Genomic DNA, 57671 nt, shown 5'->3' with positions numbered 1-57671 from the left:
TTAATGATGACTGAATATTTAGTTTTAACGAAAAAGGTTGAAAGGTTTTCACTAAGCGGTTGATGGTCTTTTCCAATAGATCCGGCTTTAATTAAACTATTATATTGGAGGGAATTTATGAAAAACGCATTTAATAAACGGATGTATATTGTTCTCATCTCTAGTCTTTTACTTGCAGGTTGCGGAAGTAATAAGGCTGAAGAAGTCTCTTCTACAACAGAAAGCACAGGAGAAATACAAGAAAGAAAGTTTAAACTTGGAGTCGGTTTGAATGAAAATCATTCAGAAGGACTCGGCGCTAAGAAATTTAAAGAGATTGTTGAAGAAAAGAGTGAAGGGAAATTTGACGTAAGTTTGTATTTTAACAACCAGTTGGGAGATGATTTGCAAACAGTGAATAACCTTAAAGCGGGCACGCAGGAACTTGGGGTTATTTCAACTTCTCCGTTAACGTCTATGGTTAAAGAATTTGGGGTGTTTGATCTTCCTTTCGCTTTCAACACTGAAGAAGAGGCGTATGCTGTGCTAGATGGCTCAGTTGGGACGCAGTTGTTAGAAAAATTACCGGATCAGAAGCTTATTGGGCTTGGATACTGGGAGAATGGTTTTCGGAATATGACGAACAGCAAGCATCCTATTGAAACGTTAGAAGACTTTAAAGGCTTGAAAATTCGGACGATGCCGAACGAGGTTCATTTGGATGTTTTTAATAAACTAGGGTCAAATCCATTACCGATGGCGTTTTCAGAGGTTTTTACAGCAATGGAAACAAAAACAATCGATGGACAGGAAAATCCTCTTCCAACAATTGAATTGAATAAATTTAATGAAGTTCAAACGTATTTAAGCATGACAAATCATGTGTATACTCCATTCATCTTTATGGCAAGCGAAAAATTCTGGAACGAACTTTCCGAAGATGAGAGAACAATTATTCAGGAAGCTGTCATTGAATCAGGTAAATATCAACGTGAACAAAATCTTGAACAAAATAAAGCATCATTGGAAAAGTTAAAAGAACTTGGTATGAAGGTAAATGAGTTTTCAGATGAAGAAAAAGAAAAAGTAAAAGAAGCCATTGCCCCTGTTATTGAAAAGCATTCGGCCCAAATCGGTCAGGAGCTTGTCGATGAAATGTATGCAGAGATAGAAAAAATGCGGCAATAATAAAAATCACCTATTTCGATTCACATTTTCATGGGTATGAAAGAATTTCAAAATGGGGTTACGTTTCTTGACTCATCTGTTTACGGCATGGGTCGTGCAGCTGGGAATTGCAACACAGAGCTCCTCATTAGCCACATTCCAAAACCAAGCTATGAGCTTAAGCCGGTTCTTGGCGTAATTGAAAAGTACATGCTGGATATGCGACAAAAGTAGGAATGGGGCTATATTATCCCTTATATGATCTCTGGTGTGCTCAATGAGCATCCGCGTGTCGCTATGGCTTACCGGGATAGTACAGACCGGGATAGATTTGTAGATTTTTACGAAAAGGTAGCAAGACCCGAAGCTGCTTTTGCCATAGCGACAAAGTAGATCAGATTATTAATCTGTATTCATAATTGATATATATAGCTGCCTGCGGGCGGCTCTTTTTATTATAGAAATAAGTTAGCGTAATGGTAAACAAGTGTCTTTAATCTAGCGCGGGTGGGGTGAACCTATCCATCAAAATCTTTGATTTAGGTGGATAGGTTCACTGCTAATTGATTTGATATTAGCCCTTTTCTTGTGCTATCTTGACAAAAGCCCTAACAAGAGGAGACTGATCGTTTCGTCGATAAGACACCCCCATGGAAGCAAGAGGTAACTGATTGTTTATATCTTTGTAGACCACTTCTTGAGTATGCAGATTTGTAGCTGATTGAGGTACGACTGCTATTCCCATTCCAGCAGCAACCAATCCAATAACGGTTTGGAACTCGAGAGCTTCTTGTTGAATAATAGGGTTACACAAACCCAAAATTTCATTATACAGACCTGCCCACGTTTTTGGCGATAACATCACAAATGGATAAGGCTTAAGATCTGCAAGAGAAACATTTTGTTTTTTCAGTAATGGATGCTGTTTTGGAACAGCTAGTACACAAGGAGCAATGGACACAATTTCAGTACATAAAGAATGATCCAGCACAGGTGGTCTTAAAACGCCTATATCAATTTCATTTTGACGTAATGCTTCCACTTGCAGCGGGGTCGATAGTTCATGAAGGTGTACTTGAACATCCGGAAATAGACAACGAAATTCTCTCAGAACAGAAGGAAGAATATCATAGGTTGCTGAACCAACAAAACCTACTCGAAGGTTTCCAAGCTTTCCTTCGTGGCTGCGTTGCGCATTCTCGACAGCACATTGAAGGTGATCGAATAGTTTCGAAATATCCTTATAAAATGCTTTTCCTGCTTCCGTTAATTCCACATGCCGATTATTGCGGTAAAAAAGAGTGATTCCTAACTCTTTCTCTAAATTCTGAATTTGTAAGCTTAATGGGGGCTGCGTAATTCGAAGACGTTTCGCCGCACGGCTAAAATTTAGCTCTTCGGCTACAACCATAAAATATTTTAGTTGTCTAAGTTCCATTTTCCGTCACCTAATGTTCAGTTATTTAAAAAATATATAATAGTCATATAAATTATATATTTTACTCACACACCTTTACAAGGTAAACTAACGGTATAAAATATGACAGGAGGCTTACACATGACTACAAATGCACAACCAGGTCAATTATCTGTTGGAAACGTGAAAGAAGATTGGACAGGAGATGCCCGTTTTTACGAATATACGAATGCTGCTGATCCGATTGGAAGCGGTATCATCAGCCCGATTCCTGCTAAAGAATTTGGACCGGAATTATACAATTCTGGAGAAACCCGCATTGAAACGCTGGATCTAAGCAAAGAATTAAGAACAGAATATCCAGCAACTAGCCCTTCACTTCTTGCAAACTTCATTCGCATAAAAGCAGGAGATTCGATTAAAACTGAACCGAACGCGACGAGTGAGTTATATTATATTATTTCAGGCGCTGGCAGTACTGACACAAATGGACAGGAGATCAATTGGAAAAAAGGAGATTTTTTAACGCTTCCATCAGGATCCGTAAGCACCCATACTGCAACAGAAGATACAACAATCTACTATATCTTGGATACTCCGCTTTTAGATTATCTAGGTGTAAAAGCGACAGAAGCTCGTTTTGCTCCGACGCTTTATACAGCTGAGCAAGCTAAAGCACATTTGGATGAAGTAGCAAATGCACCGGATGCCCATTTGAAAAACCGTATCTCTATCTTGCTAAACAACCAAAAATTCGATCAAACATTAACGATTACACATGTATTGTGGGCAATGTTTGGGATTGTTCCAGTAGGATCAAATCAAGCTCCTCACAGCCATAAATCAGTTGCTCTTGACTTTGTTGCTTATGCAGCCCCTGGCACGTACACACTGGTTGGGGATCAGATAGACCCAGAAACTCAGAAAATCATTGATCCTATCCGCATCGATTGGGTGACAGGAAAGGCTTTTGTTACACCTCCTGGACTGTGGCATTCTCACCACAATGAGTCTGGAGAAGCTGCATACATTATACCGATTCAGGATGCGGGGCTTCAAACGTATCTGCGTACTTTGGATATTCAATTTACTCATTACGATCAGTAATAAGTAAAGCTAGTATTTGGTTGCATATTATGGAAGGACGTTAAAGAATGCGGGTGGCTAAGTTTTGTAAGCGCAATATTGAAGCAACCGAAGCTGGAAAAGTGATAAATATTTTGCGACGTGATTATCAAGGTATAGTAGAACCCAAAACAGTTGGTTGTTTTAAACGGTGTTTAGAATGTCGGGTGACTCCATTCTGTCGAATTCAGTTAACGACAATTGAAGCAAAGAATGTGAATGCACTTGTTAAAAAAATAATTCAAACAGTTAATGAAAGATCGTAAAGGGTCATCTAAGAATAGATAAATTACGGACCTTAAAGCACCTCGCTCCGTTTTTTAGTCAGGAAAACAAAGCATACCAGGAATTTGGATGGCATATTAAATTGTGCTCAAATGTGCTAGACGGCGGCAGAAGACTATATTTAAGATTAATCGTATATATTTTATTTTCTTTGTAAGCGCTGACTTTCTATGGAATCGTGTTATATCTAATACAAATTAAACGCAATTTTAGGATTGTGACCATTCGGCAGGCAATACCTAAACCACATTCTAGTAGGAATCTTTGTGTTCTTTTATCCAGATGCGGTTTAGGTATTTTTTATGCCCAAAATGGAGTTAAGAATAAAAAAGTTAGGACGAAAAAAGATGAAATCTAAAATCAAATCGAATTTATTAATAAGAGATATGAAATAAATAGGTAAACTTTCAAAGACAGCCACTAAAATTAATGGGAACATTGGTGGGGCGGATGTGTACTTTGGAGCTGCGGACAACATTACACGAGATGAAGCTGTTATTATTTTTATGAACGTATTTGAAGCTGAGCCACTTGATGGCGTTTCTGAAAATAGCACATCAACCAAATTTACAGATGTAACAGGCCGCTATGTAGAGACTGTAAACTTTCCTATAAAACGCTTTGTTTTTCAAGGGGAATTAGAGAAGAGAGCGGCTTTGTTTAACCGCTCTTTTTTCTGTCTTCGTTTTAAACTATGCGTAAAATACGATCGATACGCACCTTAAGAACAAGTATTTGTGTGGTTTTTGTTACAAAGACAAAAAAGGGCAAGCTCATTAGCTTGCCCTTTTTACCTTATTTCTGGATAAATTGCTGTGTCCAGTAATTTCCGTTTGGCTCGTAGCCTACACCAATTTGAGTGAAGTTATTGTTTAAGATGTTTGCTCTATGACCAGGCGAATTCATCCAAGCCTTCATGACTGTTGCAGGTGTTGTCTGCCCTTTGGCGATATTTTCTCCTGCTGATTTATATGTAATACCGAAATTTTTCATCATGTTAAATGGAGTACCATATGTAGGTGAATTATGGGCGAAATAATTATTTTTCATCATGTCTTGTGATTTGATTCGAGCGACACGAGAAAGCTCCCAGTTTTGTGTTAACGGCTTAAGGCCTGCGTTTTTACGCTCAATATTCACTAAACGGATGACTTCTGCTTCCGCATTTGTTATGTTTGTGGAAACCGTCGGAATGTTTAGCGTTTGGCCCGGATAAATCATGTTTGGGTTCTTTACAGATGGATTTGCTGTAATAATTTCTGAGGTTCCAACCTTATATTTACTGGCAATCTTCCACATTGTATCTCCAGATTGAACTGTATACGTGGTGGCTGCTGAGGCAAGAGATGGCATTAGAGAGACGGTAAGCAGTGTTGCGGCAATAATTTTCTTCATGTTTCCTCCTAAAATTCCTGATTGACTGAATAAGACTTTTCCATTTAAACACAAATCTAGAAGTCAACCAACAATCAATTTATCCCATTACGATAAGAATGATGCAATGCTGTTATTTATCTACTTAGTTGGGTTAACTATTTTTAACAAACCGGTATATAAGGTCGTCATGATCGGCAAACATTGAAGATCTTATTGAAGGATAGCTATTAACTAAAAATGAGTTATGTAGGAAATTGAAGCTGTTGCGGAATCAGCTGCATATTCGAAAAGGACTGACATTCTCAGCAAATGGCGGAAGTGATGGAGAGAAAGTGAAAAACACAAGTAAGCCTTATATTTATTTCTTTAAGAACCATTCTTTCTTAGATTAAGCTTCATGAGAATGGTACGTAAACCATAGATATTTTTATTGAATAAAACAGAGAAACCCAAAACGGCCTTCTGTTTCTTTTTATAAAATATGAATTTCACCGTTTAAAATATAGGAAGTCAAATTTCACTAAACAGTTTGTTCATACATGCAAGCTTTACTGATTGTGGATTAGAAATCAGTTGACCGCATACAGTGAGCCAAATAAAAACACCTTTAAGCTGAGAAGCCGGTATGAAATGGCTAAACAGAACTTAGAGGTGTTTTTCTATTCGCGCCAGTTAAGCGATGCGACCAATGTGAAAGCAAAGGTATTGAAGATATGAGTGGCTGTTAAAAAATATCCGGATCCTTATTTATAAGCATTCATTTTTTGAAAATAATTTTAAAAATCCTTGTTGACAACCCTGTATATACAAGATAAAATGAAAGCGTAAACAGATGCTTGTATATACAGGGAAAGAGTTAGTTTGAAACCGTCAACATCATCTATATACAAAGGTTTGATTATTATACAATTAAGAAAGGATTGGAGTTACTCCAATTCATCAGGGGGATAAGGGAATGAGTAAGTATACAGATCCAGCGAAACAACTGCTGGAACGCATTGGGGGAAAAGAGAACGTCGTTGCTGTTACACATTGCGCAACGAGAATGCGTTTCGTTCTAAAAGATCCAAAACAAGCAAATGTGAAAGAAATAGAGGCGATTAAGCTTGTAAAGGGCACCTTTACACAAGCGGGCCAGTTCCAGGTTATCATTGGAAACGAGGTTTCTTCCTTCTTTAATGAGTTTGTTAAATATGCCGATATAGACAGCGCTTCCAAAGAAGAAGCAAAAGTGGCTGCGAAGCAAAATATGAATTTTCTTCAGCGAATGATCGCTCATCTTGCCGACATCTTTACGCCGCTGATTCCGGCACTTGTAGTCGGCGGTTTAATTTTAGGTTTCAGAAATGTAATCGGTGACATAAAAATGCTCGAAGACGGAACAAAGTCACTGATAGAGGTTTCTCAGTTTTGGGCTGGTGTACATGCGTTTTTATGGTTAATTGGTGAAGCGGTATTCCACTTCCTGCCTGTAGGGATCACATGGGCGATTACAAAGAAAATGGGAACGTCACAAATTCTCGGTATCGTTCTTGGTATTACCCTTGTTTCTCCTCAGCTTCTTAACGCATATGGAGTAGCAGGCGCCAAAGCCGGCGATATACCTGTATGGGATTTTGGCTTCGCGCAGATTGAAATGATCGGTTACCAGGCACAAGTGATTCCTGCGATTCTTGCCGGTCTTGTATTGGCGTTCTTAGAGCGTAAATTACGTGATATCGTTCCAAATGCTATTTCTATGATTGTCGTACCGTTTTTCGCTTTACTTCCAACCGTTTTAATTGCGCACACGGTGCTGGGTCCTATCGGATGGAGCATTGGCTCATTTGTTTCTGACGTTGTGTATTCAGGTTTAACTTCATCATTTGGCTGGTTGTTTGCGGCTATCTTTGGGTTTGCTTATGCACCGCTCGTCATTACCGGATTGCACCACATGACAAATGCAATTGACCTTCAGCTTATGAGTGAACTTGGCGGCACAAACCTATGGCCGATGATCGCTTTGTCTAATATTGCACAAGGTTCTGCTGTTTTGGCTATGATTTATATTAATAGAAAAAATGAAGAAGAAAAGCAGGTATCGATTCCAGCGGCTATTTCCTGCTACCTGGGGGTAACAGAACCGGCTATCTTCGGTATTAACCTTAAATATGGCTTCCCATTCCTAGCAGCCATGATTGGATCTTTGACTGCTGCGATTATCTCTGTAGGAAGCGGTGTAATGGCAAACTCCATCGGGGTAGGCGGCCTGCCTGGTATTCTGTCGATCCAGCCTCAGCACATGATCATGTTTGCAGTGGCGATGGCTGTAGCGATTGTGGTACCGCTTATCTTAACCATTATTTTTGCGAAAACGAAAGTATCACAAGTGACGTTTACTAAAAAAGCAGCTTAAGCAGCAAAGAGGGAGAGGTATTCTCCCTCTTTTTATTTGTCTTACGTGACAGGCTTTGACATTTCATTTATCAAAACGATTGATTCGATGATCAAAATAGTTATACATCATGCAATACGGCCAGCATTTATAGTACGAGTGTGTATTAGGATAAAGATGGGGGCTTCATATGGTACAGAATCCTTGTCCATTATTGTTATTTTTTCTGTTCATTTTCTTTCGTTAAGCTAACTTCAAACATATCAATGATGTGTAAAAATCTTTCCGCTTCACGAAAAACGTGATCGGCCAGGAGAGGATGGATGTTACTTTTAATTCTACATTCTTCAATCAAGTCTCTTGCTGTCTTTTTAAAGTTTCGCAGCGAAACGACCGAAACCCGATTTTGATCTAAAAATTGATCTAAAAGAGGGGCTGTTTCAGATTGTGGGCGCATGGAATCCAAATCAATTGCTTGATAGAGCAGCTGGTCAAAGTCATGGCTGAACTCTCGTGCCTGCTCCACCAGTTTTCTCTCAGATGGGTCCAGTAAATGACCAATAAACTTCGCATGATCGGCCATGATTTTAAGGAAAAATACATTTTCTTTAATAATCGCTTCTGGCAAAGGCTTTAATTTTCCCTCGTTTAATTCTTTTAAACGCTTAGCAAAATAAGCGGCTTCACGGCTTACATGATCCACTAATAGTGCATAATTATTTGACCTAATTTGACAGCGTAAAATTAAGCCTAACACTTTACGTTTATAAGCCCATATAGAGGCAGTGGCCTGATACACTTTGCTGTTAAACTGTTTAATGAGCTGGGGATCAGCATCAACGGTGTATGTGCTTAGTTCTTGTTCAATCCGTTCAAATACACCAATAAACTGTTTTGCTTCCTCAATCAATTGTTTATCTTCATAGGTAAAACCCAAACTTAAAAATAAAGCATGTTCTTTCATGATTCTGGACCAGAATCGTATTTCGTCTAGAGAACGGCTCACAAAAAGTTCCGCCATCATTTGACCCCCTTAAAATGCTAAATGAATTCCACTTCAAAAGTATGCTTCAGTTGTTTTAAACATGTGTAACTCTTGAGCTTCGTGCTTGAGAAGTCATTTCTTCGGGAAGTAATGGCTTTTAATTGTATTCAACTAGAGACTATAAAGTAACACTAAAAGGTGTTATAATAAATTGACACCATTTGGTGTTACTTTTAACCTTGGAGGTTTATCATGCATAAAAATGAAAATGTAACAGAAATCCGTAAAACAATTGTACTGAATGCTCCGATTGAAAAGGCATGGAAAGCCGTTTCTACATCAGAAGGGATTGCGGCCTGGTGGATGCCAAACACCTTTGAACCTGTTTTAGGACATGAATTTATTCTTCATGCAGGTCCATTCGGTGATTCACCTTGTACAGTAACAGAACTCGATCCTCCTCATCGCCTTGGATTTGACTGGGGTAAGGATTGGCATCTTGCTTTTGAATTAAAAAAGCTGGAAGAGAACAAAACGGAATTCACGCTCATTCATTCTGGATGGGATGCAGAAAAAGTCACGGAGTTTGGACAGCCGCACTCAGTCGTTCGTGGAATTATGGACGGCGGCTGGGAGAGCATTATTAAAGAAAAGCTTCCAACATATATCGAGGCTTAAACATGGCCGCCTCTTCGCCTAAGCATGATGTATTTCAAGCCATTGCAGACCCTACTCGTCGCAGTCTGTTACAATTACTTGCTGACAAGGAAATGTCTATTGCCGCCATAACAGAATATTTCCCTATAAGCCGCACTGCTGTGAACAAGCATCTGCAAGTGCTTGCCGATGCGAACCTTGTGACCAGCCAAAAAATTGGACGGGAAACCCGGTACAGGCTTCACTCGGAACCACTGATCGAATTAAAAGAATGGCTTTCCTTTTTTGAACAATATTGGGATGAAAAGCTGTCCGCTTTAAAACAATTCGTAGAGAGTGATAATGATTAGCAGGTGTAAGGCTATGTTACTTGAAAATATGGCTGCCTTGCTTATGAAACTAGCAGGGCAGGTTCATTAAAGAAGAAAAAGCAGTTACCGGAAGACGGAATGAGGTTAGTGTAGAGCTGATGATGATCCTATACAAGAAACTCGATAAAAAGAGTAGACTTTCTGTTAAAATAAACAATATCTTGGAGAGAACCAACAGAGAGGACGTATCATGTATGGCTATTACATATCCCCATATTGAAGATTCAAATTTAACATCCTATATTCCGCCAAAAGGGGAATACAAGGTGTTTGAAAATGAAGAAGACTATGCCACAAAGGTAAGAGGGTGGGGGCTTTCTTCTGCAAAAGAAGCGAAAAAAGAATTTTGGTACAAAGGAAAAACGTATAAGCGGCTCGTGACAATAAAAGGCTATGAGGAATACGGCACTGAAAACGCCGTTAACATTCTGGTCATTGAATTTCAAGACGGCCATTTAAGCTGTATTTATCCAGACTATTTAAAGGATATGCAGTCTTCTAATTTCGGGAAAGAAAGCAGAGTGAACGTGGCAGAAGGGGGAGAACCTCCTGCCGATGCTGCGCCTCCTGCCAAAAAAGAAAAGGCTAAAAGTACAGAAGAGAGCGCCCCTCAGCCAGCATCTAAAGCCAAAAAGGCGAAGCAGCCTGCTCTTGAACTGCCGGCAGAAAAAGTTCATTTTACCGCCACAGTGAAGCAGTTTGCCCTAAGCTGGAATCATTTCAGTGAAGAAAACGATGAAGTAGTTGTACTGGAAAATGTTCGGATTGTACAGGAACAGGAAGAACTCGTGAATGTTGGCTTTGCATGGTGCAGCCACAGCAAGACGCTTAAAAAGCTGGAGCTGCAGCCGGGAGAAAACCTCCAATTTGACGGGAAGATTGTCAAAAAGAGCTTCCCAAAAGGAAAAGACGTTGAAGAAAAGTTTATGGTAGATGTTCCGGTGCCGTATAAAATCAACAATCCTTCTAAACTGGTAAGAGAGCAGCCGTCTCTTGAGCTTTAAGCCCAACCTATGGCGAGCAAGTCACGCTTTTGTAAACGAACGCCCACTGTTCTCGCCGGGCATAATAAACAGAAGCCGAAATACGAAAAGTATTTCGGCTTTTTATGCTGCTCTGGTGGAAGCAGCTGAGTTAAATAAGAAGCGAAGGAGAGCAAGGAACTATTATATATGTACACTCATTTTGTTCACTTCTTCTATTATCTCTTTCATTAATGCTTTAACGGTTTGATTTTTGGCTAATCTCGGGCTCTGGCCAGACCAAAGAGACATAAAGTCTTGATTGTTTTGTACACTGCTCGTTTTTCTAATCATTTGCGTGAGTTGATTTTGAACAGGAAAATCAGGCACAAGCATTTCGTGCTCCTGCATATCTGCAATAAATTTGTTTTTAAGGCCTCTTGCCCATTTGCCAGAAAAAGAACGGGTAAAAACCGTTTGATCTTCATTTGCATGTAAAATGGCTTGTTTGTGTACGGTATGTGCGCCGCTTTCTATACAGGTTAAGAAAGCTGTCCCCATCTGTACGCCTTTTGCTCCTAAGCAGATAGAAGCCATTAATCCTCTTCCATCCATAATGCCTCCAGCAGCAATAACAGGAATGCTTAAATGGTCCACAGCCTGCGGAATAAGTGACATCAAGCCAACTAAACTTTCCTGATGCCCATCGATAAAGTTCCCGCGGTGCCCGCCCGCTTCACTGCCCTGCACGACCACCATATCCATTCCCAATTTTTCATTTTCAATAGCTTCTCTAACCGTGGTAGCTGTTCCGATAAGGATGATGTTATGCTGCTTTAATTCAGCTATTACTTCCTTGGAAGGAATACCAAACGTAAAGGAACAAACAGGGACCTTTTCTTCAATAATCACGCTAATTTGTTCCGTAAAGCTTTGGAAAATGCTGCTGAATTCCGGAATATCAGGGTGATCGGCTGGCCCAACATTCAATTGCGCACGAACCGGGTGTAAAAGCTCGTTAGCTGACTGCACTTGGTCTTCTGTCACGTGAAATTCATTGGGTACAAATAAGTTAACGCCAAAAGGATTGGGGGTTAACTGTTTGATTTCCCTGATCTGTTCTCTCGTTTGAACAGGAGTCATATAACCTGCGCCAATCATTCCTAAACCGCCAGTATTAGAAACCTCAGCCACTAATTTCGAAGTCGTGATTCCGCCAGCCATAGGGGCTTGTATAATTGGATACTGAATGTTGAAACGTTTTGTCATTTCATTCTGTAACATAAGTTCCACCTCATGGTTTTTATTTGTCCATCTATTATATTTCAAGCATACCTTTATTTTGATATATAGCATAATATATAAAAATGATTATAGATATCAATAAAATATATATGTAGAAGAGTACCTTGAAAGAAGAGGATCTATGAATCTATATACATCATAAAATTTCTAAACGGCTGCTTCTTTAAACGGCTTGTCTCCAGTTAAGCTCGATTGAATTTTGAGCATGCTCTTATTTTGATATATAATGTAATGTATATAAAAGTTATTTGTTATCAATAAGATATATAGATAAAAGGACGTATCTGGAGGAGAGGTTTTATGGATTTGCATGCGTTAAAAATTTTCCAGACTGTCGCAAAGTTAGGTAGTATTTCTCAGGCAGCAAGGGAACTCCAATATGCACAGCCTAATATCACCATGAAAATTCAGCAGCTGGAAACGGATCTTCAAACAACTTTATTTTATAGACATAATCGCGGCACGACCTTAACGGCTAAAGGAAGTATGTTATTAGCGTATACAGAAAAAATATTTAATCTCATAGAAGAAACAAAAAGTGTAATCAATGATGATCACATACCAAAGGGTCCTTTAGTTATCGGCTCGATGGAAACAACGGCTGCCGTCCGATTACCAGCCCTCATTTCAAAATACCATAAAGACTACCCAGACGTTGATTTCACTTTAAAAACAGGGCCTACCGACCAACATATTCAAGGAGTTCTTCAGTATGAACTGGATGGAGCGTTTGTAGCTGAACCCGTTGAGCATCGTGATCTTATTCAAAGAGAAGTGATTGAAGAAGAATTGGTGCTTATTACAGATTCACATCATCCTCCTTTATCTTCTATTAAAGCTATTCAAACTAAGACGCTGCTTGTATTTCGTTCTGGATGTTCGTATCGAGCAAAGCTTGAACAGCTGTTGCACTGGGAAGGAATAGTGCCCAATAAGACGATGGAATTTGGCACTCTTGATGCAATCGTCGGCTGTGTGGCTGCTGGTCTGGGCGCAAGTATGCTTCCACATAGTGTCGTTTCCAAGTATGTACAAGATGGCACTCTTAGACAGCATCCAATTCCGGATCCATATGGAAAAGTCAAAACCGTATTCATTCATCGAAGAGATAAGTATGTACCTGCGTCTTTAAAAAAATTTATAAATATGTTAAGTGATGAAAAGGGCTTGCTAAACAGCAAGAGTTAGGTTTGGGGAGTTACATTTATATACTAATCACTTTTTAAAAAATTGAACCTTTAGCATATTTAAATGTATGCTAAAGGTTCGACCTCGCTTGCATCCTATATTATGAAGGAGCAGGCTTTCCTTTTGGGAAGTGTGTAATTTAGGTATATAGGCCAAAGCTACGGGTAATTTGGTTTGTTTTGTACCCGCCATTAATCCTTCATTGTTACCGTTTCCATATATAGCGGTAATGCTCTATTCTCCATTCGAGCTCATCTAGATACGTACAATAATTCTGCCGCGGACTTTCCCTTGTAAAATAGTAGGTAGATAATCAGGCAATTGCTCCATTGAAATTTCTTGTTGGACAAAATCCAATAGTTTATCGGTCTTTAAGTCTGCAGCCATGCGATCCCAAACTTTTCTTCTAATATCCATTGGACAATACACCGAATCAATACCAAGCAAGTTCACCCCGCGAAGAATAAAAGGAAATACACTTGTCGGTACGCTGCCTCCGCCCGTTAATCCGCTTACAGCTGCAGAACCACCGTAATGAATCTGGCTTAAGATGGCGGCCAGTGAAGGTCCTCCGACCGGATCAATTGCACCTGCCCATTTTTGTTTAGCTAACGGCTTAATGTCTCCGTTATATACGTCTTCCCGGGAGATCACTTCTTTAGCACCGAGCTCGTGTAAATAGCCGTGTTCTGAAGATTTTCCAGTGCTTGCTGTCACCTCGTATCCTTTTGCAGCGAGCATGGAAACAGCAAGACTTCCTACTCCACCAGTGGCACCGGTTACAAGTATTTTTCCTTTATCCGACGAAACCCCGTTTTCTTCTAGCCTTTGTATCGACAATGCAGCTGTAAAGCCTGCTGTTCCTAATACGATCGCTTCTTTTAATGTTAAGTTTTGGGGGAGGGGCAAAATCCAATCTCCAGGAATTCGGGCATACTCACTGTAACCGCCAAAGTGAGAAACACCTATTTCATAACTTGTTGCAATAACCTCATCCCCCTCTTGAAAGCGAGGATCTTCGGAAGAAACCACTGTCCCCGCCAAGTCGATGCCCGGTACAAACGGATAATTTTTTACAATTTTTCCGTCAGGCGCAGCCGCTAACCCATCTTTATAATTGATTCCCGAGTAATGGACTTTAATCAAAACACCGCTTTCAGGTAAAGCCTCTAAAGAAATGTCTTTCATTCCGATTGAAAATTGATCGTCTTGTTTGTCTACCACTAAAGCCTTAAATACCTCTTTCATTGAGCACGCCTCCTTTAGTTTGTATCGTTTCCATTATACAAAATTATTCTGGCCAATAGGCTGCCATAGGAAAGTTGTATACTGGCTCATATGATTCATAATAAACCCAGTTATTTGGATAACTGAACTTTTTTAAATAAATATTTCTTCCGCTTCAGGAAATAATACCGTCAAAAAGGGGGAGAATTGTTGAGCGTTACGGAAACAATTATTAGAACATTAGTGGCATTTCTTACTTTATCCATTCTCATGAGGGTGATGGAAAGAAAAGAACTTTCAGAGATCACCTTTTTTAATTTTGCTTCGGCTGTTGCGATGGGCTCTGTAGCGGGGAATCTTGCTTTCAATAAGGATTTAACCATTTTGAACGGTGTTATTTCCTTAATTGGATGGAGTGTATTGACGGTTTTATTGGGATGGATCGTGATGAAATCAAAAAAAGCAAGAAAACTCATGAATGGAGAACCCCTTATTCTGATCAAAAACGGCAAGATTATGGAAAAGCCGCTTCGCAAGGTGAGTTTAGATATAGATGCGCTGCATGCATTACTGAGACAAAAAAATATTTTTTCCATCACTGAAGTGGAGTATGCCATTTTTGAAACGACAGGAGAGCTTTCTGTGATGAAGAAAGACAGTAAACAACCCGTGACCAAAGGTGACATGAATCTGATTAATCCGCAAAAGAAACTGCTGCCCACTATAACGGAAGTGGTATCAGACGGCGTTGTAAATACAACGAATTTAGAAAAGCTGAACCTTAACAAGGAATGGCTTCATAAACAATTAACACAAGCCGGAATTGTCTCTCTTTCAGATGTTTTATATGCTGAAGTGCAGCCAGACCAAACGCTGTATATAGACCGAAAAAACGATACACGGCATGAAAGTTAGAACAAAAAGACTGCCGGGATTTTCTCGACAGTCTTGGACCTATAAAAACATGTGCACTCAACTGTTTTTCTTCCTTCACTTTTCCATAGATATCTTCTTATTTATCGGGTAAATACTTGGTCAGCTCGAGTGAATCCCGCCAGTGCGGGAAATAAGGGTGGTCGACAAAAAGGTGAACAGGCTCACCACGGCCATTATGAGCAGCTGCACCTTGATAGATGGTGACAATTACACCGGATTCACGAAGAACGCCCATCATATTTCGAAACGTTTTGTCTGAAATGTGATTTCTGCTTAAAAAGTCTTTTCTCTTCATATAGAAAAAACCGCGGTCAGCTGAAGTCATACAAACTCTTTCTATCACTTTGCGTGTGCCTTCTTTTAAACGGCCAAACTTATCTTCCCCAAAAGCTTTGACCGATGCATGTAAAAACTCTCTTTTTAATTGATTTAGCTGCTTCGGGTCGTGTGTATACGCAGGATAATGGACCATTTGTTCAAATTCGGACAGACTTAGTTTTTTATATCTACTCAAGATCTTGCCTCCTCATTAAGCACTATCTCTTCGGTTTTCGGAGTTTCGCTGCTTTATCCGGCTTCCCATCGGCTTCCGCCTTTATGATTATTCACCTTTAAGCTCCATTTTCCTCTTTTTTCATTCATCCATAACACGCGGCTTTTGGCGGGGAAGAAAAGGTTTTCTCATTTCTATCAAAAGCCCATTTTGTATCAAAGTCAAATGAAACGTTTGCGGATCTTTTCTTCAATGGGCAGCTGTTTCCTGGTTCGGGTAAGCGCGTCTTTGCGCTTGATCACTTTTCAATGAAACAGATTCCTTGATTTTGTCATGGCACTTTTGATCGTTCCAAATGATCATAAGCTATTACCGTATAACTACAGAAAATCTATTAATTTACTTAAAAGTTAATATCTTCTCAAAACCAGCGTATTACGGGACAAAACAAAATGAATAACAAGTGTTTACCCATATAAAACAGGGGAATAGAAAGAGTGCTTTACTAAATCTCATATGTCATGGAGGAAAAATGATGAGGACAGATCAACTAACAGCTGCTTTTCGCGACATGTGGTATACGATTGTCAACTATCTACCAAATGTGCTGGGTGCACTTCTTTTGCTGGTTGTTGCCTGGCTGGTCGCTACAATCGTCAAAGCCATTTTCACGAAAGGGCTTAAAAAGGTCGGTGTTCCGCGTGCCATGGTAAAAGGCCATATGGCGCAAAATGCAGTGGACGCAGACAGCAAGCTAAATTCAATAGGGAAGATTTTTTATTATCTAGTTTTTATTTTGTTCCTGCCAAGTGTCCTGGACCAGCTTAATATGAACGCAGTAGCAGCACCTATTTCGAACATGATGGACAAAATGCTGGCGTTCCTGCCGAACCTGCTGATGGCGGCTGTTATTTTGCTGCTCGGTTACTTTGTCGCCAAGTTTGTGAAAAACTTAGTGGCTATGATTTTAGGTACATTTAATATTGATAAGTGGTTTAATAAATTAACAAATAAATCCCAAGGTGCAACAGCGGTTTCTACGGAAAACAAAAACACCCTTGCGAACGTATTAGCCAATGTTGTGTTTATTTTAATTTTGATTCCGATTATTACCGTGGCACTGGAAACGCTGGGAATTGACTCGATCACGCGCCCTGTTACAGCTATGCTGAATCAAGTACTTAATATGATTCCTAACATCTTTGTGGCAGTTATCTTGATTACGGTCGGAGTTGTGATTGCAAGATTCATAGGAGACTTGCTTAGCGGTCTGTTAAAGGGCACAGGAATTGACAATGTTTCAAAGTATTTAAATACTAATCCTAAAGCTGGTATGCCTTCCTTTGATCTTGCAGCCATTATTGGAAAAACGGTTCAAGTTCTCATCATTATCTTTTTCACAGTCGAAGCACTCAATGTGCTCCGCCTTGAAGTGCTGCATAATATCGGCGCAGCTGTGATCAGTTATTTGCCGCTTGTTTTAAGTGCGTTAATTATTCTAGGCCTTGGTTTTGTTGGATCCTCTCTTCTTGGGAACTATATCCAAAGAGCAACAGGTAACCGTTTATTTGGCAGTATTGTGAAATATTCGATTATCATTATGGCGATCTTTATGGCACTGGCACAGCTTAACTTCGCGACAAGCATTGTCAATTTTGCCTTCTTGTTTGTTGTAGCCGGTCTTGCCGTTGCATTTGCTCTTTCATTCGGTCTTGGAGGACGCGAATTTGCGAAGCGCCAGCTGGAAAAGTTTGAAGCAAGAGCAGAGGCAGAAAACAAAAACCCGAATAATGAGTAAAACAAGAAAACTTTATACTAGGCAGTTTTTTTAAACAACAAAGACAATTAAACACTTTAAAGGCACGAACCAAACCCATGATTGACGTTTGGTTCGTGCCTTTTTATTTGCAGAAAAGAGCAGGGAACCGAAAGTAATAAAAGAGCAATGGAAGTTGCGGTGCGGATAAAGCTAATATCCGCCAAGCTAAACAAATAAGAGAATTTAATCAACATCGGCGATCCATGAATAAAAACTTCATTTTCCAGCAGGAATATTTGTTCTGATGAGGAACTATATATGTAGGTTAGGAACAAATGTTCTCATAGAAAGGAGTTATGTTGGATGAAGAAATTATACCAGGATCGCGGAATGATGAAATGGCAGGGGCTGATCCTCTCTGAACACGCGGAAATGATCAGCCGGGAAAAAAACAAACCTGTTAAAAGGGAGCTTTTATTTGATGAGCAGCAGCTCGAGGAATTTGACCAGCTCATTCATTCCTCCATTCATTTAGAAAAAGAAATTGTGTTTGAACTGAATACATTTGGCGATGACAGCCTGCTCAAAGTGAGCGGGGGCGTGTCAGAGTGCAGCCAGCTTCCAGGACAGCAGCCTTACTTTAAACTAAAAGGATATAACTCGACATTTCGATTGGATGAAATCGTGTCTATTTCTTTTGCTGCAGGGGTCGATGGCGATGGGGATACCAATTGAAGATGACGACTTGCCGCGCAGAGACATTCTTTGCATTGATGTGAAGTCTTTTTTTGCCAGTGTGGAGGCCGTGCGGCGCAGAATCCATCCGCTTTATGCGTATGTGATTGTGATTGCCAATAAAGACAGGTCCGGTTCTGTCGTACTGGCTGCCTCGCCACGGGTAAAAAAAGAATTTGGCATCCGGACAGGGTCACGAAATTACGAAATTCCGAAAGATCCGCGCCTGGTGATTGTGGAGCCTTCCATGTCTCTTTATTTACAGGTAAATAAAATGATCCTTGATATTTACCGGCGGTTTGTGCCGGATGAAGATTTGCATATTTATTCGATTGATGAAGTCTTTCTGGATGTAACAGCATCCAGACGGCTGTTCGGCGATAAAATTACGATTGCGCGCACGATACAGCGCACGATTTGGCAGGAGCTTCGTCTGGTGGTAACGATCGGCATTGGGGATAATCCACTGCTTGCCAAATTGTCACTTGATAATGAAGGGAAGGATACCGCTGACGGGATTGCCCACTGGGCATATGAGGATGTGCCGGAAAAGGTCTGGGCGATTCATCCGATCACAAATATGTGGGGGATTTCAGCAGGATATGCAAAATCACTTCATAACCTGGGCGTTGAATCTGTAAAGGATCTTGCCCATGCAGATAAGTGGAAGCTGAAAAAGAAATTCGGCATTTTAGGATTGCAGCTTTACTATCATGCATGGGGAATAGACTATAGTATTCTTTCTGAGAAAGCAGGACCGCGGGAGAAATCTTTTTCTAAAGGGCAGATTTTAATGCGTGATTATTACCGGGCAGATGAAATCATCATTGTCATTAAGGAAATGACAGAGGATGTAGCGATGCGCCTGCGCCAGCATGGAGTGTCGGCAGCAGGGATTGCACTTGGCATTTCCTACACACGGGATATTGAAGACCGCGGTTTCAGGCACCAGGTGCTGCTGCCAAGAAGCACGAATCAAACGGCAGAGCTGTCCAGTCATTTTGTGCGGCTGTTTAAAAAGCATTGGCACGGGCAGCCAGTGCGCCAGATTCATATCGTGTGCAGCCGGCTGGAGGCGGCAGGGCACGAGCAGCTCGACTTATTTACACCGGTGAAGCTGGACAAACGGCGGCATATTTTAGATGAAACCATTGACCAGCTGCGGGATCGTTTTGGGAAAAAAGCGGTTTTTTATGCGTACAGCTTAATGAGGGGAGGGACGTATCTACAGAGAGCCAGGCATGTAGGAGGGCATAAGGGAATGTCTTAATCTGTTAGATATCTGCGTTTTAAAAAATGCAATCTAAATAAAGGAGGAGATAACCAATGAAGAGGAAACAAGATACATGGTCAGAAGAAAATAATTTGTTGTCTGCTGAAATCGTTTGAAGAAGCAGGAGATATGGTGAACAGGTCTAGATAGCAGATTAAATAAAAGAATTGTTCCATGCCAGTATATAGCTGGCATGGAACAGACTTGTTATCCCACAAGGGCTTTTGTCAGTAGAAAAAGCACAGAGGGTCCCATTAAACAGCCGAGTCCCGTGTAAAAGGTAGCTGTCACTGCTCCGTATGGGACCAATTTGGGATTAGTAGCCGCCAATCCGCCGGCAACGCCGCTCGTTGTTCCCAGGAGTCCCCCGTATACCATGGCTGAGCGTGGATTGTTTAAACCGATGTATTTAGCGATAAACGGAGTGCCTACCATCGTTAAAATAGATTTTACGAGCCCGGCAGCAATGCTGATGGTAATGACTGTAGAGCTTGCCCCAATGGCTGCGCCAGTGACAGGGCCTACAATGTACGTCGCTGTACCGGCACCAATTGTGGTAAGGCTGACAGCATCTGTATAACCAAAAGCAAAAGCAATCGCAACCCCAACAACAAAAGAAAGAACCACACCAATAAATAATGAAGCAACACCACTAAATCCAGCTTTTTTGATTTCATCGAAATTAGCACCAAATGCAGTCGAAACAATGGCAAAATCGCGAAGCATGCCCCCGCCCATTAAGCCAATGCCAGCGAAGATACTGACATCGGATAAGCCCTTTTCGCCCCCAGTCGTTACACCGCCAACATAAGCAAGAAGTAATCCTAAAATGATGGCAATGGCTGAGCCATGAACACGGCCTTTCGTTAATTTATCAGACAGGAAATAAGCAATATACATGGTAATACCGACAAGGGCAAAAGAAACAATCAAAGGGTTGTCTACAAATACGTCACTTAACATTTGAAACATTTGATTCCCCTCCCGCTAGCATTTGATTTTCCTTGCCTTCCTCAACCGGAACTTGGTGAGCACCTTTACTTAAAAGGGGAACAAGCATCCAGCTGATTACCACAGCTGCAACACCTGCCACAACAGCAAGAGGGCCTCCATCTAAAGCTGCTGCCACGTTTTGGTTTGCCGACATAGCGATGACGATTGGGATGTACATAGCACTCCAGAAACCAAGTCCTTCTTGCGCGGGCTGGCTGAGCTTTCCACGTTTTTTCAAGTAATCGACGATTAAAACAAGCATAAGCATCGCAAGGCCAACACCGCCTACATTTGCGTCAATACCCAATAAAACACCAAGCATTTCACCGAAAAAGAGACCGGTTAACATACAAATTGCCAGTAACGCTACGCCAAAAATAACCATTATTCCACCTCACTGTTTTAATAATAGGGCGGCCATCGGAAAACATCGGCTAAAGTAAGCGGTTACAAAATAGATATGCATACAGTCGACTGTATTCTAGGGAATATCATAAACGCCACAAAATAAAAATGCAAACTTTATTTTTTGTTTTTTCTAAATATTGAATTATTTACAAAACATTTGTATAATGAAAATCGACAGTCGACAATTTGCAAAAATGTGAAGGGGTGACAAGATGGCACCACATAATTTTAAAAATAATGCGTTATCTAACTCCATTGCAGAACATATTACAGAACAAATTATTGCAGGCGATTTGCAGCCGGGAGAAAAATTAATAGAACAAAACTATGCAGAAGAATATGGAACGAGTAGAGCGCCTGTGCGTGAGGCTATTTATTTGCTGGCAATCGAAGGACTCGTTGAAAGAATTCCGCGAAAGGGTGCAGTTGTAAAGGAATATACAGAAAATGAGATCTATGACTTGCTGGAAATTCGAAATACGTTAGAGAATATGGCAATGGACCGGATCAAAAAGTACGGAACAGACCCAGAAGTGCTAAAAGAAATGAATCAACTTCTTAAGGAAATGAAAAAAGCAGAAGATGTTCATTCTTATACACAATTGAACCACTCTTTTCATATGTGTCTGATTAAGATGAGCAAAAGCGAAACAATCCGAAACGTTTATTCACGCCTTGGATGGCCGCTGTTAAGAGTTCAAAGTCTTTCTTTTGCGAGAGAGGGAAATGTTCAAAAATCTATTGCAGAGCATGAACTGATTATACAATTACTAACAGAAAAAAATATGACCGAGTTAGCTGACATCCTAGTGAAGCATAATGAAGATGTGATTTCCAGCCTCCAACAAAAGTTTGAATCGTAAATGCCTAGTAAAGAAGGGGGGTGAAGGATATGAAAATTTCTTTTTTGTTTCCCGGACAAGGTTCCCAAAAGCCAGGGCTGTTAAATGACCTGCCAGCAGGAACTCCAGTTCAGGACGTGATAGCTTCCGCAAATAAAACGCTAAATGAAAGCGTATACAATCATCATTCAAAAGAAGCACTCTATTCAACCAAGTCTGTACAGATATCTCTTTTAACTGCTGGCGTTGGAGCTTTTAAAGCGTTTGAAGCAGCAGGTGTTAAACCGGACTTTGTGGCAGGACATTCCGTCGGTGCATTTAGCGCGGCTGTTGCCGCCGGTGTTATTGACTATCAAGATGCCTTAAAAGTTGTGAGTTATCGGGGTGAGCTAATGGAACGAGCCTACCCAAAGGGATATGGTATGGGTGTTGTACTGGGCATGACTGAGGAGGTGCTGAAGTCTATTGTCAGCCGGTACTATGAAGAAATGAGCCCTGTGTTTATTTCAAATAAAAATGCACCAGATCAAATCACGCTGTCAGGAGCATTGCCCGGGATACAAAGAATTTTAGATGTCGCCAGACAAAATGAGGCGCGCTGTGCTTCCTTCCTGAATGTCAGCACGCCCTCTCACTGTCCGCTTCTCTTATCGGTATCAGAAAAACTGTTCGAAATGCTTAACAACATCCCGTTTTACAAACCTTTGATCCCATATGCGGGCAATAGAGGGGCTCGACTTTTGTTTGATCCAGTCGACATTCGACAAGACCTTGCTGAAAGTGTTTCTTCCGCTGTTCAATGGCATGATGCGTCAACGGTTTTATATGAAAATGGCACAAGACTATTTATTGAAATGCCACCAGGAAATATCCTTTCCCGTTTAGCGGCAAAGGCATTTCCCGAGGCTAGGGTAATGTCAGTAGCAGAAAATGGACTTGATGATTGTGCTTTTATAGCAAAACGCGAACGATCGAAATCATGAAGGGGGACTGCAAGGATGGAAACGATGGAACAGGCCGTAACTCAAAAACGTTCATGGACAACAAGGCTTGATGCGAAAAAAAAGCGTATAGACAGTGTGAAAGGTCTTGTTAACGGAAGAGTTATTCCGACTGATCGAATTGTAGAAGTACTGGAAAAATTGATTAGGCCGGGCGACCGGGTTGTTCTGGAAGGAAACAATCAAAAGCAGGCTTCCTTCCTTTCAAGAGCACTCGCGCAGACGAACCCTAAAAATTTGTTTGATTTGCATATGATTATGTCTAGCATTTCAAGACCGGAACACTTAGACCTGTTTGAACGTGGCATTGCAAACAAAGTTGATTTTGCATATGCAGGACCGCAAAGTCTTCGGATAGCTCAAATGCTTGAAGACGGGAAACTGACAATGGGTGAAATTCATACGTATGTTGAATTGTACGGCCGTCTTTTCGTTGACCTCATCCCTTCTGTTGCTCTCGTGGCTGCAGATAAAGCAGACAGGCAGGGAAATCTGTATACCGGCCCAAACACCGAAGAAACGCCAACGCTTGTTGAAGCGGCCGCATTCCGGGACGGTATTGTGATCGCCCAGGTGAATGAACTGGCTGATGAACTGCCCCGGGTGGATATTCCGGGTTCTTGGATCGATTATATTGTGGTTGCAGATGAACCATATGAACTCGAAGCGTTATTTACACGCGATCCCCGTCATATTACCGATATTCAAATTTTGCAGGCTATGATGGTCATCCAAGGTATATATGCAAAACACGAAGTACAGTCGTTGAATCATGGGATTGGATATAATACAGCGGCCATTGAATTACTGCTTCCTACGTACGGTGAGTCGCTTGGACTGAAGGGGAAAATTTGCAAGCATTGGGCGCTAAATCCTCATCCGACCTTGATTCCCGCTATTGAGAGCGGCTGGGTTGACAGCGTTCACTGCTTTGGCGGGGAAGTCGGAATGGAAAAGTATGTGGCAGCCCGCCGGGATGTTTTTTTCACAGGACACGACGGCAGTCTGCGTTCAAACCGGACCCTCTGTCAAATGGCAGGGCAATATGCAGTCGATTTATTTATCGGGTCAACGCTGCAAATGGACCGAGATGGAAACTCTTCTACTGTGACACGCGGCAGACTCGCAGGCTACGGAGGAGCGCCCAATATGGGACATAATCCAGGAGGAAGACGCCATTCAACACCGGCCTGGTTAAATATGATGTCGTCCAATGATTCATTGGCCCGCGGGAAAAAGCTGGTTGTTCAAGTTGTTGAGACGTTTCAGGCTGGGAACAAGCCTGTTTTTGTTGAATCACTGGATGCGATTGATGTCAAGAAAGATACCGGCCTTGCGACAGTGCCCGTTATGATTTACGGGGATGATGTTACACATATTGTTACAGAAGAAGGTATTGCTTATTTATACAAAACAGACAGTATGGAAAAGCGAAGAGAAGCGGTTGCGGCAGTTGCCGGGGTTACACCGGTTGGTCTTGGGCATGATTCAAAGAAAACAGAAAGCCTGCGGCGCGAAGGATTGATCGCACTTCCGGAAGACTTAAATATCCGGCGGACTGATGCCAAGCGCTCACTGCTGGCGGCCAAAAGTGTAGAAGAAATCGTTCAATGGTCGGATGGGCTGTACGAACCGCCAGCTAAGTTTAGAAGCTGGTAAACAGGAGGGATAAAAATGAGCCGTGCAAAAAAGACATTCAGCCGCTACGCAGCCTCGGCAGCCGTTCTCTCATTAATAGAAGAAGTTGAACTAACACCAAAGCCAGGATTGGTGGACAAAAATAACAATGGCGCTCACCAGGACCTGACCATTGATCTCATGAGAAAGTCCGCTGTATCACTAAAAGAAACGTTTGAAGGTATAGCGTACATTAGCTATGGGAGGAGCTCGTCCATTTTGCTAAGGGAAGAAATTAGCGCAATCGGCCGGCAAGGGGAACAAAGAATGCTGGAAACAACAGGCGGCGTCAATACACATAAAGGAGCCATCTGGGCGATTGGCCTGCTCGTTTCAGCTGCAGCGATGGGAAAAGGCTGCTATTCAATAGAAGAAATGGTTTCGCTGGCCGGGGAAACCGCTCGATACTCGGATCGGCATTGTCCTATTACGGCTACAAATGGAAAGCGTGTTTCTGAAAAATATGGTGTAAGCGGAGCCAGGGGAGAAGCACAGCAGGGTTTTCCACATATTATGAATGTTGCGCTTCCCACCCTGGAAAAGTCGCGGGCAGTTGGGCTGCCAGAAAGCAGCGCTCTGCTGAATGCGCTGCTGGCTTTAATTATCCATTTAAATGATACATGTATTTTGCATCGCGGCGGTCCTGAAGCTCTTGGATTTGCAAAAAAGCAAGCAGCCGCAGCGCTGGAGGCTGGCAATCTTTCTTATATACAGACACTGGACGAAGAATTTACAAAACGCAATATTTCTCCAGGCGGCAGCGCGGACCTGCTTGCTGCTACAATTTTTTTGGATAAAATGCAGCCAAATAGGATGGACAATAACATGTTAAAAGAATTGCAATACACACAGTAAACGGAGGTGCTTTACGTGGAAACACTCAAGTATACATTTCCTGCATCAAAAAAAATCAGCCAGCGTGCACATGTTGGGGTTGTAGGTTCAGGCGATATGGAAGTGATAGTAGAACCGTATGATGGAGCAGAAACGGAAGTCACCGTTCGAACAGGAGTCACCGGATTTAAAAAAACATGGGAAGCTGTCATTGATCGCTTTTTTGCACAACATGATATTGCCGCAAAAGTAAAAATCAATGATTTTGGCGCTACACCGGGTGTTGTCACTATACGCCTTGCTCAGGCATTGGAGGTGAGCTCTCTTGACACAAACATTAAGAGCTAGTTTTGTAGAATGCAGCGGACGGGAAAGAGCCGTAAAACTGCTGGATGATGGAACGTATAAAGAACTGCTCAGCCCATTTGACGGAGTGGAGTCTCCTCACCTGGAACCTCAAGGAATTGTGCCTCAAAGTGATGATGGCGTTATTGTAGCAAAAGGAACTATTAATGAACAGCAAGCTGTGGTTATTTCAATCGAGGGAAGTTTTCAAGGCGGCGGTATAGGCGAGGTATCCGGTGCAAAAATTGCTGGTGCATTGGAAATAGCATTAAAACAGTGTGAAAGTGGAACTAAAGTGATCCCTGTTTTAGTGTTTGATACAGGCGGGGTGAGACTTCAAGAAGCCAATTATGGGCTGCTTTCCATTGCTGAAATTGGCGCAGCCATTGTAGCGCTTCGTCGTTATGTTCCTGTGATTGCAGTGATTCCAGGGAAAATTGGTGCATTTGGCGGAATGTCAATTACAGCAGGTCTTTGCAGCGCTATTATTATGACGAAAGAAGGCCGCCTTGGATTAAATGGACCAGAAGTAATTGAACAGGAAGCGGGTATTCGTGAGTTTGATTCCAAAGACCGGCCATTAATTTGGGCTGTCATTGGCGGGGAGCAGCGAACTGCGGCCGGCTTTGCAGACTTATTAATTGAAGATGATACAGAGTCTATTAAAGAAGCTGTTTTTTGTATGATAAAAAGCGGTGCCATGTTTGCACCGAGAACCGAACAGGTGGAACGATACGAAGCATTTTTAAATCAATTAGATCTGTCACAGCGGTTAACGCCTGAAGATGTAAGGAGGCTGTGGGGTGAACCTAGTCAAAAAACAGTTGAAGAAAATCAATCCCTTTCAGAAAACATAAAATCCAAAGGACGGGGACAAATTTGGTTTGACCTGCTGCGAGATGGAGCTCCCGAGATAAGTAATGTTCCTTCTGTACGGGTGGCAGATGCTTTAATTGGAGAAACCAAAGTGCGATATATTGCGGTTGTGCCGGATGTGCAAAGCCGCTTTTCAAGAGCACGAAACGGAGAAGTAGGTTTGCGGGAAGGCTGGACAATTGCAAAATACGTTCGGGAGGCCATTCAAGAAGATCAAAACGGAGAAAAACGAGCAATCGTGGCGATCGTCGATGTTCCGAGCCAGGCGTATGGTTATCACGAAGAACTGCTTGGCATTCATCAAGCCTGCGCAGCAGCTGTAGATGCTTATGCTTCTGCACGTTTAAACGGTCATCCGGTCGTTTCATTTATACCCGGTAATGCTATTTCCGGTGCTTTTCTATCGCATGGCATGCAGGCCCATCGGTTAATTGCCCTGCGTGATCCTGGTGTAACGGTACACGTTATGTCAAAAAAATCGGCAGCCCGTATCACACATAGAAGTTTAGAGGAGTTAGAAGTGGCAACAAAAAAGGTGACAGCTATGGCATACGACATTGAATCATTCGAAAAGCTTGGTGCTTTGCATTCGCTGGTCGATGGAGCAGAGGCGGACAGCCCAGAGCTAAAGGATCGCGATATGATTTATAAAGAAGTAAAAGAAGCGATTGAAGATATTAAAATGATTGGCTCAACGGGTTTAGAAGTTCGGCTCACATCTCCTCTTGCACAAGGCGGAGGCCGCGCTGCATCCATTTTAGTAAGAAAAAAGTTGAATGAACAATGGAGTTAAAGCCACATGATTTGTTAAAGATTAAAAAAGCCGAAGATTTGATCAGCTACACATCTGTACCAGAGTGGGTGGAAGCAGCCCTTGCTAAAGCACCTTTTGTGGTCGTGCGTCGGGCCCGTGCCGCCCAGGGATTGGTGGCTGTCGGCGTACGCGGTTCCGTAAGAAGTGAACGGTTTGGCGCTTTTTTACCTGTTGATCTTATTGTAAGCCGAGTTTCACCTGAACAGCTGACGGAAGAAAAAGGGTGGAAGACTCGTTCGAAGGAAATTTTTCAGTCTTTAGAACAAATCAGTCAAGTAATGAACTGCACTTCTCTTAAATGGGGTCCTGTTGGAAGCCTTGGATTTGAGCTGGCCAGCGGAAATGAAACAGTTACAGAAAAAAGTGATATTGATATCGTGGTTCGTTTTTCAAAAAATCTCACTTTAAATGCCGCCAAAAAGATAGATGATGAATTGAAGAAAAATCCTTTTCGAATTGATGCTCAAGTAGACATGCCAGAAGGTGCTTTTTCATTAAGTGAATATGCGATATCAGAAGAAAAAGCAATTTTAATCCGAACGGTAGACGGTCCGCTCCTAAAAAAAATTAAAAACCACCCCTTACCGGTTGTACGGTAAGAGGTGGTTTTTTGATTAATGAAGTAGGTTAACTCGACAGAGGTACGTAGTCGGATTCCTTCTTACTATGCTTGATCACTGCCGAAGAAATTACGGAACGACTGGAATGTTGCTTCCCGGTTTAAGGCGGCAATCGATGTTGTTAACGGAATGCCTTTCGGACAGGACTGCACACAGTTTTGCGAATTCCCGCAATTTGTCAGTCCGCCATCGCTCATGATGGTGTCAAGGCGCTCTGCTTTATGCATCGCTCCTGTTGGATGGGCATTAAATAAACGCACCTGGGAGAGAGGGGCTGGCCCGATAAAATCAGATTTGCTGTTTACATTCGGGCAGGCCTCTAAACAAACGCCGCAGGTCATGCATTTGGATAATTCATAAGCCCACTGGCGTTTTCTCTCAGGCATACGCGGTCCCGGACCAAGATCATACGTGCCGTCAATTGGGACCCATGCTTTTACCCGTTTGAGTGAATCAAACATACGGTTCCGGTTGACCTGAAGGTCGCGGACAACCGGGAAGGTGCTCATCGGAGCCAGGCGAATCGGCTGCTCAAGCTTGTCCACAAGCGCTGTGCAGGACTGCCGCGGCTTGCCGTTAATATACATAGAACAAGCCCCGCACACTTCCTCTAAACAGTTCATATCCCATGCAATAGGTGTTGTTTTTTCTCCTTTTTTATTGACAGGGTTCCGCCGAATTTCCATCAACGCGGAAATCACGTTCATATTTGGACGGTACGGAACTTCAAATTCTTCTTCATAGGGAGTGGAATCAGCGGTATCTTGACGTGTAATAATAAAAGAAACCATTTTGTGTTCGCTCATGCCTTCTCCTCCTTTTTCTTCGAGTAATCGCGTTTGCGGGGAGCAATTAATGATACATCCACATCTTCATAATGGAAGGCTGGCGCCGATTTTTCACCGGTAAAGGCCGCCATGGTTGTTTTCAAAAACTCCTCATCGTTTCTTTCTGGGAACTCAGGTTTATAGTGAGCGCCGCGGCTTTCATTCCGGTTGAGTGCACCGATCGTCATTACGCGGGCCAAGTGCAGCATGTTTTTAAGCTGGCGGGTAAAGGCCGCTCCCTGGTTGCTCCATTTGGCTGTATCATTAATATCGATGTGTTGATAACGTTCTAGAAGCTCTACAATTTTATTGTCTGTTTCTTTTAATTTATCGTTATAACGGACGACCGTTACATTGGCTGTCATCCACTCGCCAAGCTCTTTGTGCAGAATATAGGCGTTTTCTGTTCCTTTACCCATAGATAAAATATCGTTCCATTTTGTTTGTTCCTGTTTCACATGCTGATCGAAAACAGTGGAAGAAACCGCATCGGCACTTTTCTCGAGGCCGTTAATATAGCGGACTGCATTCGGGCCGGCCACCATGCCGCCGTAAATAGCGGAAAGAAGGGAGTTGGCTCCCAGGCGGTTGGCCCCGTGCTGTGAATATTCGCATTCGCCGGCCGCAAAAAGACCTGGAATATTGGTTTGCTGGTCGTAATCCACCCATAATCCGCCCATAGAGTAATGAACGGCAGGGAAGATTTTCATTGGCACTTTACGCGGGTCATCACCCATGAATTTTTCATAAATTTCAATGATACCGCCAAGCTTTATATCCAATTCATGCGGGTCTTTATGAGAGAGATCTAAATACACCATGTTTTCGCCGTTAATGCCCAGCTTCTGGCTGACACATACATCGAAAATTTCACGAGTGGCAATATCCCGCGGTACCAGGTTTCCGTAGGCCGGATACTTTTCTTCAAGGAAATACCATGGCTTTCCATCTTTGTATGTCCAAACACGTCCGCCTTCACCGCGCGCCGATTCACTCATTAAGCGGAGTTTGTCATCGCCGGGAATCGCCGTCGGATGAATTTGAATAAACTCACCATTCGCATAATGAACGCCCTGTTGATACACAATAGAGGCCGCTGAGCCTGTGTTGATAATCGAGTTTGTAGATTTACCAAAGATAATCCCGGGACCGCCTGTTGCCATAATCACCGCATCACCCGGGAAAGCTTGAATATCCATACTCATTAAGTTTTGAGCGACAATTCCCCGGCAGATCTGTTCTTCGTCTACAACTGCACCAAGGAATTCCCAGCCTTCAAATTTGGTCACAAGCCCCTGTACTTCAAAACGGCGCACCTGTTCATCGAGTGCATAAAGCAGCTGCTGGCCGGTAGTCGCACCGGCAAAAGCGGTACGGTGATGCTGGGTGCCGCCGAAGCGGCGGAAATCCAGCAGCCCTTCCGGCGTACGGTTAAACATAACACCCATCCGGTCCAGTAGGTGGATAATACCTGGTGCCGCTTCAGTCATCGCTTTGACCGGAGGCTGGTTGGCAAGAAAGTCCCCGCCGTATACTGTATCGTCAAAATGCTCCCAGGGAGAATCTCCTTCTCCTTTTGTATTGACTGCTCCATTAATGCCGCCCTGGGCACAAACAGAATGAGAGCGCTTTACCGGAACGAGTGAAAATAAGTCTACTTGTTTTCCTGCTTCTGCAATTTTAATGGTCGCCATTAATCCGGCTAAACCGCCGCCCACGACGATAATTTTTCCTTTATTCATCTAAACCCCACCTTATTTAACGCATTCAAATTAAACAAAAGCGAAAATGGTACGAATGCTAATCAATGATAATGCGATAAAAATACCCAATGTGACATATGTTGAAATTCTTTGAGAACGAGGGGTAACAGTCAAGCCCCAGCTTACGCCGAATGTCCACAAGCCATTTGCGAAATGAAAGACTGTGGAAAGAACCCCGACAATATAGAATGCAAGCATAGCTGGATGATCTAAAATATTGGCCATCATGTCATAGTTTACTTCTGCCCCAAAGAAAGCTTGAATTCTTGTTTCCCATACATGCCAGGCGATAAAAACGAGCGTAACAACGCCTGATACACGCTGAAGCGTAAACATCCAGTTCCGGAAATAACCGTACCGGTTTACATTGTTCTTCGCTGTAAAAGCAATATACAGTCCATAAATCGCATGAAATAAAATAGGAAGAAAAATAATAAATACCTCAAGTGCATAACGGAATGGCAGGTTCTCCATAAAATGCGACGCCTGATTAAATGCTTCCGGTCCCTTTGTCGCAAAGTGATTGACCACTAAATGCTGAATTAAAAAAACACCGACCGGAATGACGCCCAACAATGAATGCAGCCGCCGGTAGAAAAATTCCTTGCTTGTTGCCATACATGATCCCCCTCAAATAAAATGCCTCATGAATTGAGCAAAATAGAAAACCTTTTCTTTGTTTAAACGGTCTCTATAGGTTTTATGATATGACTGATGAATAATAATGTCTAATTTATTAATTGCATGTTATTCATGCAAAAAAGGTATATACTATTGTTACTCCAATAAAGAGGTGAGACATGGATGGAATGGCAGCAAATTGAATATTTTCGGGTTGTGGCACGCTTGCAGCACATCACCAATGCAGCCGAGGTTTTATCTCTTTCTCAGCCTGCCCTAAGCCGGTCCATGGCGAAGCTTGAGGAAGAACTCGGTGTTCCGTTATTTGAGCGGCAGGGACGCACCATTAAACTAAATCAGTATGGGCAGCTGTTTCTGGAGCGGGCGGACCGGATTATGAAGGAATTTCAAGAGGTAAAGCAGGAGATTCAGGACTTGCTTGACCCTGACTTTGGAGAAATATCGTTAGGCTTTATGCCTACCCTGGGCACGTATCTGATTCCAAGCTTAGTCAGGTCTTTTCAGGCGGAATACCCGAATGTTAAATTCCGCTTTAAACAAAATGGAAACGACTCGCTTCTTAAACAGCTGGAAGCAGGCGAAATTGATTTTTGTCTCGTATCCTCAACACCGGACACTAAACAAATCCATTGGACCGAATTGTGGAAGGAAGAATTGTTTTTGATTGTACCCGCCGATCACCGCCTCGCCCATTACGAAAGCGTAACGTTACGGGAGATTGCTGATGAAACGTTTGTGCTTTTAGAAAAAGGAAACGGCATTCGGGGAATTACAGACAGATTGTTTCAAGAAGCGGGGATAAGTCCGGAAATCACTTTTGAAGGCGAAGAGGTGCACACGATCGTGGCTTTTGTGACAGCTGGACTGGGCGTTACGCTTATCCCGGATTTTAAAGGAATCGACTGGAGCCGGGTTTCAAGAATACGCATACGCTCATCTAAGTCCTATCGGGTGATAGGGCTCGCCCGGGTAGAGGGCAGATATATATCACCAGCAGCCAAGCGGTTTTATCAATTCATTAAAGATTATTTTGTGAACTAATTGTTGAGAGCATCCTATCATTTAGAAGCTTAGGGTTTCGGGTGCAACGTATATAGTGTTTGTTTCTTAACCTAACAGGCCTGCATTAAGATTTACTAAATGGGATACGAGTACTGTGAAACAGAAATAAAGCCAAAATACTTTGTACGTATGAGGAATTTCAAAATCGAATAGAGAAGACATTTGCTAAACGGAGTCTCCTTTAATTGAAGAACATACTAAAGAAATTCGCCCGTATAAATATAGTGAAACCGAATCTAGCATTCAATACAATTGCCGGAAATTAGTAAGTGTTAAGCGATATCCCCCGCCTTAAGGTAGGCTTTTTATCGTTAAGCATATAGCTCTTCATAATTGTAAAGTTTTCTCCATCACTTATTTTTTTATATGTGGCAAAGTGAATGCCAGTAAATTAAATAGGTGAACTGAAAGAAATAAGATACGGCTACTTAGTCATCATCGATTATGGAAATGAAATCACACCCCGCTATGGTCAATTAAGCAAAAAAGCATTCCAACCGGTACTATAAGTGGAGCCAGTGAGCAGATTGAGGCGATGGGCGACACCGACCATTCGCATGGGGTGCACTTTCATTTTGAAGTAAGGATAAACGGAAAAGCTGTAGATTAAATAAAATATATAAAAGGTTTTGAACCAAAAGTAAATTAATAACCGACTCATGACGCTGAATGTTTAACAAAAGCCGCTGTAGCAATGATATCGCACCGAGAACGTCCGACGTGGAACTTTTGAACGTCCGACGCATTTAACACAGTAAATCTTTATTAGGAAATATCTCGACCTACAAGCGTCAGACATAAGCAGCTTTTCACATGTCGGCAAACTAGATGTCTGACGCTTAATTTTTGATCCTTTGTTCTTTCAACTGCAAAGAGCCCTATAACGTCATGAAAGAAGGTGGGTGTGATGAGGGGGGAAAGCAGAAGGCTTAAAGAAATTGCTCAGAAACATGGAGATTTAAAAAAGCGATGTAACGAGAAGAATTCATGAATTAGAAGACTAATTTTCAAAACAGCCGGTCAGGTCCGCTCATCCGGATGCAAAGGTAGCAGCCGTGGCTATCTGGCCTTTCATTTCGCATACGAGGGAACATTACTGCTTTATCAACAAGATAGCGATACAGAGCCGCAGTACGGCTTACTTACTATTCTAAAGACAAGTTTGTGCGTGATCTTGATTATCATAACCGTAAGTTTTTTTCAGGATGCCAGCTGGCGGAATCTGGCTGTAATGGAGGAAGGTTTTCACAATCTGTACGGAAATCATGTGCAGCTGTATGTGTTAAACCGGGAAAACTTTGCAGATTTTCTTATGTATATGAAGACTCATCACCGTTACGAAATCATCAAGCAGGATTATTTATTAAAAAGGGCTGTTTTTGAAGAGAATGGATGCCAGAAACAACAGAGCAATAAAGAGGAGGAAGCTGGGCAAATTCCTTATGAAATGACAAAAGAATACCGGCAGATTTGGAGCTGAACAACAGGTAAGAACTGTTTCGGGAAACTTGAGTTTTTCCAGGTAAGAACCGCTGGGGTAAAAAGGCGGGACCGGATCTTACCTGCCCATTCTTACCTGAAAAAAGCCTGTTGCCCCCAGCCATTCGTGCAACCAAGCAATTTATAACAGAAAAGCCACGTTCTTACCCAAAAAGAATAGAAAAAGGTAGATATGATCTCGTTTTGATTAGCTGCCACCGGATTGATGCAGAAGGAAAGGTTTAGTTGAAGCAATCCGGAAGTATGGAGGAATGTTTCAACTAAACAATCCCGGCCAACCACAGGAAAGAAGTGAAGAAAGTGAGCGAAAAACAGATAGTGAAGAGTATTCAGCCGCGTGATATTGAAACGCTGTACATGCTTTGTAAATACCTCGTGCTGAGCAACCCAGCAGCTGATGCGCCACTTTCAAATTTTTACCCCTCCAATGCTGAGTACCCCCTATTCCGGAACATATCATGCGCACACTTATTTAGCCAAACATTTAATAATAGATATGATGAAGTCCAACAACCGTACGAATAATAATTTAAGAATGTTGGAATACTGCGAACAAATCACTGCTCAGAGTAAAGAAAGATTTTGGCGAGGGGAGGGGGCTTTTTTCATGGAAAGAGCGAAAATAAGCGGTATTCAATTTTTTCTCTTACTCTTTATGTTCGAAATGGGGACTGCGGTAGTGGTAGGCCATATGATAGCAGCAAAAAAGGATGCCTGGCTATCCCTTCTATTAGGCATGGGCGGGGGACTGGTTTTATTTTTGGTTTCCTATGGGCTGTTCCGCTATTACCCTTCCTTACCGCTTACAGCATACGCTAGAAAAATATTTGGCCCATATATAGGGTGGATTGTTGGATTGCTGTATACGATCTTTTTTTTATATGTCTCTGCCAGAAATGTGCGTGAATTCAGTGAAGTATTGATTACGGCAACGATGCCGGAGATTCCTTTACTTGTTGTGGCCATGCTTTTTGTATTCACCATATGTTATGTGCTTTACCTTGGAATTGAAGTATTTGCAAGGACAGCTGAAATACTAGGAGTCTTTTTGATTTTTATCGGAATCATCGGAAATCTTTTTGTTTATGTAACCGGCACCGTAGATCCTAACAACTTGAAGCCTGTTTTAGAATATGGATGGAAGCCTATATTGGAAACGGCTTTTTATTCTCCGGCGTTTTTAATTTTTCCGTTCGGAGAAGCATTCGTTTTCGCCATGCTTTTTCCTTATTTGAATCGTGCAGATGCAGTAAAAAAAATTGGAGTAGCTTCATTAATTATCAGCGGCCTTATTTTGAGTTATAACGCCGCTTTAAACGTTGCGGTACTGGGTGTCAGTGAGGTACTAAGATCTCCTTTTCCTTTACTGGCTACAGTAGGAAAGATTAACTTTTTAGAATTTATCCAGCGTTTGGATGCACTCGTGGTCGTCACGTTATTAATTACCGTTTTCTTTAAAGCAGGCATTTACTTATACTGTTCGGTCATTGGAATGGTGGATTTGTTCCGCTTAAAAAATCATCAGCAAATGATTTTTCCGGCAGGCCTTATTCTCGCATTTCTTTCTGTGATGATGGCAGAGGATATGGCTGAACACACAGAAGAGGGTGCTACCGTATATATCTTGTATGCTGCAATCCCGCTCCTTATTATTTTGCCTGTCGTAATGCTGCTGATTGCTTTTATCCGCCACCGATTGAATAAATAACATGCCGTTTGCCCATTCTTTTGGCAATAGGAGCTGAAAAAAGCATTCTTTTTAATAATGGACTTACAGCAAAAAGAAGCTGATCTTCCCAAGTCAACTCCTTTTTGCTAAGAGTATTATTGTAAATTAGTTGATTTCCACTTTAGTTTCTCTCTCGCTGATATACTTCCTCAAGGATCTCCGCGGCAATATTCTGCATGCTTTTACTTTTTTCACAGCCCACCCTTAATATTCATGGGCAGGGAAACCAAGAGCATCTCTTCTTCGAATTCAATATTCAGTATTCTCCCGAAACCAATTCCAGACTGTTCAAATGGAATCTGTAGTGGATATTATTTTCATTTTATTTTTCACCCTTGAAGAGTCAAATTTTCATGATTTTCATTGTTTACAGCGGCTAGTTTAGCAGTACGGAGCCGCAGCCAAAAACAGTCACACTAATGCAGTGAAAAACTAAACAACAAATTCATTTCTGTAAATATCATGTAGTTTAGTGAGCACCAATTCTTCATGCCCTGAAAACTTTATTTTCGTTTCTTTGCCCTTGTTTATAAAAATCCCAGTTGCTTCGTCTCCAAAGTTAAAGGCAGCATTGTATAAGCGGGAAGCCCCTTTGCTGGTAGGCGCAAAAATCAAATTCCGGATGGGCTTCATAAAGATGGGCAGCCCTTTAGCTTTAGTCAATTTCGTTCTGCTCGGGCCAGGGCACACACTGCGAATCTTTATCCCTTCCGTCCATAGGTCTGAAGCAATTCTTTTTGTCCAAAGAGAGAGAGCCAGCTTGCTGTGTGCGTAAGGACCAATAATTTTTCTAAAACGAGTTCTCCCAGGCTTCATTAATGTATCTAAGTTCAATTTCTTTAAAACCAAAAAAGTATTTGAAGAAGTGTTGATCACCGTTTTCATCTTGCCCTTTAATAACAGCTCTTTAAGTTCCATCAATATAATATAAGGCACCAATGTATTCAACTCGAAATGCATCTCACGTTTTTGTTTGGAATATTGGTATTCATTGAAATAAACCCCTGCATTGTTGAAAAGTAAATCAATATGGGATTCATGGGCTTTGATGTGGCCAAGTGCGTTCCTAAGGCTGGAAAAGTCAGCTAAATCAGCTTTATATATTCTTAAATGCCGCGTTTTAAGTGCTTGTAGGATAAGTGGATCATGGCTTGGAAAGTCAGATCGAATCAAGGCAGCTACTTCCCAGCCTTTTGATAATATTTTTTTTGTCAGTTCCAACCCAACTCCAGAGTTAGCCCCTGTTATCAGTGCCACTTTATTATCTTCAATCATCTAATGTCTCCTTTCAGTGTTATAGTTCATAAATTCCTGATATGACTTGGTATAAAAATACTTAACATAGGGAGTTCAACTTTTTTCTCGCGGATACACTTTTTCGGGAATCCCAAAAATTATATCCTGGATACTTTTCCGGTCTGTTCGCCTTTTTTCGCAGCCAGTCATTCATATCGGCTGAGAGGGAAACCGAAGCAGTTCTTTGAAGTATGGTCGGTTCCCGGTACCATAAAGTACCATTCCCTTAAACCTTTATGTATAAGCCGCGTTTCTAGCACGGGAGAAGAAAAGCACTGGTACACAGCTTCTTCGGCTTTTTATTGTGGTATTGCCAGAGCGCCGGGCTTCCCAAATTTTCTTTTGGTTTATGAAGTATTTATTCACTGAGGTATTAAGATCTCTGACTATACAACTCCAGAAATTTGTGCCGAGTTGAAAAAAACTAACCTTGCTTTGTAAGATGATGGATGGTTACCTTGAAAAAGGTGATTTTTTTGAACTGTATAGTTTGTTGGGTGGGAAGAAACTGACAGGCGAGAAGGTGAGTTTACTCTTCAAATCAACAGTTTTGACGTTGGCCAAATTGAAATACCTGAAAAAACGTTAGTGAAATTTGAAAAATAAGGTTTAATTGTTCAAGTAACGGAGTGCGTAGTCAAAGAAGAATGTTCAGAGCGATTTCTATAGGAAGAGCTGCCGCTTGAATCATTTATAAGACAATGGATTGCTCCAATGGTGATTGTCTCTTTTTGAGTAACCTATTTAATTGGATAGTGTATTTAGGCTAAACGAAAAGAAAAAATGCAAGGGTAGAAAAAAGAATAGCCATCAATGGCTATTCTTTTTATTTGATTCTGCTGAGTTTTATTGTTGATTGTTCCTATACAAATAGTGCCGTTTGTATTTAATGGATATCGTTCTTTTTGAAATTGCCGCCTTTTACTTCTGCCACGTCATACACAGTAACAAAAGCTCCTGGGTCAATTTCATTAATGATTTCCTTTAGTTTGGTTTCCTCTAAGCGGTTAATGACACATGTGATTTCTTTGAATTTTTCATGGGAAAAACCGCCGTACGCTTCTTTATACGTGGCACTGCGGCCTAAGCGGTCACGTATGGTTTCTACCATTATTTCAGATTCAGTGGTGATAATTTGGAAGGTTTTAGAGCCGCTTAAACCTTCTTCCACAATATGTATGACTTTAGAAGCAATAAAGTAAGCAATGGCCGAAAGAATAGCTCCTTGCAGGCCGAATACAGTGGAAACGATAATAAATACAAAGATGTTTAAGAAAAGGATAAGATCACTGGTCCCAAACGGTAATTTTCGAGAAAGCAGTACGGCAAGCATATCAATTCCATCCAATGCGCCGCCATTACGCAAGGCCAACCCCATCCCGAAACCAAGGATAATACCACCAACGACTGTCACTAACAATGTATCGCCTTCAATAATAGCGGGTGTATGGTGCATGAGAATTGTGCCAATCGCGAGTGAAGCGATGCCGATAACCGAAAAAATGGCAAAGCTTTTTCCAATTTGTTTATATCCTAACCAGATAAAAGGAAGGTTCAAAACCGCAATAAGTATGCCTAAGGGCAAGCCAAATAATTGTGAGCCGACGATACTAAGGCCTGTCACACCTCCATCTGACACGTTGTTTGGGATCAATACGGTTTCTAGTCCGTATGCAGCGATAAATCCCCCGAGGATGACTAATAATCCTCGCATTATCATTTTAAGTTTACTGGGCTTATGCTTTTTGATTTTACTCATATAATTCCTCTCTTCAAATATTTTTTCCTATTAAAGCTTACCATAAATAGCGAATATCATTAGTGATTAAGCATTATAAATGCGATGTTTATACAATGAAATACAGAAGAAGGGAAGGTTATGTCCTTCTTTTTATGTTTAATACGAAAGAACACAAAATAAACGGCTCTGTTAAATGAGAATTAAACAGAGCCGTTTATTTAAAAGAAAAGCTATACGGTTAATTGACAGTATTTTCGTTTGGGCGAGAGCAAAACGAACAGCAGCTCTCCTTGAGATTCAATGCTGAGCGTGTCCTATTCTGGAACATGTCACCCGCGCGCCGAGTATTTGATGAAGCCCGCTAATTCAGCCGACGCATCATTTAATCAGGCATCAAACGGCCCATCGGTTTTTAGCATTGAAGGAATAGGGCACCTTTAAATCAAGCTTTAACCATTATAAATCCGTTCCGGACAGGTATAGATGTTTAAAGATTGGCTGCGGATAAAACCTACCGTTGTGATGTGCAGCTCCTCTGCAAGGTTTAGGGCTAATTCTGTTGGAGCGGATTTAGTGAGTACCACTTCACAGCCGATTTTAGCTGCCTTTAATAATATTTCTGATGAAAGGCGGCCGCTGAAAACAAGAATTTTATCAAGCATCGTAATTCGGTTTTTTAAACAATATCCATAAATTTTATCAAGCGCATTATGACGCCCTATGTCCATTCTGCTTAAAACAATTCCATTACGGTCGCAGAGAGCTGCATTATGGACGCCGCCCGTCTGCTGGAACGTTTGCGCAGAACTTTGCATTTCGTTCATTAAGCGGAAACAATCTTCCACTGAGATTTTGACATTCCTATTCTTCATCTTCTTTGCGGTGAATTTATCATTTACAAAAACAAACCCCTGTCTGCTTGCGCCGCAGCAGGAGGTAATATAGCGCTTATTATGAAACTGCTGATAGTAAGAATTGATTCTGGCCGTTTTTACATGGGCGTATCCTTCTTCTTCCTGCAGCCATATCTCTTGAATATCCTCGTACTTGCGGATAACCCCTTCAGAAGCTAGATAGCCAATCACCATATCTTCTATATGCTCTGGCGTACAGACCATTGTAACAAATTCTTCATTATTAATTTTTACAGTTACGGGGTATTCAGTGACAATACGATCCTCTTTATACTCGGCCTCTCCGCTGCTGAATCGGAGAATCTTCCGATTTGTTTCAGTTAGAGCCACGGTCATTCCATCCCTTTATGTATAATGTGCTCGAAACACTCCAGCATTCTGCTGGATTTATAGCTCTTATATAGAGAGGGGAAGGGGGAGCATGCCCTTCCCCCTATATGAATTATTCTTTTATGCCTTTTCCTAAACCTTTTAAAAAGTGAAGGCCGAAGTTCATCGCCCGGTTCACATCCGGGTCTTTCAATGCCTTCATTAAATCAAACAGGCGGACTTTTTGATCGTTGTTTTCTTTTGCTTCTTCCAGCCCGCTGGCGACACCGGCTAATAACTTTTTCGTTTGTTCCGGATCAATGGCGGTTAAAATGCCGGCCGCAGCCATTACATTGTTGATGAGGGAGGTGACTTCTTTCCGGCTTACCTGGCCTAATGCCACCTCTGCAATATTTTCTTTCGCTTTCAGCATAGACTCTGCTGCTTCAAGAATGCCGCTGTCATGCAGTTCGCGGACAACAGCCATTGTTTTCTGAAGTGCTTCTTCGTTTTCTGTTAAACTGTCTGTCAGCTTGTGGAGGGACTGCTGCTTTTTTTCTTCTTCACTCCACTCGCGCTTTTTAAGTGTGCGGATTGGACTTGCCATTCTTTTACCTCCTACTCATTAGTCAACCAGTGAAACATACCCTGGCCGTTTCCACTTGCGTTCAACTTCCACTCCATTTTGAGGATGGCGTTCTTTGGTTCTTGGACTTGTTTTTGGCAGTGGGTTTTCCCCATTAACGCTCAGTACTTCCATCCGCACCTTTGTTTGTTTATAAGCCGGTGTATGGGTAATCACGTCAAAACCATTCCCGGTCAGAAGGTTGACCGCATTTTCATGACTGGTCGAGTGCATCGGCACATAAACTTCTTTCCCGTAAACACGATCTGACACTAATACATTCAGCTTAATCGAACCGTAAGGAGATAAAAGGCGGACGAGTGAGCCGCTTTCTACACCGCGCTCTTTTGCGAGTTCCGGTGAAACTTCGACGAAAACGGTTGGCAGCTTTTTGTTCATGCCGTTTGATTTGTTGGTCATATTTCCTTCATGGAACTGTTCCAGCAGCCGGCCATTATTCATTGTTAAATCAAATTCTGCCGGATATTCTACTGGCGGTACATAATCAAACAGGGCGAAACGCGCTTTTTTGTCCGGGAAATTAAAGCCGTCTAAGAAGAGAACCGGCGTATCTGTTCCGTCCGGAGAACCCCAGCTAAAGCTGTTCCACCCTTCCAATACATCATAATTACACTCGCTGAAAAACGGTGTTAAGCCCGCCATTTCCGCAAAAATTTCACTCGGGTGAGAATAGTTCCATTCATAGCCAAACCGCTTCGCTATCTGCATAAAAATCCACCAGTCCGGCTTACTGTCTCCAAGCGGCTCAAGCGATTGGTACAGACGCTGCACGCGGCGTTCTGTATTTGTAAAGGTTCCGTCTTTTTCTAAGGACGGCGCGCCTGGCAAAATCACATCCGCAAATTGAGCGGTTGTCGTGAAGAAAATCTCCTGCACAACGAGAAAATCTAATTTCGCCAGCATATCCTGCGTATGGTTGGAGTCCGCATCTACCCATGCCATATCTTCGCCTGCAATATACATGCCTTTTAAATCGCCTTTATCAATTGCGGCAAGCATTTCAATGTTATCAAGGCCTGGTTTTGGGGAAATGGCAACACCGTATGCATTTTCAAATTTAGCGCGGATCTCATCGTTTGTTACAGACTGGTATCCAGGGAAGATGTTTGGCATCGTACCCATATCCGCTGCGCCCTGAACATTATTATGGCCGCGAAGCGGATACGCACCTGCGCCCGGACGCGCCATATTGCCGGTAACAAGAAGCAGGTTTGCAATAGCAGCAGATGTGTAAGAGCCAGCTACATTTTGCGTGACACCCATTCCCCAGCAAATAGCCGTTCCGTCTGCATCACGGATCATTTCTGCGATTTGAATCAATGTTTCTTTCGAGATATTTGTTTCTTTTTCGGCAAATTCAAGCGTAAAGCGCTCCAGCCCTTTAACGTACTCACCAAAGAAGTTTACTTTTTCGTTAACAAACGCCTGGTCGTGCCAGCCCTGGTCGATCATATATTTCGCCACAGCGGCAAGCCATACATAATCCGTTCCTTGTTTTGGACGGACAAACAGGTCTGCGCGGTCCGCCATTTCGTGTCTGCGCAGGTCGACCGTAATTAACTTTTGCCCATGCAGTTTATGTGCGCGTTTAATGCGTGTCGCCAGCACCGGGTGGCCTTCAGCAGGCGCACAGCCGACTAAAATAACAAGGCCTGCAGACGCAATATCCTTAATGGTGCCGGAGTCACCGCCAATGCCTCCCGTTTGCTGCAATCCCCAGGAAGCAGGAGACTGGCAATAGCGTGAGCAGTTATCGACGTTATTTGTTTCAAATACTTGGCGGGCCATTTTTTGCATCAAGTAATTTTCTTCATTGGTCATTTTAGAAGAAGAGATAAAGCCGAGGGCATCGCTGCCGTACTGCTCTTTAATGCCTCCAAGCTTGCTTGCAACCAGATCCAATGCTTCTTCCCATGTGGCTTCTACAAACTCGTCGCCTTGGCGGATTAAAGGAGTGGTAATCCGTTCTTCGCTGTTTACAAAATCCCAGCCGAATTTGCCTTTTACACAAGTTGAAATGGCATTAACAGGTGCTTTGGACGTTGGCTGTACTTTAAGAATTTTCCGGCCTTTTGTCCATACTTCAAAGGAGCAGCCGACACCGCAAAATGTGCATACGGTTTTTGTTTTTTTCGTTCTTGTTTCACGCATTGCCGCTTCAATTTCAGAAACAGCAAAAATGCCGCTGTATCCAGGCTCCACATCTTTGACAAGATCAATCATCGGATTTAATAAATTAGGTTCCATTTTTGTCATAAATCCAGCTTCACCGAGCATTGATTTTTCCATTAGCGCATTACAAGGGCAGACCGTAACGCATTGGCCGCAGCCTACACAGGAAGAATCATTAATAGTCGTACCCTTCTTATCCCATAGCACGCGTGGACGTTCTGCTTCCCAGTCGATTGAGAGAGTTTCATTGACTTGGAGGTTTTGACATACTTCCACGCACTGGCCGCAGGCAATACACTGGTTTGGGTCATAGCGGTAAAAGGGGTGAGTCATGTCTACTTCTGTTGGATCTGCTTTTGGTGTAAAGGGATACTTTTGATGCTCAATGCCCATCATTTCGACCGTATTGTGCAGTGTGCAGTTTCCATTATTGTTATCACACACTGTACAGTACAGCATATGGTTTTCAAGCAGCCGGTCCATTCCTTCTGTCTGGGCAGCCTTCGCCCGGTCAGACGAAAGCGAGATAGTCATCCCTTGAGATACAGGTGTGGCACAAGAACGTACCAATTTCCCGTCCGCTTCGACAATACATGTATCACAGGTTTGGATAGGATCCACTTCCGGCACGTAACACACTTGTGGAAGGGCAAGGCCGACCTGGTTAACGGCTTCTAAAATACTTGTACCAGGCTGTACGCGGTACTCTTGATGATCCAAATAAATTTTTATGTATTCCTGATTCATTGCAGTGCTCTCCTTTTTATCAGGGAATAAAAAAATCCAGCACAGCAAACACCTCTAAGGTGTTTATTGTGCTGGATTAACCAATTAGCATATGCCTACTAATGTGCCATTCCACCATAAAATTATGTAATAGAGCCTTAACAAAAAATTATTAAGAATTCCATTTATATCTTGATTATTTCAAAAATAATTATACGCCTCTTGCTTGAAAAGACAAGATGGAAAGGAAATTATTTTTCGTTTTTTTTGTTTTTCACCGTATAATAGTTAGTAGAAGGGATGAGGGATTATGAAAAAAGAAGCCGCTTTCAATGAGATTATTCGAAAAGTAAGAAAAGATTTATTCGGAAAAGGACCAGAAAAAATTTACACTTATTTCGTTGAAAATATGGCTGTCACCAAAATGCATGGGAATTTGACCGTATCGGAAAAATTCATTTCGAAGACAGCAGAAGGGCAGCAAATGATTCATAATGCACGAACGGTTATGATACAAGAATTATACAAAGAAAATATGCCTGAAGGTTTAGAAGAGCTGGTTGGATCTAAATTACTGCATTTATTTAATGATATTAAAATAGAAGAGGACCTGGCAATTTCGGTTTTTATTTTCGAAAAGCCGGTTAGATAATCAAGTATCGATGTTTATTTTTCTAATACTTTACTACAAAGAAGAATTTAACCAGTGATGGACAACGATCAACTGGCCTCATGATTTTACATAATAAGCTTATGAGCATCTAGGGCATAAAAAGAGAGCAGTCAAAAGATTAGCACTCTCTAGTTTCTGTGGATAACTTCCTGTGTTAAACTTAAATGCACTATTATTCCAGAAACTTTAGGGGGAACAATCATTGCATCAGAAACTCATTTACCTTTTTATCAGCCTTAATGCACTCTTTATAATTGGCTGCTCCAATAAAGTACCAAAAGAATTTGATTTGGACCAGCTCACCAGAGTAGATATACGGGAAACAATCACGCAATCAGAGACTGACTTTGCCACTATTACGGAAGAGAAAGATCTAGATATCATAAGAGAAACATTTAAGGAAGTTCAATGGGAGCCAGGTACAATGGCAGATATTCGACCGGATAGAAAGGTAGAAGCTACTTTTTTCTATACCTATGAAAAAAACATGCCTGAACGGTTATTTGAGTACCAAGTCTATTTAAAAGATGGACGCATCTCTTTTCAAAGCGAGAAGCAGGAAGAAGGCTATGGAACGCTAAGCAAAGAACAGAGTGAAAAATTAAAAAAACTGCTTTTTAAAAATGAAGGTACACAGGCACCAGAAAGCTATGTGGCAGAAGGATATATCGTGAAAAAAACCGGGGATGAAATACGGGTAATTACTGAAATAAGGAAAGAAGAAATAATGGGGAATCAGGAACAAATAGATTCTCTTATAAAAGAAAAATATGAGAGTAAAGGCTATGTATTTAACTTAAATAAAATCGATGAGCAAACAAAATCATCCTTAAACGCCGGGCAAAAGGTTATTGTTGAATACGATGAAGCCAACTTGTCTGCACCTTTAAATGCAAATGCATTAAAAGTAAGAACCGTACAAGAGTAACAAAAAAAGAGTGCTAAGAGTTAAATATATAAGGACAATTAGTTACCGGTAGACAAAGTCTGTATCATAGATTACCAAGTAATCATTGATACAGACTTTTTTTGAAAAGTTCTTCCTAAACTAATGCACCCGTTACTTTAAGAACCCGCCTTTACTAAAGCTATATCAGTGTTTTGGTCATGATAAAATCAATTTGTTCTTCATCACCCATATAAAAAGAGTGGGCTCCAGTTTGAACAAAGCCCATTTTCTTATAGAAGGCAATAGCATTTTCATTTTTTTCCCATACGCCCAGCCAGACTTTCTTTTTATTATGTTCCATCGCAATTTCCATAGCTTTGTTTAGCAGATATTTACCAAGCCCATGTTTTTGAAATTTGTTCTTTATATAAATCCTCTCGATTTCAAGTGATTCATCACCCATTTCTTCAGACTGAGCATCATCCGTATTGACCTTTAAGTATCCAGCGACTTCATTATTAAAATAAACAAAAAAGAATTGAGAAGAGATATTAGATAATTCTTTTTCTAATTGTTTTAAGTTAAATGCCCTTTCCAAATAAGCATTCATATTTTCGGGTGAATTTTGATGCTTAAATGTCTCATTAAATGTTTCATAACTAATTTCTTGAAGTTTGCGTGAATCTTCAAGGGTACACTTTTTTATATTTATAGTCATTTCAATATGTCGCTCCTTTATATAATCAATAATTTCTCTTGTTTACTTTTTCTGCTGGAAAGAGTTTTTAATTTTTTCTGTTATGTTCATCTTCTTTCTTTTCAATAAAGCTATTAATTTCAAGTTTTTTAATAACACGAGCCGCTGTTGTTCGGTCTACTTTTCTCATCTCAGCTAACTTTTCTTGAATGATTGCTGGGTTTTCACATATTCGCACAAGGTACAAATACTGCCCTTTTGTAAGGCCGTATTCTTTAAATTCTATATTACTTATAGAATTTAATGCACTTGCGATCATTCCAATTTCACGAAGAATTTCCTTCATAATGAACTCCGTAGTATGCATTTTTATTGCAAATGCAATAAAAACAACCACATATCAAATTTAACCTAACTTTGTTGCATTTGCAATAAAAAATGATAAAGAGGTCGAGTAAAGTGAGATATGTTTTTTTATGTATGATGAATTTTACTATTAACCCTCGGTATTTCTTTCGCTATACAATCAGACCTTAGGACTTACCTTTGGTGTTAAGAAGCAGAAGATCCTTAACCAACAGACACTTGGGACGCATGGTTACTCCTGCTGTTGTCCATAATACGGAAGAGGCCTGAAAAACAGCAGGATAAACAGTTCGTTTTTCTACAGCAGTGAATGACTTTCATCGTTCGACTGCTCGTATTTTTCGTACAAGGCAAAAACAATAAGATGGAGACTTAACATGACAAGTATTTTAGTGGGTATCGTCGGAATCATTCTTACGTTTGGTACAGCTTACTTGTTATCAAATGATAAGAAGAATATCAATTATCGTGCAATCGGAATTTTATTCGTACTTCAGTTGGCCGTTGCAGCATTTATGCTTAATACAAACATCGGCGGACAGATCCTCAAAGCCATTGCGGCAGGTTTTGCAAAAATAATGATGTTTGGTAATGAAGGGATTAACTTTGTCCTTGGTGGGCTAGTTCCTGAAGGTCAGACTGTATTCTTTATCAATGTACTGCTGCTGATCGTTTTCACATCTACATTGCTGTCGATCTTAAACTACATCCGCATTTTGCCTTTGACCATTAAGTACCTGGGTGGGGCGATTGCAAAACTAACAGGCCTTCCACGCATTCAGTCGTTCTCTGTCGTCACATCTTCAATCTTTGGAGATACCGGCGCCATTGTGGCGATTAAAAACCAGCTTCCTGGTTTTAATTTAAACCAGTTATTTGTTGCTACGACAGCCTCGATGACTTCTGTGTCAGCTTCCATTGTCGCTGCTTATATGACAATGATTCCAGCAGAGTACGTGTTAGTCGCACTGCCGCTTAACATTATGAGCGGTTTGATTTTAGCAACCATCGTTGCACCAGTGAAAGAAGAGAATATAGATGTGAATATTAGTGAAATGGTCAGAGAGCAGTCTCTGTTCGAGGCAATTGGAAATGGCGCAGTGGATGGTATTAAAGTAGCCGGGATTGTTGCCGCTATGCTGATCGCTTATGTATCATTGCTTGCAATGATTAACTATGGCATTGAAGGGGTCACAGGCATGAAGCTTGAAACCATCCTTGGTTATGTATTATCACCGGTTGCCATCGTAATGGGAATTCCAATTGCGGAATCTGTTCAAGCAGGAGCAGTTATGGCAACAAAAATATTGGCAAACGAATTCGTTGCCATGCTGGGCTTTGCTCCGTTACTTGATACCTTAACTGCCAAAACAGTCGGTATCGTATCTGTATTCCTGATCAGTTTTGCAAACTTCGCTTCAATTGGAATCATCCAGGGAACCGTGCAAAGCTTTAGCCAGGAGCAAGGGGCAAAAGTAGCTGGTTTTGGCTTAAAAATGCTTTTGGTGGCAACGATGGCTTCTGTTCTTTCTGCAACAATTGTCGGTCTGTTTCTTTAAGAAAAAGAAAGGCAAAGGCTGCAGGAGCTTGAAATCCGTGCTGTATACAGCATCAGCGTCGTGGCCATTGTAAGTGGCCGCGATTTTATCGTATCCAAAATTATTCATAAAGAAGATCTATTAGTGGTAATGGGGGACAGGGAAAGTCGAGCCTGACCAGGTTTTCAAGTATAGGATGACCGTTATCCGGTTTTTTAAATGGATTAAAATAAAGTTAAGCTGTTTATAAAAAAGAAAAACTGAACTCTCTGTTGTACAATATAGGGAATTCAGTTTTTCTTTTTGCCCTTATCACTAACCTGTTTGAGGAAAAAGCATTTTGAGCCAAGCGAGAGCCAGGGCAAAGAAGTTAAACGATCTGTTCATACATACTGAACACACGGAGGAAGAGTGTAAAAAGTGCAGCTAAGAATAATAAGATAAAGATATTGAGAGTTAGAAAGAATAAATAACCAGAGGTCAGGAGAATCTTATGATTAGAATACTTTCTGTGGACAAAGAAAAGCAGCTACTCATTAACCCAGCATTGGATACTCTCGTTGAAATGGATTGGTATTGGGTAGACTTTAACATGCCGACTAAAGAGGAAATTCTCTTACTTAGCAGTCATTTTCAGTTTCATCCACTTGCGATTGAAGACTGCGTACATTTTCTTCAGCGTCCCAAGCTGGAGTACTATGAAAACCTTAGCTTTCTTGTTATTCATGCATTAAATAAAAAAACACTAGAAGCACATGAGGTAGACCTGTTTATGGGAGAGAACTTCATCGTCTCTTTTCATTTTCAAGACCTGAAAGAAATGAATGCTGTATGGGAAATGTTTGAGAAGGTTACAGATGTTAATCGTTTTAGACCTGTTGAAATAAGCTACAAAATTATGGATAAAATTGTAGACAGTTTTTTTCCGATGGTTCAGGAATTGGAGGATTATCTACTCTCCGTTGAAAATTATTACGGATCAAAAAAAGCGACGGATACGCTCATTAACAAAGTATTTGGAGTTCGAAAGGATTTGTTGAAACTAAGGCGAACCATCATGCCAATGAGAGAGTTAATATACAGGATACTAGAATCAAAAAGGTTTATTATTCAGGAACAAAAGCGGGCTTATTTTCAGGATATATACGATCATCTCCTCAAGCTGAGTGAAATGATTGAATCAAACCGGGAACTGACCTCGGATATAAGAGATAATTACATATCGTTAAACTCTTTTCGAATGAACAATATTATGAAAACCTTAACCGTGATTACGACGATTTTTATGCCTTTAACCTTTATTGCCGGGATTTATGGAATGAATTTTGAAAATATGCCCGAATTAAAATGGCGTTTTGGGTACTATATAATCTTAGGCGTGATGTTCTTTATTGGGTTGGGAATGTTTATTTGGTTTAAGTCTAAAGGCTGGTTTGACAGCGATTGAACTACCGCCCACCTACCTGACGGTTGAAGTGGGGGATTCCTGGGCAAGAGGATCTTCGACCCCCAGTAATCAGGCTAACCCCGTATTCCAACGGTTTTATGACCAAGTTTAAATAGACAGAAGTGAAAGAAGCCGAAGGGCTTCTTTTTCAATATTTAGGCTTGCATTCAAGTCCCGGTCGTGACATACGCCGCAGGATGGACACTCCCACACCCGGACAGCGAGATTTTTTACATCCTTATGCTGGTGGCCACACCCCGAACAAAGCTGGCTTGATGGGAAGAACGGATCGACTTTTATGATCGTCCGTCCGTACCACTTCGCTTTGTAGGCGAGCATTTCGTTGAACCTCGACCATGACGCATCGTGAATCCCCTTGCTTCGCTTTTTACTTTGGACGAGATTCTTCACTGACAAACTTTCCACCGCGATCACTTGGTTTTCATGAACGAGCCTGGTCGTCAGCTTGTGAAGAAAATCTTCTCTTGTGTGTTTGATTTTTTCGTGCAGTTTAGCAATCTGGACTTTATTTTTTCCTCACGATTTCGAACCTTCTTTTTTACGTGCAAACGCACGCTGAAGAAAGGCTAACCGCTTTTCGTATTTCTGGTAGTATTTCGGGTTGGCGATGAATTGGCCGTTTGAGAGTACAGCAAATTCTTTCAGCCCGACATCGATGCCAACGGCATCGTCAGTGCTTGGCTTATAGGGGGAATATGGCATTTCACAGATAACCGAAATCGAATACCGGCCGGTGCTGCTTCGGCGCACGGTGACACGCTTAATGTCACCTTCAATGTTTCGGGACTTTGAAAAACGAATCCAGCCGAGTTTCGGCAGCTGAATGCGATTGTCCACGATTTTAATATTGTTATTTGTCATTTTGGTTGTGTAGCTTTGGACCGGGTTTTTCTTGCTTTTGAATGTCGGATGGCCCTTAAAGTCATACGCCGTTGGCGTATAGCCTTCTGCACATTTTTTAGCGGCTCGTTTTTTTAATTCTTTTTTCGGCTGTTCCTTATATTTTTTGAATCCTTCGTACTGATATTCGATGCTTGCCTGAAGAGCAATACTGTCAGAACTAGACAACCATTTAAATGTTTCTTTTAGCCCAGGGAGGAGCTTTTTAGCAGCTGTTTCTGTATACCGTTTTTTTGTTTTTTCAAAACTCTTGATGTTTTCATTTAATATATAATTGTAGACAAACCGGCAGCAGCCGATCGTTTGATTAATCAGTTGTTTTTGCTTGTCACTTGGATGGATTTTAAACCGAAAGGCTTTAAAATGAAGGTTCTTTTTTTCATCTTTTTTGGTTTTTATCATTTTCCTCATCCCCTGAACGTTTGTTCTGTACCTAATTATACCATTTTAGCAATAGAGCGTTCAAGGAAAAAGAATGACTGAAAGAGCAACGATTCATCCCCCTCTTAGCAAGCTTGAAGTGGGGGTGTTCTCGCCGAAGATGATAAAAAAGTTTGGATTTTGATTGCAAAATCATTTGACGCAAAGTGGCTGGTTGCATATAGTATTAATAGTTCAATACGTCTTCTGTTAGGTGAGGCTCCTGTATAGAGATACGCTGCTGCCCAAAAATGTCGAAAGACGCCAATGGGTCAACAGGAAAGATCGGATTAAGGTTTTTCTTAACGCAGCTGGTTCATGCCTATGCTATACAGTGCTAAAACTCAACAAGGGGGGACATGTAAAACGTAAATAGACTTTTTACGGCCCCTTTCTGTTGGAAAGGGGCCTTTTATTTGTCTTGGAGGTGAGGAAGAAATGGGCACTGACGACCCGCATTCGATAAGCCATTTTAAGAACAGCATCAAAGTGAGGCATCCAAGGTGTTTCTATTCCTCATATACCATCCAGGAGGAATCCAGCAGCTTTTAAATGCCTCGGATAAATTAAACGAGGTGAATGATCAATGATTAAAACATATCTTTATCGAAATGATAAACAAGAAATGGTCTCCAATATCAACTTATCGGATGTTCATAGGCATTTAAGCCATGCCGATAGTTTATTATGGATTGATATCTATGATGTGCAAAGCCGTGAATTGTATGAAATAGCCAAGATTTTTGATTTTCATCCTTTGGCCATTGAGGACTGCCTTCATGACAGCCCGCGGGCAAAGATGGATAACTATGAGGATTATCAGTTTTTCGTTCTCCATGCCCTGCGGTATAACGAGGAAAGTGATAATGAAATTACAACTCTTGAGCTTAACGTTTTCGTTGGCCCGAATTATGTGGTAACCATTCATAAGCACAAGTTAAGATGGCTTGGACAAATGGATGCAATCTGTTCTAGAAGTACGAAGTATATGGATAAAGGGGCGGACTTTCTTTTATACGCTTTAATTGATGGGATTACAGATGAATATTTCCCTATTCTAGACCGAATTAGTATTCGTATCGATGAGTTAGAAAACGAGATTTATGATGAATCCATCAGGGGTGTCACGGAAGAGTTTTTAGCCCTAAAACGTACAATTATATTGATCCGGCGGGTAATCTTACCGCAGCGCAGGATCTTTTTAACGGTTAATGGTAAATGGAAGTTCGATATTAGAGAAGAAAATGTTCCATTTTACACGGATTTGCTTGATCATCTGGAGCGGATTGTCGATGCGACTGAAACATTCAGGGATCTGGTTAACAGCGCATTGGATACGTATTATTCCATCATCAATGCAAAGTCATCCGAAAAATTAAATGTTCTTACATTAATTTCAACCATTATGCTGCCTTTAACCTTTGTGACAGGTTTTTTTGGGATGAATGTGCCTCTGCCTTATCAGGATTCTCCCTTCGCTACTGTTATTATTCTTTTGGCGCTTATCCTTTTAACGTTTGGAATGTGGAGATATTTTAAAAAGAAGCAGCTTTTGTAACGAATCAAGACATGTAGGAAGAAAAAGGCTCATGATTACTTCGTGCGTAATCATGAGCCTTTTTCGTTTCTAAGTATTCATAACTGTCGTCTGAATGGAAATAACTTATTTTGCATTAGGGAATGATTATGAGGCCATCCTTACAACACCTTAAGAAAACGGCAAGCGGGGCGTAGAAGATCCTATACCCCGCTTAAACCGTTTTTTGTATGTTCTTTTTGTCTATAAATTGTGAAAAGCTAATTTATAACCGTTTTGCTCCGATGTATCTTTTTTTCCAATAGCTGTTGCTCAAGGTGGTAATGGACACACCCTTCGAAGAAGAAGCGTGAATAAACTCATTATTGCCTAGATAAATTCCCATGTGAGAGGGACCTTTTTTATAGGTTTGGAAGTATACTAAATCACCTTTTTGAAGATTAGATTTAGACACAGCTTTTCCTTTTTTATATATTTCAGCAGTTGTTCTAGGTAACGTTTTGCCTGCTTTCTTAAATGCGTATCCAACGAAGCCAGAGCAGTCAAAACCTTTTGTTGTTGTTCCACCCCATTTGTATGGCGTGCCGATTACTTTTTTACCCTCGCTAATTGCTTTTTGTTTATAATTTGAAGCGGCTTCTACCGCGTGTGGTTGAGAAACGAATGATGTTGTCATGCTGCCAAACAAAAGTGTGATTGCTGTCATAGAACCGACAATTACTTTCTTCAAAATGAAACCTCCGTATATTAACTAGATAACTAAATATTTAACTAGATAACTAAGTTTGTATTTAATAGTTATATTTTACTTGGAAATGATGAAAAGAAAATCACAGCCATATTAATTTGATATTACAGAAAAGTTACAATTGATTATTTGATATAAAATGGGGGAAAATAATAATTTAAAACGAAGATAAATAGCTATAAGCTACAAGATGGCTGGATTAAGAAGTAAGAGACGGCGTGTACGTTGCTCCAGTAAAATTATTGAGAAGCCAGGGCTTGATGATAAAAAAGCTAATTGAATAAAGGAAAAAGGGAACAGTAGATAGCATAGAAAAGGTGAAACCAAACCCAAGAGCGGGTCCAGTTTTTTATTTCAGGCCATAGTTTATCGCTATCTCTAAGTTCCCAATCACAAAATAAGTTTTTAAAATTTTGAGATACCACTACTCAAGCTATTCTTACAAATGAGGAATACATTAAGAAAACGAGTGAGAGTTCGAGCAAAGAAAAATTAATGAAAACATCAAAAAATAAGTAAACAAGAAGCAAGAACGGCCTCTAGACTGTTCTTGTTTTTTTATTTATGTATAAGGCCATTTTTTAAAAAAACGATTAGTTATTTACTACAGGGTTGATATTGCGCGCCTGTATCTAGAGGGATTTGGACCAGTCTGAGGTTTTATAAAGATATCAGCAGATTGCACGAAATTAATAATCTAAAACAAAACTTGGCTATCTTCTTTATTTTCACAAATATTTTAAAGTTGAACAGAATATACTTGGAATACTTCATTTTCAAGTACTTTTCTATAGAGAAGCGGCCATCTTCGTGAAAAGGATATCTAAATAAAAGGGGGAGATAACCGATGAAAGAAAGACAAGATGCCTGGTCAGAGGAAAATGATTGGCTGCTTGCTGAAACAGTATTACGATATGTACGTGAGGGAAGTACCCAGTTGAAAGCGTTTGAAGAAGCAGGAGACAGGTTGAACAGAACGGCCGCAGCCTGCGGGTTCCGATGGAATGCAGTCGTTAGACAACAGTATGTAAGGGAAATGGGCACAGCTAAAAAACAAAGAAAAGATTATTTCCACATGCTCGCTAGAAGAGAGAAAAATATTGAAGTGGCAGATCATACAGTTGAGACACCAGCAGGGGATTCCACAAATCTTGGTATTTCTTTAGCTCAGGTGATCTCTTTTCTAACTAATTTAGAGAGTAAAGCGGCCTCCGCAGCAGAAGCTGAACAGCTTCGAAAAGAGCTGGTAATCATAAAAGAAGAAAAAGCTGAATTGGAGAAAAAATTAGAACAAACTCAGCAGGAAAACATTACGATACAGGAGGACTATGAAACCTTAATGCGGATCATGAATCGTGCCAGACAAACGGTGCTATTAGCTGATAATGACCCGTCTCCTGCTTTTAAAATGGAGAAGAACGGTAATCTGGAAAAGATCGCGGAATAATTATCCATTTAGGTTTAAAGCGCCGGGCATATGTCCAGGCGGTTTAAATTTTAACAAAACACAAAGTTATCTGCGCCGCATTATAGAGTTTTTTGCATCTTTTTTGAACAAAAAATAGCGCTGCGTGAACTCGTTTATGACTTTTTGATAAAAAACCACCACGGCTTTAAAAAAACGAGGTGGTTTTTGCTGTTTGTTTTAACATGAGTTGTTTTTTTAGGATGATTTGAAGTAGAGGTATCTATCTGACTTCAACCCAGCCATTTTTAATAGCTTTGATAACAGCTTGTGTGCGGTCATTGACGTCCATTTTTCGAAGAATGCTATAAACGTGGCCTTTGACCGTTTTTTCGCTGATATAAAGCGTTTCTGCAAGACTCCGGTTACTTTTTCCGTCTGCTAACAACTGCAACACTTCACTTTCACGGCGTGAGAGCAAATGCAGCGGCAGACGGACTGGTGGCTGTTGAAACTCTTTTTTACGAGCTGCCGCACTTGATAAACGGCGATAGGCAGTAATTAGCTTGTGTGTCACACGTGGATGCAAGTATGATTCGCCTTTTGCAACAGCTTTTACTGCTTCTATCAGTTTTTTTGTATCCATTTCTTTCAATAAATAGCCAAAAGCGCCTGATTGAAGCGCGTGTATAACATAAGTTTCATCATCATGGATCGACAAAATAATAACCTTTATATTCGGGTATTTACTGATTAAGTTACGAGTTGCTTCAACACCATTTGTTTTTGGCATATTGATATCCATGATCACAACATCTGGCTTATAATGATCTGCTAATTCAATTGCTTCAACACCGTCTTTTCCTTCAGCAAGTACTTCGAAGGTTTCTTCACAATTAAGAATGCGCTTTATCCCTTCTCGAAATAGTTGTTGATCGTCAATAAGAACGATTTTAGTCTTTGATTCATTAGATATAGACCGCACGTTAAATCCCTTCCTTTATTAAATAATGATCCAAACAAGGAAGGAGTCCCTATTTGGCAGCCCGGCTGTCATGATTCAAAAGAATGGTAGACCCGTGGCTTTGCGTCCTTACCTTTCGGCAAGTTTGCCTTTATCATTTTTCATTATAATGGAAAAAAGATAAAAAATAAAAGTGTCGAATTTTGTCGGGAGGTTTTTGGAGCTCACAAATGGAACTGTTATGGGGAAAGCCAAAGGAGTCAGATGGAGTTTAAGGCATATAAAATAGCATTATACTCATTCCTAAGCTATTTTTATTAATGAGGAATGTATAAAAAAGAAAGAGGGTTTTTAGCAAAGAAAAGCACTAAGTGGAGGGTAAGATAATAAAAGAAGCATGATCATCAAGATGCTGCCGATTTCTGCACATTCGCTTTTCTTATGACTATACTTACTTTTAAGTTGAGCCTCCGGGCGATAGGCACTACATTCAGCTGTTCAGGAGAGGTAATCGAAATTTTGCAGTAGAGCGCTGCCATTGATTAAGAGGCAGTTTTACAGAGGTCTCTTCAAAATCTTTTAATTAATCTTCGGCAGGTTCATTAACTATAGAAATTGTTCGCTTAAAAAGGTTGGTCTTTTGTTTCGTGTTGTATTTGTTAGCAAGTATTGAATAAAAGAGTTAGCAGCCTTGAGATTTTCAGAGAGATTAGGCCATTTTCGATGTTGAAGGTGAGCCAACTTCCCGGGATTTCCTGCTCCGAAGAAAGCTTCTAGAGCAGAGGAGCGGGCAAGAAGCAGCGGTAATAGAATATAAAGAGGGGGAGTGAAGGCGGAAGCGCTGACCTTAAGTTTAAAAGAACAGCAGTGAACATTCGCAAGGTGAAAGAATAGAATTTTGAGGAGCATGAATAGATGAAAAAAGTAACTATTTCAACCAAGAATAGTTATTTCAAAAGTTTCTAGATAGGTGCAAAAAGGTATCTGGGTAAATGTATTATATGTTGCAACGATAGAGGAAGTGAAATGTAGTTTTGAATAATGAAGTTGCGCGTATTATTCACGTCTCACTTTTTCAGTTAAGACAAATATAATAGAATCCAAAATTTTGCATGTATTATAGGGAAATCTATGAATTTACCGCCTTTTTACCCCCTAATGTAGTTTGTATTTTTGCTTATTAAAAAGGGGGAAACAGCCTTGGAGATCGGAGAGTGGAAAAAAGCCGAAATCGGGGATCTTACAGTCATCGGTTATGTCAGCAGGACTGGTTGTTACCACAGTCAGATTGAGCTAGCGATAGTAGGAAGAATCATAAAAGACGAATTGATATGGGGAACGCCAACGAAGTTACTATTTGAGGAGCATCGTCTAAAACCCATTGGCACACTACTGGATGATATTCAGGATAAAACAGCGCTCATTGATCTAGCCCTTATGACGAAAGACAAAGAATGGTTTGAGGAATTGACGGGAGGATTAAAAAGTGGCGTATCGTGGAGCAGTCATTGAGCAGGATGACACTCTTTGTTTTTCAAAAAACAAATGATTTATATCTGACAAGATCAAACAAGGAGCAATACGAGCGTTACTTGAAGCAAGGTTTAGCCGGTGAGAACATTATTCATCGCTATCTGCATTTGCCAACAGGATGGCTGCAAGAGGCGAAACCCGGACTTATGCTGATCAAATGAAATGATCTTTTCATATCCCTCTTCCTTTCATTGGATCACAAATAATTGCATTACAAGCAGGACCTGGTCACAGAAAAAAGAGCCAGGTGTGAGGAACCTGGCTGAAGGAATGGTTGCTTTCATGGGAATTGGGTTTGGAATTAACAGCAACTGTTATGGGCTATTCAATAAAAATTTATACAAAAAGCCAAGGAGCTTTTCAAGCTCCCAGGCTATAAGGAGCATCAAGAGCGCTAATTAGAGGGGATCTCCTTAACGCCTTGATACTGGTTATTTCCAGCATTTCAAGAAAAATGTGCAAAAAACAGCCAGAGGAGGCTCCAGCTGCACAGTGTTATGGGTTATCGGATGAGAAAATGGGGGGTCTTCTCATACCATTTATTATGGGCAAGTTTAAAAATTTTCATACAGACAAAATAAAAAAGCCGAGATAAACTCGGCAAAAAGAGAGAATGGGCAAGTTCAGATGAGTGGTTAATGAACATGTACCCATTTTCAGAAGTAGTAAACAAAAAAGCCCCGGGGTCTTTAAATAGTATTCGCATTTCTATTTTAACAGACTGGGGGCTTCTCGACTATAAAAGATATTGTAATTGATCCTTCCACAATGAAGCTGGAATTGGATTTAATGGAAATATCGAAAACTCACCAATTCGATCTTTACACAGAAGTTTATATCATCCTGATTAGTTATGTTCATTACAATCCGCAAACTAGAAACTCGTATAGATCAGCTAAAGATAGTAAAGTATCCAATTAAATATGTATGAATATAAAGAAGCTTTAGACATCCGTATCAGGAATTATATTTTCAACTTCACTTAAGCGTTTTAAGGAATATGGCTGTTTATTTTCGGTTAAAAGAATTCATACATGGCGATTTCTGCAAAGTGTGGATTGTCAACACTAAATCAGACAGCCTTTTTAAGGGACGATTGCTTGTATTCAATTGGGCTTACATAGCCTAGTGTTCCGTGAATTCGTAGCTTGTTAAACCAGTTGACATAGTCACTAAATTCG

51 protein-coding genes, 3 pseudogenes and 2 riboswitches are annotated in these 57671 nt (G+C 41.0%); of the genes and pseudogenes, 32 read left to right on the top strand and 22 right to left on the bottom strand.

Going from position 1 to position 57671, the window contains the following annotated elements; all coding sequences use genetic code 11:
- Positions 1-117 precede the first annotated feature (117 nt).
- Complete coding sequence (locus tag M3221_RS19415; RefSeq protein WP_251273356.1) at positions 118-1167, top strand: TRAP transporter substrate-binding protein; 1050 nt, start codon at positions 118-120, stop codon at positions 1165-1167.
- 48 nt (positions 1168-1215) lie between these two features.
- Positions 1216-1539: pseudogene (locus tag M3221_RS19410) on the top strand (nucleoid-structuring protein H-NS); the annotation flags it as partial.
- Positions 1540-1720: 181 nt separating this feature from the next.
- Here the strand turns inward: M3221_RS19410 and M3221_RS19405 are convergent.
- Positions 1721-2584 carry a LysR family transcriptional regulator gene (locus tag M3221_RS19405; protein WP_251273355.1) on the bottom strand — a complete coding sequence of 288 codons (864 nt, stop codon included), beginning with the start codon at positions 2582-2584 and terminating at the stop codon, positions 1721-1723.
- 120 nt (positions 2585-2704) lie between these two features.
- On the opposite strand from M3221_RS19405, the gene M3221_RS19400 reads away from it, so the two are divergent.
- The 3 genes from M3221_RS19400 (at position 2705) to M3221_RS19390 (ending at position 4698) form a co-directional block, all read left to right on the top strand.
- Entirely contained in the window at positions 2705-3670 is a 966-nt protein-coding gene (locus M3221_RS19400; protein ID WP_251273354.1) for a cupin domain-containing protein, read from the top strand.
- Between the two features lie 47 nt (positions 3671-3717).
- A complete protein-coding gene (locus tag M3221_RS19395) occupies positions 3718-3954 on the top strand; it encodes a DUF1450 domain-containing protein (protein WP_251273353.1) in 237 nt (78 codons plus the stop codon).
- Between the two features lie 471 nt (positions 3955-4425).
- Positions 4426-4698, top strand: a complete 273-nt coding sequence (locus M3221_RS19390; protein ID WP_251273352.1) for a hypothetical protein — start codon at positions 4426-4428, stop codon at positions 4696-4698.
- A 70-nt stretch (positions 4699-4768) separates the two neighbouring features.
- Here the strand turns inward: M3221_RS19390 and safA are convergent, their stop codons facing one another.
- Entirely contained in the window at positions 4769-5368 is a 600-nt protein-coding gene (gene safA / locus M3221_RS19385) for a SafA/ExsA family spore coat assembly protein (RefSeq protein ID WP_251273351.1), read from the bottom strand.
- Between the two features lie 937 nt (positions 5369-6305).
- Here safA and treP point away from each other — a divergent pair.
- Positions 6306-7745, top strand: a complete 1440-nt coding sequence (gene treP / locus M3221_RS19380; RefSeq protein ID WP_251273350.1) for a PTS system trehalose-specific EIIBC component — start codon at positions 6306-6308, stop codon at positions 7743-7745.
- A gap of 196 nt (positions 7746-7941) precedes the next feature.
- Here the strand turns inward: treP and M3221_RS19375 are convergent, their stop codons facing one another.
- Positions 7942-8745: a DUF2935 domain-containing protein gene (locus tag M3221_RS19375; RefSeq protein ID WP_251273349.1), complete on the bottom strand. Its 804-nt coding sequence runs from the start codon at positions 8743-8745 to the stop codon at positions 7942-7944.
- A gap of 216 nt (positions 8746-8961) precedes the next feature.
- Here M3221_RS19375 and M3221_RS19370 point away from each other — a divergent pair, with 216 nt between their 5' ends.
- From M3221_RS19370 to M3221_RS19360, 3 genes are all read left to right on the top strand, one after another.
- Entirely contained in the window at positions 8962-9387 is a 426-nt protein-coding gene (locus tag M3221_RS19370; RefSeq protein ID WP_251273348.1) for an SRPBCC family protein, read from the top strand.
- 2 nt (positions 9388-9389) lie between these two features.
- Entirely contained in the window at positions 9390-9716 is a 327-nt protein-coding gene (locus M3221_RS19365) for an ArsR/SmtB family transcription factor (RefSeq protein WP_251273347.1), read from the top strand.
- A 215-nt stretch (positions 9717-9931) separates the two neighbouring features.
- Positions 9932-10741, top strand: a complete 810-nt coding sequence (locus tag M3221_RS19360) for a hypothetical protein (RefSeq protein ID WP_251273346.1) — start codon at positions 9932-9934, stop codon at positions 10739-10741.
- 162 nt (positions 10742-10903) lie between these two features.
- Here M3221_RS19360 and M3221_RS19355 read toward each other — a convergent pair whose 3' ends face one another.
- Positions 10904-11983 (bottom strand): NAD(P)H-dependent flavin oxidoreductase, encoded by a 1080-nt coding sequence (locus M3221_RS19355; protein WP_251273345.1) that lies wholly within the window; start codon positions 11981-11983, stop codon positions 10904-10906.
- A 321-nt stretch (positions 11984-12304) separates the two neighbouring features.
- Between M3221_RS19355 and M3221_RS19350 the strand changes: the two genes are divergently transcribed.
- Positions 12305-13192 (top strand): LysR family transcriptional regulator, encoded by an 888-nt coding sequence (locus tag M3221_RS19350; protein WP_251273344.1) that lies wholly within the window; start codon positions 12305-12307, stop codon positions 13190-13192.
- A 255-nt stretch (positions 13193-13447) separates the two neighbouring features.
- Here the strand turns inward: M3221_RS19350 and M3221_RS19345 are convergent, their stop codons facing one another.
- Positions 13448-14440 carry an NADPH:quinone oxidoreductase family protein gene (locus M3221_RS19345; RefSeq protein WP_251273343.1) on the bottom strand — a complete coding sequence of 331 codons (993 nt, stop codon included), beginning with the start codon at positions 14438-14440 and terminating at the stop codon, positions 13448-13450.
- A gap of 189 nt (positions 14441-14629) precedes the next feature.
- On the opposite strand from M3221_RS19345, the gene M3221_RS19340 reads away from it, so the two are divergent.
- The gene (locus M3221_RS19340; protein WP_251273342.1) at positions 14630-15334 is read left to right on the top strand and encodes a DUF421 domain-containing protein; all 705 of its coding nucleotides are present in this window, start codon (positions 14630-14632) and stop codon (positions 15332-15334) included.
- Between the two features lie 97 nt (positions 15335-15431).
- Here M3221_RS19340 and M3221_RS19335 read toward each other — a convergent pair whose 3' ends face one another.
- Positions 15432-15869, bottom strand: a complete 438-nt coding sequence (locus M3221_RS19335; RefSeq protein ID WP_251273341.1) for a hypothetical protein — start codon at positions 15867-15869, stop codon at positions 15432-15434.
- A 514-nt stretch (positions 15870-16383) separates the two neighbouring features.
- Between M3221_RS19335 and M3221_RS19330 the strand changes: the two genes are divergently transcribed.
- From M3221_RS19330 to M3221_RS19320, 3 genes are all read left to right on the top strand, one after another.
- Positions 16384-17646, top strand: coding sequence for a mechanosensitive ion channel (locus M3221_RS19330; RefSeq protein WP_251273340.1), 1263 nt, complete (start codon positions 16384-16386; stop codon positions 17644-17646).
- A 324-nt stretch (positions 17647-17970) separates the two neighbouring features.
- Positions 17971-18342 (top strand): YolD-like family protein, encoded by a 372-nt coding sequence (locus M3221_RS19325; protein WP_251273339.1) that lies wholly within the window; start codon positions 17971-17973, stop codon positions 18340-18342.
- Complete coding sequence (locus M3221_RS19320) at positions 18326-19612, top strand: Y-family DNA polymerase (protein WP_251273338.1); 1287 nt, start codon at positions 18326-18328, stop codon at positions 19610-19612. Before M3221_RS19325 ends, M3221_RS19320 begins: the two co-directional genes overlap by 17 nt.
- A gap of 210 nt (positions 19613-19822) precedes the next feature.
- Here the strand turns inward: M3221_RS19320 and madM are convergent, their stop codons facing one another.
- A complete protein-coding gene (madM, locus tag M3221_RS19315; RefSeq protein ID WP_251273337.1) occupies positions 19823-20587 on the bottom strand; it encodes a malonate transporter subunit MadM in 765 nt (254 codons plus the stop codon).
- Complete coding sequence (madL, locus tag M3221_RS19310; RefSeq protein WP_251273336.1) at positions 20568-20993, bottom strand: malonate transporter subunit MadL; 426 nt, start codon at positions 20991-20993, stop codon at positions 20568-20570. Before madL ends, madM begins: the two co-directional genes overlap by 20 nt.
- A 235-nt stretch (positions 20994-21228) precedes the next feature.
- On the opposite strand from madL, the gene M3221_RS19305 reads away from it, so the two are divergent.
- The 7 genes from M3221_RS19305 to M3221_RS19275 are packed head-to-tail and all read left to right on the top strand — an operon-like array spanning position 21229 to position 28004.
- Positions 21229-21879 (top strand): GntR family transcriptional regulator, encoded by a 651-nt coding sequence (locus M3221_RS19305; RefSeq protein WP_251273335.1) that lies wholly within the window; start codon positions 21229-21231, stop codon positions 21877-21879.
- Between the two features lie 29 nt (positions 21880-21908).
- On the top strand, positions 21909-22841 hold the full coding sequence (locus M3221_RS19300) for an ACP S-malonyltransferase (RefSeq protein WP_251273334.1): 933 nt from the start codon (positions 21909-21911) through the stop codon (positions 22839-22841).
- Positions 22842-22856: 15 nt separating this feature from the next.
- Positions 22857-24518: a malonate decarboxylase subunit alpha gene (gene mdcA, locus M3221_RS19295; RefSeq protein WP_251273333.1), complete on the top strand. Its 1662-nt coding sequence runs from the start codon at positions 22857-22859 to the stop codon at positions 24516-24518.
- Positions 24519-24533: 15 nt separating this feature from the next.
- On the top strand, positions 24534-25391 hold the full coding sequence (locus M3221_RS19290) for a triphosphoribosyl-dephospho-CoA synthase (RefSeq protein ID WP_251273332.1): 858 nt from the start codon (positions 24534-24536) through the stop codon (positions 25389-25391).
- A gap of 15 nt (positions 25392-25406) precedes the next feature.
- Entirely contained in the window at positions 25407-25718 is a 312-nt protein-coding gene (locus M3221_RS19285; protein ID WP_251273331.1) for a malonate decarboxylase subunit delta, read from the top strand.
- A complete protein-coding gene (gene mdcD / locus M3221_RS19280; protein ID WP_251273330.1) occupies positions 25696-27384 on the top strand; it encodes a biotin-independent malonate decarboxylase subunit beta in 1689 nt (562 codons plus the stop codon). Before M3221_RS19285 ends, mdcD begins: the two co-directional genes overlap by 23 nt.
- Positions 27375-28004: a malonate decarboxylase holo-ACP synthase gene (locus M3221_RS19275; protein WP_251273329.1), complete on the top strand. Its 630-nt coding sequence runs from the start codon at positions 27375-27377 to the stop codon at positions 28002-28004. Before mdcD ends, M3221_RS19275 begins: the two co-directional genes overlap by 10 nt.
- 65 nt (positions 28005-28069) lie before the next feature.
- On the opposite strand, the gene sdhB is transcribed toward M3221_RS19275, so the two are convergent.
- The 3 genes from sdhB to M3221_RS19260 are packed head-to-tail and all read right to left on the bottom strand — an operon-like array spanning position 28070 to position 31233.
- Complete coding sequence (gene sdhB / locus M3221_RS19270; protein ID WP_251273328.1) at positions 28070-28831, bottom strand: succinate dehydrogenase iron-sulfur subunit; 762 nt, start codon at positions 28829-28831, stop codon at positions 28070-28072.
- Positions 28828-30594 (bottom strand): succinate dehydrogenase flavoprotein subunit, encoded by a 1767-nt coding sequence (sdhA, locus tag M3221_RS19265; RefSeq protein WP_251273327.1) that lies wholly within the window; start codon positions 30592-30594, stop codon positions 28828-28830. Before sdhA ends, sdhB begins: the two co-directional genes overlap by 4 nt.
- A gap of 30 nt (positions 30595-30624) precedes the next feature.
- Complete coding sequence (locus tag M3221_RS19260; protein ID WP_242234273.1) at positions 30625-31233, bottom strand: succinate dehydrogenase cytochrome b558 subunit; 609 nt, start codon at positions 31231-31233, stop codon at positions 30625-30627.
- A 186-nt stretch (positions 31234-31419) separates the two neighbouring features.
- Here M3221_RS19260 and M3221_RS19255 point away from each other — a divergent pair, with 186 nt between their 5' ends.
- The 3 genes from M3221_RS19255 (at position 31420) to M3221_RS19245 (ending at position 35527) form a co-directional block, all read left to right on the top strand.
- Positions 31420-32298, top strand: coding sequence for a LysR family transcriptional regulator (locus M3221_RS19255; protein WP_251273326.1), 879 nt, complete (start codon positions 31420-31422; stop codon positions 32296-32298).
- 1252 nt (positions 32299-33550) lie between these two features.
- Positions 33551-33799, top strand: coding sequence for a hypothetical protein (locus M3221_RS19250; protein WP_251273325.1), 249 nt, complete (start codon positions 33551-33553; stop codon positions 33797-33799).
- Positions 33800-34426: 627 nt separating this feature from the next.
- Positions 34427-35527: a GerAB/ArcD/ProY family transporter gene (locus M3221_RS19245; protein ID WP_251273324.1), complete on the top strand. Its 1101-nt coding sequence runs from the start codon at positions 34427-34429 to the stop codon at positions 35525-35527.
- Between the two features lie 453 nt (positions 35528-35980).
- On the opposite strand, the gene M3221_RS19240 is transcribed toward M3221_RS19245, so the two are convergent.
- The 5 genes from M3221_RS19240 to fdhF all read right to left on the bottom strand — a co-directional run bounded on the left by M3221_RS19240 (position 35981) and on the right by fdhF (position 43373).
- The gene (locus tag M3221_RS19240) at positions 35981-36823 is read right to left on the bottom strand and encodes an SDR family NAD(P)-dependent oxidoreductase (protein ID WP_251273323.1); all 843 of its coding nucleotides are present in this window, start codon (positions 36821-36823) and stop codon (positions 35981-35983) included.
- Positions 36824-37730: 907 nt separating this feature from the next.
- Positions 37731-38603: a YitT family protein gene (locus M3221_RS19235; RefSeq protein ID WP_251273322.1), complete on the bottom strand. Its 873-nt coding sequence runs from the start codon at positions 38601-38603 to the stop codon at positions 37731-37733.
- 431 nt (positions 38604-39034) lie between these two features.
- Positions 39035-39802, bottom strand: coding sequence for a formate dehydrogenase accessory sulfurtransferase FdhD (fdhD, locus tag M3221_RS19230; RefSeq protein ID WP_396395079.1), 768 nt, complete (start codon positions 39800-39802; stop codon positions 39035-39037).
- 139 nt (positions 39803-39941) lie between these two features.
- Positions 39942-40415 carry a helical membrane plugin domain-containing protein gene (locus tag M3221_RS19225; protein WP_251273320.1) on the bottom strand — a complete coding sequence of 158 codons (474 nt, stop codon included), beginning with the start codon at positions 40413-40415 and terminating at the stop codon, positions 39942-39944.
- A gap of 18 nt (positions 40416-40433) precedes the next feature.
- Positions 40434-43373 carry a formate dehydrogenase subunit alpha gene (gene fdhF / locus M3221_RS19220; RefSeq protein ID WP_251273319.1) on the bottom strand — a complete coding sequence of 980 codons (2940 nt, stop codon included), beginning with the start codon at positions 43371-43373 and terminating at the stop codon, positions 40434-40436.
- A 286-nt stretch (positions 43374-43659) separates the two neighbouring features.
- Here fdhF and M3221_RS19215 point away from each other — a divergent pair, with 286 nt between their 5' ends.
- A complete protein-coding gene (locus M3221_RS19215; protein ID WP_315691336.1) occupies positions 43660-44004 on the top strand; it encodes a Na-translocating system protein MpsC family protein in 345 nt (114 codons plus the stop codon).
- 223 nt (positions 44005-44227) lie between these two features.
- On the top strand, positions 44228-44953 hold the full coding sequence (locus M3221_RS19210) for a DUF3221 domain-containing protein (RefSeq protein WP_251273317.1): 726 nt from the start codon (positions 44228-44230) through the stop codon (positions 44951-44953).
- A gap of 160 nt (positions 44954-45113) precedes the next feature.
- Here M3221_RS19210 and paiA read toward each other — a convergent pair whose 3' ends face one another.
- Together paiA and M3221_RS19200 are read right to left on the bottom strand one after the other, a co-directional pair.
- Positions 45114-45632: a spermidine/spermine N(1)-acetyltransferase gene (gene paiA, locus M3221_RS19205; RefSeq protein WP_251273316.1), complete on the bottom strand. Its 519-nt coding sequence runs from the start codon at positions 45630-45632 to the stop codon at positions 45114-45116.
- A 70-nt stretch (positions 45633-45702) separates the two neighbouring features.
- A pseudogene (locus M3221_RS19200) lies at positions 45703-45957 on the bottom strand (MarR family winged helix-turn-helix transcriptional regulator); the annotation flags it as partial.
- Between the two features lie 397 nt (positions 45958-46354).
- Between M3221_RS19200 and M3221_RS19195 the strand changes: the two are divergent.
- Both M3221_RS19195 and corA (M3221_RS19190) read left to right on the top strand, forming a co-directional pair.
- Complete coding sequence (locus M3221_RS19195; protein ID WP_251273315.1) at positions 46355-47536, top strand: NupC/NupG family nucleoside CNT transporter; 1182 nt, start codon at positions 46355-46357, stop codon at positions 47534-47536.
- A 472-nt stretch (positions 47537-48008) separates the two neighbouring features.
- A complete protein-coding gene (gene corA, locus M3221_RS19190) occupies positions 48009-48962 on the top strand; it encodes a magnesium/cobalt transporter CorA (protein WP_251273314.1) in 954 nt (317 codons plus the stop codon).
- Positions 48963-49070: 108 nt separating this feature from the next.
- Here corA (M3221_RS19190) and tnpB read toward each other — a convergent pair.
- Positions 49071-50285 (bottom strand): annotated as a pseudogene (gene tnpB, locus M3221_RS19185) (IS200/IS605 family element RNA-guided endonuclease TnpB).
- Between the two features lie 217 nt (positions 50286-50502).
- Positions 50503-50665: riboswitch (M-box (ykoK) riboswitch) on the top strand.
- 224 nt (positions 50666-50889) lie between these two features.
- On the opposite strand from tnpB, the gene corA (M3221_RS19180) reads away from it, so the two are divergent.
- Positions 50890-51861: a magnesium/cobalt transporter CorA gene (corA, locus tag M3221_RS19180; protein WP_251273313.1), complete on the top strand. Its 972-nt coding sequence runs from the start codon at positions 50890-50892 to the stop codon at positions 51859-51861.
- A 244-nt stretch (positions 51862-52105) separates the two neighbouring features.
- Here corA (M3221_RS19180) and M3221_RS19175 read toward each other — a convergent pair whose 3' ends face one another.
- Positions 52106-52570: a C40 family peptidase gene (locus M3221_RS19175; protein ID WP_251273312.1), complete on the bottom strand. Its 465-nt coding sequence runs from the start codon at positions 52568-52570 to the stop codon at positions 52106-52108.
- 865 nt (positions 52571-53435) lie between these two features.
- Between M3221_RS19175 and M3221_RS19170 the strand changes: the two genes are divergently transcribed.
- Positions 53436-54035, top strand: a complete 600-nt coding sequence (locus M3221_RS19170) for an RsfA family transcriptional regulator (protein ID WP_251273311.1) — start codon at positions 53436-53438, stop codon at positions 54033-54035.
- 241 nt (positions 54036-54276) lie between these two features.
- On the opposite strand, the gene M3221_RS19165 is transcribed toward M3221_RS19170, so the two are convergent.
- Positions 54277-54978: a response regulator transcription factor gene (locus M3221_RS19165; protein ID WP_311316153.1), complete on the bottom strand. Its 702-nt coding sequence runs from the start codon at positions 54976-54978 to the stop codon at positions 54277-54279.
- Positions 54979-55030: 52 nt separating this feature from the next.
- Positions 55031-55117, bottom strand: a riboswitch (cyclic di-GMP riboswitch).
- A 1040-nt stretch (positions 55118-56157) separates the two neighbouring features.
- On the opposite strand from M3221_RS19165, the gene M3221_RS19160 reads away from it, so the two are divergent.
- Both M3221_RS19160 and M3221_RS19155 read left to right on the top strand, forming a co-directional pair.
- Entirely contained in the window at positions 56158-56469 is a 312-nt protein-coding gene (locus tag M3221_RS19160; protein WP_251273310.1) for an IDEAL domain-containing protein, read from the top strand.
- Positions 56454-56651 (top strand): hypothetical protein, encoded by a 198-nt coding sequence (locus M3221_RS19155; protein WP_251273309.1) that lies wholly within the window; start codon positions 56454-56456, stop codon positions 56649-56651. The genes M3221_RS19160 and M3221_RS19155 overlap by 16 nt, the downstream gene beginning before the upstream one ends.
- Before the next feature lie 911 nt (positions 56652-57562).
- Here the strand turns inward: M3221_RS19155 and M3221_RS26900 are convergent.
- Positions 57563-57671 (bottom strand): IS3 family transposase (locus tag M3221_RS26900; RefSeq protein ID WP_396120282.1); only part of this gene is annotated, 109 nt, incomplete at its 5' end.

The organism is Domibacillus indicus (assembly GCF_023715895.1).
Lineage (GTDB): Bacteria > Bacillota > Bacilli > Bacillales > Domibacillaceae > Domibacillus > Domibacillus indicus_A.
This window is presented reverse-complemented; position numbering and strand designations above follow the sequence as displayed.

What these genes read in the sequence shown, in the direction of transcription:
- M3221_RS19415 (WP_251273356.1), top strand. Translation starts at nt 118, where the DNA reads ATGAAAAACGCATTTAATAAACGGATGTATATTGTTCTCATCTCTAGT.
- M3221_RS19405 (WP_251273355.1), bottom strand. Translation starts at nt 2,584, where the DNA reads ATGGAACTTAGACAACTAAAATATTTTATGGTTGTAGCCGAAGAGCTA.
- M3221_RS19400 (WP_251273354.1), top strand. Translation starts at nt 2,705, where the DNA reads ATGACTACAAATGCACAACCAGGTCAATTATCTGTTGGAAACGTGAAA.
- M3221_RS19395 (WP_251273353.1), top strand. Translation starts at nt 3,718, where the DNA reads ATGCGGGTGGCTAAGTTTTGTAAGCGCAATATTGAAGCAACCGAAGCT.
- safA (WP_251273351.1), bottom strand. Translation starts at nt 5,368, where the DNA reads ATGAAGAAAATTATTGCCGCAACACTGCTTACCGTCTCTCTAATGCCA.
- treP (WP_251273350.1), top strand. Translation starts at nt 6,306, where the DNA reads ATGAGTAAGTATACAGATCCAGCGAAACAACTGCTGGAACGCATTGGG.
- M3221_RS19375 (WP_251273349.1), bottom strand. Translation starts at nt 8,745, where the DNA reads ATGGCGGAACTTTTTGTGAGCCGTTCTCTAGACGAAATACGATTCTGG.
- M3221_RS19370 (WP_251273348.1), top strand. Translation starts at nt 8,962, where the DNA reads ATGCATAAAAATGAAAATGTAACAGAAATCCGTAAAACAATTGTACTG.
- M3221_RS19365 (WP_251273347.1), top strand. Translation starts at nt 9,390, where the DNA reads ATGGCCGCCTCTTCGCCTAAGCATGATGTATTTCAAGCCATTGCAGAC.
- M3221_RS19360 (WP_251273346.1), top strand. Translation starts at nt 9,932, where the DNA reads ATGGCTATTACATATCCCCATATTGAAGATTCAAATTTAACATCCTAT.
- M3221_RS19355 (WP_251273345.1), bottom strand. Translation starts at nt 11,983, where the DNA reads ATGTTACAGAATGAAATGACAAAACGTTTCAACATTCAGTATCCAATT.
- M3221_RS19350 (WP_251273344.1), top strand. Translation starts at nt 12,305, where the DNA reads ATGGATTTGCATGCGTTAAAAATTTTCCAGACTGTCGCAAAGTTAGGT.
- M3221_RS19345 (WP_251273343.1), bottom strand. Translation starts at nt 14,440, where the DNA reads ATGAAAGAGGTATTTAAGGCTTTAGTGGTAGACAAACAAGACGATCAA.
- M3221_RS19330 (WP_251273340.1), top strand. Translation starts at nt 16,384, where the DNA reads ATGAGGACAGATCAACTAACAGCTGCTTTTCGCGACATGTGGTATACG.
- M3221_RS19325 (WP_251273339.1), top strand. Translation starts at nt 17,971, where the DNA reads ATGAAGAAATTATACCAGGATCGCGGAATGATGAAATGGCAGGGGCTG.
- M3221_RS19320 (WP_251273338.1), top strand. Translation starts at nt 18,326, where the DNA reads ATGGGGATACCAATTGAAGATGACGACTTGCCGCGCAGAGACATTCTT.
- madM (WP_251273337.1), bottom strand. Translation starts at nt 20,587, where the DNA reads ATGTTTCAAATGTTAAGTGACGTATTTGTAGACAACCCTTTGATTGTT.
- madL (WP_251273336.1), bottom strand. Translation starts at nt 20,993, where the DNA reads ATGGTTATTTTTGGCGTAGCGTTACTGGCAATTTGTATGTTAACCGGT.
- M3221_RS19305 (WP_251273335.1), top strand. Translation starts at nt 21,229, where the DNA reads ATGGCACCACATAATTTTAAAAATAATGCGTTATCTAACTCCATTGCA.
- M3221_RS19300 (WP_251273334.1), top strand. Translation starts at nt 21,909, where the DNA reads ATGAAAATTTCTTTTTTGTTTCCCGGACAAGGTTCCCAAAAGCCAGGG.
- mdcA (WP_251273333.1), top strand. Translation starts at nt 22,857, where the DNA reads ATGGAAACGATGGAACAGGCCGTAACTCAAAAACGTTCATGGACAACA.
- M3221_RS19290 (WP_251273332.1), top strand. Translation starts at nt 24,534, where the DNA reads ATGAGCCGTGCAAAAAAGACATTCAGCCGCTACGCAGCCTCGGCAGCC.
- M3221_RS19275 (WP_251273329.1), top strand. Translation starts at nt 27,375, where the DNA reads ATGGAGTTAAAGCCACATGATTTGTTAAAGATTAAAAAAGCCGAAGAT.
- sdhB (WP_251273328.1), bottom strand. Translation starts at nt 28,831, where the DNA reads ATGAGCGAACACAAAATGGTTTCTTTTATTATTACACGTCAAGATACC.
- sdhA (WP_251273327.1), bottom strand. Translation starts at nt 30,594, where the DNA reads ATGAATAAAGGAAAAATTATCGTCGTGGGCGGCGGTTTAGCCGGATTA.
- M3221_RS19260 (WP_242234273.1), bottom strand. Translation starts at nt 31,233, where the DNA reads ATGGCAACAAGCAAGGAATTTTTCTACCGGCGGCTGCATTCATTGTTG.
- M3221_RS19255 (WP_251273326.1), top strand. Translation starts at nt 31,420, where the DNA reads ATGGAATGGCAGCAAATTGAATATTTTCGGGTTGTGGCACGCTTGCAG.
- M3221_RS19250 (WP_251273325.1), top strand. Translation starts at nt 33,551, where the DNA reads ATGGAGGAAGGTTTTCACAATCTGTACGGAAATCATGTGCAGCTGTAT.
- M3221_RS19245 (WP_251273324.1), top strand. Translation starts at nt 34,427, where the DNA reads ATGGAAAGAGCGAAAATAAGCGGTATTCAATTTTTTCTCTTACTCTTT.
- M3221_RS19240 (WP_251273323.1), bottom strand. Translation starts at nt 36,823, where the DNA reads ATGATTGAAGATAATAAAGTGGCACTGATAACAGGGGCTAACTCTGGA.
- M3221_RS19235 (WP_251273322.1), bottom strand. Translation starts at nt 38,603, where the DNA reads ATGAGTAAAATCAAAAAGCATAAGCCCAGTAAACTTAAAATGATAATG.
- M3221_RS19225 (WP_251273320.1), bottom strand. Translation starts at nt 40,415, where the DNA reads ATGGCAAGTCCAATCCGCACACTTAAAAAGCGCGAGTGGAGTGAAGAA.
- fdhF (WP_251273319.1), bottom strand. Translation starts at nt 43,373, where the DNA reads ATGAATCAGGAATACATAAAAATTTATTTGGATCATCAAGAGTACCGC.
- paiA (WP_251273316.1), bottom strand. Translation starts at nt 45,632, where the DNA reads ATGACTATAAATATAAAAAAGTGTACCCTTGAAGATTCACGCAAACTT.
- M3221_RS19195 (WP_251273315.1), top strand. Translation starts at nt 46,355, where the DNA reads ATGACAAGTATTTTAGTGGGTATCGTCGGAATCATTCTTACGTTTGGT.
- corA (WP_251273314.1), top strand. Translation starts at nt 48,009, where the DNA reads ATGATTAGAATACTTTCTGTGGACAAAGAAAAGCAGCTACTCATTAAC.
- corA (WP_251273313.1), top strand. Translation starts at nt 50,890, where the DNA reads ATGATTAAAACATATCTTTATCGAAATGATAAACAAGAAATGGTCTCC.
- M3221_RS19170 (WP_251273311.1), top strand. Translation starts at nt 53,436, where the DNA reads ATGAAAGAAAGACAAGATGCCTGGTCAGAGGAAAATGATTGGCTGCTT.